We start from the raw sequence: 57,671 nt of genomic DNA, 5'->3' as shown, positions 1-57,671 counted from the left end.
AGGAAATGAGCTCGTATATGCCACATCAAAAGATATTAACGATATGAATCCGCACTTTTATACCGGTTCAATGCCCGCTCAAGGGATGGTCTACGAGTCATTGGTAGAAAATACGGAGGATGGAATCAAACCTTTGTTGGCTGAATCTTGGGAAATTTCTGGCGATGGAAAAGTTTACACGTTTCATCTGAGGAAAGATGTGAGGTTCCATGATGGGGAGCCATTTAATGCGGAAGCTGTAAAAAAGAACATGGAAGCTGTGCAAAGCAATGCAAGCAAGCATTCCTGGATCAAGCTATCGACAAAGATCGTGAACTGCAATGTGCTCGATGAATATACCGTTGAATTGGTTTTATCCGAACCGTACTATCCGACGTTGGTTGAATTGTCGATGACCAGACCTTATGTGTTCATCTCACCTAATAACTTCATAGATGGAGGAACGAAAGATGGCGTAAGTGGGTATAACGGGACAGGACCCTATAAGCTTACCGAGCATAAAGTTGACCAGTATGCCGTATTTGAAGCCAATGATCAATACTGGGGCGGCGCGCCTAAAATAAAGAAAATCACGGCAAAAGTGCTTCCCGCAGGGGAAACTACCTTCCTGGCGCTGCAAAAGGGAGAAGTCAACTTTGTCTTTACGGATGATCGAGGCGCAAACAGTCTTGATTTAGAAGCGATGAATCAATTGGTGGAATCGGGTAAGTACCAGATTGTTCGAAGTCAGCCAATGAACACGAGCATGATCGTTGCCAATAGTAGCAAATCCGGGAACCCCGTACATGAAACGGCTGTACGCGAAGCGATATGGTACGCCATTGATCGAGAGACCATCAGCAAACAAATATTTGATGGAACTGAACAGGCAGCGTATACCCTTTTCTCTTCCAACGTCAATTACGCAGATGTGGAATTGGAAAAACGCGAATTCGACTTGGAAAAAGCGAAACAGATCCTGGAGAATGCGGGCTGGGTTTTAGGGAAAGAGGGTGAATTCAGAACAAAAGACGGAAATCCATTAGCCATGAAGTTCTATTATGATGTGAATTCCTCCTCTCAAAAAACGATGGCTGAATTTATTCAGAATACGATGAAAAAAATCGGGATTCAACTAGAGATTATCGGTGAGGAGTCTTCTTCAATTGCAACTAGAAGGTCTTCCGGGGACTATGATTTGCTTTTCAATCAAACCTGGGGACTCGCCTACGATCCGCAAAGCACAATCGCCGCTTTCACTTCCAAGTCATCCTATTTTCATTCGACGAGCGGTATTGCGAAAGCGGATGAGCTCTATCAAAAAATAGAACAAGTGATGGTATCGACAGATGAGCAAACAAGAAAATCGTTATATGCAGATATTTTAACCATTGTTCATGATGAAGCTGTCTTTATTCCGATTACCAATGGACGAGTCACGATCTTGGCTCCCAAAAACCTGCAGGGCCTCTCATTTAAGCAAACACAGTTCGAGCTTCCATTTGAGCGTATGCACTTTGAATAAATACATAGTAAGGGGATTGCTATGGGCCGTTATATCACCAAAAGGTTATTGATTTCGATTCCTTTGGTCCTGCTGATATCGTTCGTAACGTTTGCATTCATTCATCTCTCTCCCTTAGATCCCGCCGAAGTCGTGTTGCACTCGCAAGGCGTACCGAAAATAACAGAGGAGTTAATTGAGCAAACAAAGGCAGAACTGGGGATGGATCAACCTTTTCTAACCCGTTACCTTCGTTGGGCCGTTTCATGCCTGCAGCTTGATTTTGGAAAATCATACGTCAATGGAAAACCCGTGTGGTCTTTGCTTGGCCCAGCCTTTATTAATACGTTTAAGCTGACGATGGTCTCGGCAGTTTCCATTGTTGTGCTGTCTATCGTATTGGGGGTAGTCTGCGCATTGAAAGCAGGAAAAATGGTGGATAAATCGATCAGGGGGGCTTCCTTTTTTCTCACGTCCATGCCATCTTACTGGCTTGCTGCGCTGATGATCTGGTATTTTGCCGTCAAGCTGGATTGGCTGCCGACAAGCGGAATGGATTCGTACAAAAGCTATCTATTGCCGGTGACTGTGATTACCATCAACTACGCTGGCATCTATTTTCGAATCATTCGCAGTTCCATGTTAAGCAACATGAATGAAGACTATGTCCTCTATGGCAGGGCATGCGGGTTACCGGAGAAGAAAATCACGATGCACATTTTACGGAATTCTTTGCAGGTGGCCGTTTCTGTATTTTGCATGGCGATTCCCATCATCTTGGGAAGCACAGTTGTGGTAGAAAACATATTTGCTTGGCCGGGCTTAGGTACACTCAGCGTAAAATCCATTTTAAGCAGGGACTTCCCGATCATCCAAGCGTATGTCCTGGTGTTGGCAGTCGCCTTTATTTTATTCAATACCATTTCTGACATTATCAATGCGGCGATGAACCCGAAAGTAAGGAATGATCTCTAAATGAATCGATTGAAATATGTGCTGAAGGACAAGGTAGCTGCTCTCTCATTATCCATTATTGCGGTGACGACAGTGGCAGGGGTATTTGCGCCTTTTATTGCGCCGCATGATCCCGAAGAAGTCAATATGGAGCTTCAATTCGCAGCCTCATCATGGGAATATCTTTTAGGCAACGACCATCTGGGGCGATGCATGTTATCCCGTTTGATTTACGGAATCCGTCCCAGCATGCTATGGGTGTTCGCTGCGCTGGTGCTATCTGTAACGATTGGGTCGATTGTAGGCTTTCTTGCAGGCTACTTCCGAGGAAAAACAGATGCCTTCTTGATGCGGGTTTGCGATGTGATGCTTTCATTTCCGGGGTATGTCATGACATTGGCAGTCATCGGCATTTTGGGCGTAGGGTTTGAAAATATACTGCTCGCCTTTGTATTGATGAAATGGGCGTGGTTTGCTCGGATCATCCGAACGTCTGTCATGCAGTATGCGGAATCCGAATATGTAAAGTTCTCCAAAGCGATCGGCGCTAGCCACTTGAAAATAATGATTTCGCACATCATTCCCGTTGCATTGCCTGACATCGCGGTCATAGCAAGCAGTTCCTTCGGTTCGATGATTTTGCAAATATCCGGGTTTTCCTTCTTGGGATTAGGGATTCAAGCTCCGCAAGCTGAGTGGGGCATGATGCTGAATGAAGCAAGGGAGGTCATGTTTTCACGTCCAGAATTAATGTTAGCTCCCGGCCTTACCATTGTGATCATCGTATCGGCCATCAATTATTTGGCTGACACGCTCCAAGTTGCGCTGGATCCACAATTAATGACCTCTAAGAATAAGCAGCTAGGATTTGAAACCACGTCTATCGCGAAGCTCGAAGGAAAAGGGGTGGCGTAATCCAGTTATGAATCTGTTGGAAGTCAACCATTTGAAAATTTGGGATAGCCACACGGATCGCGTTATCATTCCAAATAGTTCTTTCCATGTTAAGCAGGGAAGCTGCCTGGCCATCGTAGGAGAAAGCGGTAGCGGAAAGTCTGTAACTTGCAGGGCTATCATGAGATTGAATAAAGTCGGGATCCGACAAAGCGGAGACATTTTGTTCAAAGGTGAAAATTTGAGCGAACTTTCCGAGAAAGAGATGAGGAAACGGAGGGGAAAACATCTCTGCATGATTTTGCAACATGGCATGCGTGCCTTTGATCCCTCTTGTGTGGTGGGAGTTCATCTAAAAGAGACGCTTGCTGAGCATTTCGGCTGGAGTCAAGGAGAAATCATAGCCAGGATGAAGAGTGCCATGGAAAACGTGATGCTGAAAAACCCGATAGAGGTGATGAATAAATATCCTCACCAGTTATCGGGTGGGATGCTGCAGCGGGTGATGATCGCGCTGGCTCTTGTATTGGAGCCTGACATCATTATTGCGGATGAGCCCACGACAGCACTCGATACAATCTCTCAGTTCGAAGTCGTTGAACAGTTCCTTCAATTACGGGAACAAATGGGATGCTCCATGATATTCGTTTCTCATGATTTGGGGATTGTCAAATTAATAGCCGATGAAGTTCTGGTTATGAAAGACGGAAAGATTGTTGAAAACGGGACGACCCGTGCCATATTCACAGACCCTCAGCATGAATATACCCGTTACTTGATCTCCACGAAGCAGGTGCTAAATCAACACTATAAGAAAATCTTGGGAGGAGTTAGCTTTGCTGAGCGTTGATTGCATTGAGAAATCATACAAAAAAGGCGGATTGTTCTCTAAGAAAAAAGAGCAAGTGTTGAAAAATATCAGCTTCGAATGCAAGCGCGGGGAGTGTCTCGGCATCATCGGTGAAAGTGGAAGTGGGAAATCCACATTGGGACGATTGCTATTGGGAATTGAAAAGCCGGATCGAGGAACCATCTTTTTTGAGGGCAAAAGTGTAGGGAATCGAAGGGTGAGAATGGGGAACATCAGCGCAGTATTTCAAGATTACACCTCCTCCATCAATCCATTTTATACGGTTGAAGAGGCCATTCTGGAGCCTTTGCACATGAAAAAAGAGCTGCTAGGAGGGGTTCAAAGCAAGATTGATCAAGTATTATGCCAGGTTGGGCTGAATCCGTCCTATCGAAAAAAGTATCCCCATGAGTTATCCGGGGGGGAGGCTCAAAGGGTATGTATCGCGAGAGCCGTTTCGACTGAACCGAAATGCATCCTTTTCGATGAAGCAATCAGCTCTTTGGATGGATCCGTACAAATTCAAGTGCTTGAATTGCTGAAAAACTTGAGGAAGCTTTACGACATGGGCTATATCTTCATCACCCATGATATACAAGCCGCCGCCTATATTTGCGACAGAGTCATGATCATCCGAAATGGTGAGATCGAAGAAATCGTTAAGGTTGAACATCTAAAAGATGTCCAGTCTGCGTATTCAAAGAAATTGCTGCAGATGATCATTGCGTAACTTGATTACACAATAGAGAGACCAAAGGGTGTATGGGAAGGAGCAAAAGCTGTGAGAGGGGCTCTGTCTTGGCCATTTTTGCGATTATATATGTTGACTCTTTTGTATTTTAGCGCGAACTCTATCCTGAATGTGATCATTCCATTGAAAGGAGCAATGCTGGGCGCGACCAATACAACGATCGGGATCATCATGGGAGCGTATTTGTTCACAACCATGTTTATTCGGCCGTGGGCAGGCCATGTCATTCAAAAACATGGGGCGATCAAGGTGCTCCGTACGATTCTGATTTTCAATGGATGTGCTTTGCTTCTGTACACGTTTACCGGACTGGAGGGATATTTCGCTGCCAGGGTCTTGCAAGGAGTGTGTACCGCTTTTTTCTCCATGGCATTACAGCTGGGCATTATTGATGCGTTGCCGGATCAGGATCGTTCTCAAGGCATCTCGATGTATTCCTTGTGTGCTTCTATGCCCGGTATTCTTGGACCCTTACTTGCTCTTGGCATCTGGCATACGGGAGATGGACATTATTTTACCGTTGCCATGATCACGATTGCGGTCCTTACCGGGGTGGCGGGCTATAGCGCCAAAATGGACAAAAAAGAGGCAGAGCCTCCTTCGGTTCAGTCAGAGCGGGGAGCAACGATGTTTCAGTCATTCAGCCAATTGGTGAAAAATCCGCATTTATGCAAATGCAGCGGTTTGATGCTGACGGCGTCCATCATATTCGGTGCGGTTACCACTTTCATACCGCTGTATGCGGGGCAAATCAAGTACGGGAATGCGGGAATTTATCTTATGCTGCAGGCGGGGACTGTCGTATTGGCACGGTTTCTATTGCGGAAAAAAATCCCTTCGGACGGAAAATGGCGTTCCTCTTTCATGATGGGGATTATGCTAATTCTTGCAATAGCAGCTCTAAGTGTAAGTTTTTCCGCATTGGGTGGGGCCGTCTTATTCTACATTGGAGCAGTCTTAATGGGAATTGCGCAAGCGTTGCTCTATCCTACATTAACAACATATTTAACCTTTGTCCTGCCGCAGGCGAATCGCAATGTGTTGATCGGATTGTTCATTGCGATGGCTGATTTGGGCGTTTCGTTGGGGGGAGTTATTATGGGGCCGGTCGCGGATCATTCCTCTTATTCGTTTATGTATTTGATCTGCTCAATCTTAGGCGTGGCCATGATGTTTTTTACATACGATCGAAGCAAAAAAATGGCTGTATGAAGCGAAGGCATCAGAAATGTGCTTGTTAATCCTGATAGCTTGTACCTTTTTCCAGTTTGATTTCTAAGTACGTATAGGATGTACATATAGTGCTAATAGGTTCGCAATCAATTACAGCAGCATGCGGGAATGCGGTACTATTCGCAATAAATCGTAATAAATACGATTTGTATTGACAAATGGTAGGCAACTCCAGTAGGCTAATAAACGTAAATAAGAATAATTACGATTTGTGGAGGGGTTTTCATGCAATACCAAGAGCAAAAACAAATCCTTGAAATAGAGCCGGATCATCGCATCCCGGTGACCGTATTAAGCGGTTATTTGGGTTCCGGAAAAACAACCATCTTGAATCATGTGCTGAACAACCGTGAAGGATGGAAAGTCGCCGTCATTGTGAACGATCTGAGTGAGCTAAACATTGATGCCGCGCTAGTCAAGCAAAACAGCAGCCTCTCCCGAACGGATGAGAAAGTCGTCGAAATGTCCAATGGCTGCATCTGCTGCACGCTGCGGGAAGACCTGCTGGTGGAAGTCGAGCGGTTGGCCAAGGAAGGTGCCTACGATTACATTTTGATTGAATCGACGGGAATCGGTGAGCCTATCCCGGTGGCACAGACCTTTAGCTATGTGGACGAGGAGAATGGGATTGATTTAACTCGTTATTGCCGTCTTGATACGATGGTAACCGTGGTGGATGCTTACCGATTCTGGCATGACTTTTCATCGGGAGAAAATTTGCTGGATCGCCAGCAAGCCGCAAGCGAGGATGACTTACGGGAAGTGGTTGATCTGTTGATTGAACAGATTGAATTTTGTGATGTGTTGGTAATTAACAAATGCGATATGGTCCCGGAGAAAGAACTGGAGCAATTGGAGCGTATTCTTCGAAGGCTGCAGCCATCAGCCAAAATCGTCCGCTCCGTCCATGGGAGAGTCGCTCCGAATCAAATTTTACATACGCAATTGTTTGACTTTGACAAAGCAAGTCAATCCGCGGGCTGGATGAAGGAGCTGCAGCAAGATCATCATACACCTGAGACGGAAGAATACGGTGTTTCCTCCTTTGTGTACCGCAGAAGAGTTCCTTTTCATCCCGAGCGGTTCATGCGATGGCTCGAGCAGTGGCCGGAAGAAGTCGTTCGCGCAAAAGGGTTCCTCTGGATCGCGACGCGCAATGATGTCGCTATGACGGTTAGCCAGGCTGGCCCCTCCATTCAGATCGGGGCAGCTGGATATTGGGTAGCAGCTTTGCCGCATGAGGAGCAGGAGCAAATCAAACAGGAGAATCCAGAATGGTACCAGACATTTGATCCAAAGTACGGTGATCGGCAGAACGAAATTGTGTTTATCGGGATCGAGATGAATCAAGAGGAAATGATCCGTGATTTGGATCGATGCTTGCTGACAGAAGTGGAGCTGGAGCAAGATTGGACGCTATTTGCTGATCCAATGCCAGTGGTTTCGACAGTTTTGGAAGAGGAGAGAGAAGTTCTCACATGAATATCCGTGAAGCTCGAAAAGAAAATATCGGAGCCATCATTGACTTTGTTCTACCGATCCGTCGAGATGTTTTTCCCATGCTGGATCATACACAGGTTCCGCGGGATCTCCAAGCATTTGAGCACACCTACATTATTCCTCAAAGGTCAGCATTTTTGCTCGCGCATGATGAGAAAGGCACAATCGTTGGATGTATCGGCGTGGTCCCTTATGATGGAAGGTTTCCCGAATTATCCGAAGCATTCGAATTAAGCAACTCCGCAGAGATTGTCAAATGTTACGTGGATCCAAAGCTGCGCAGGAAAGGCGTCGGAAAAAAACTGGTTCAACAAGCAATCCTGTTTTGCAAACAACAACAATATACGACCGCCTACCTGCACACTCATCTGTTCTTGCCGGGAGCCGTCCATTTTTGGGACTCTCATGGATTTCACATGATAAAAGAAGAGCAAGATGAGTTGGAAACCGTACATATGGCACGACTTGTTGTATAAATCGTAATGATTACACTTAAGAGTGCTCTTGGAACGAGTTTATTTCTAGAAAGAGGGTTCCGATCATGTTTTCAGTAAAGAAGGTAAAACGAAAGAAGAGCTTGCTTCTATCCCTGTTGCTGGCAACTGGCATGCTGCTGACTGCATGCGGGCAGCAAGAGGCTCCTAATCCAAGCATTGCGGGTGAAGTGGAGAAGGGTGGACAGAAAAAAGCGAAAATGATCATTCATTTCAAAACTGGCAGTCTAGATCCGCATAACAGCTTCTACCCCTTGAAATTCGGAGTGACAGAAACGCTTGTGCGTATGGATGAGAATTTGGAAGTCAAGCCTTGGCTTGCCTCCAAATGGGAAGCGATTGACGAGCGTACATGGACATTTACGATCCGCGACGGGGTGACTTTCCAAGATGGAACAAAGCTGGATGCCGCTGCCGCAAAAGCTTCGTTTGAACGTGGGGTGGCAGCAAGTCCGGCGCTGGCCAGAGCGTTGAAAATCGCATCGATGAAGGCCAGTGGGCAAGAATTGACAATCGTGACCACGGAGCCGCATCCATCGCTGCCTTCGGAATTGGTAAATCCGTTTGCCAGTGTAGTTCAGGTGGAAGCTGAAAAGCAAATGGGCACAGAGGCATTCAATCTCGCGCCAGTAGGTACGGGTCCTTTTAAAGTGAAGCAGTTCCAACCGAATGTGAAAGCCGATCTGGTTCGCTATGACGGATATTGGGATGGGAAAGCCAAGCTCGATGAAATTGAAATCGCCTTTAATGAAGATGGCAATGTAAGGGCCATGGCGTTGCAGTCCAAGGAAGCTGATATCGTCTACCAAATTCCAGCCGAGATGGTCAGCGTGATTCAACAAGATCCAGAATTGCGGGTAGAGTCGGTGCCAAGTCTGCGGGTTCATTTTCTTTTGTACAACCAGCAGAAGCCGCTTTTGCAAGACAACCGGGTAAGGCGAGCCATCGATTTATTGTTGGACCGCAACAGTATTGTCAATGATATCCTGTTGGGCAATGCGACTGCCGCAAATGGGCCTTTTCATCATCGTTTGCCTTTTGGAAGCGAGGATGAAGTGCGCAAACCCAATTCGGCGGAAGCCATAAAATTGTTGGAAGAAGCAGGATATCAAAGGAATGCGGAAGGCAAATGGATGAAGGACGGCGAGCCGCTTTCGATGCAAATCATCACCTACAAAGGCCGGCCGGAGCTTCCCCTGATTGCCCAGCTGCTGCAGTCAGAAGCTGCCAAGATCGGGCTTGTGATGGAGATCAAAACGGTGGAAAACGTCGACCAGTATTTGCGTGATCATCAGGATTGGGATGTGGCGACGTATAGCAATTCAACCTCTCCGCGCGGGGATGGAGGGTTTTATTTGAATTCCGCATTTATGCCGGGCGGTTCGCTGAATCCGATCAATCTGGCAAACGAGAACCTGATTCAGGTGGTAACGCAGCTAAATGCGACTGCTGATATCCAGCAACGGGTTAAGCTGACTCAGCAAGCGGTGGACGTCATTAATCGTGAGGTCCTGCATTCGTTTCTGGTCTATCCCAATATGATCGTCGGCGTAAATAACCGTATCTTGAACTGGAAGCCGGGGGCAGAAGACTATTACTACATCAATAACAAAATGGATGTGAAATAAGTGGGAAAGCTGATCGCAGCCCGACTATGGCAGCTCGTCTTCGTGATGTTTCTGTTGTCCCTTTTGACGTTCACATTGATGAAATTGGCACCGGGCGATCCGGTTATGCTCATTTTGGATACAGAAGAGCTGGCTGTCACCCAGGCAGATGAAGAGGCACTACGCAAAGAGCTTGGGTTTGATCAGCCGCTCATCACGCAATATGCCAGCTGGCTGTTTCAACTGATGAAGCTGGATATGGGAGAGTCTTATATCAAAGGAAAACCAGTGTTGGATGAACTGATCCAGCGACTTCCCGCCACCATCCAACTGGCGGTGGGAGGAATGCTCGTAATGGTACTGATCGCAGCTCCGCTCGGAATCCTTGCTGCCAAATATCCCGGACGATGGCCTGATCATGTCAGTCGTTTGTTCGCCTTGATTGGTGCTTCGATCCCAAGTTTTTGGCTGGGACTGCTGCTGATCTACGTGTTTGCCTATCAATGGAAATGGCTGCCTACTATGGGGAAAGGGGGGCTTTCCTCCTTTATTCTGCCGTCGCTCACCCTCGGCTTCGCGATGGCTGCGGTGTATTCACGTTTGCTGCGAACGGGTCTCCTTGAGAGCTTGTCACAGGAATACATTCGGGCCGCCCGTGCCAGAGGAATTGCAGAGTGGCGCATTATGACAAAGCATGCCTTGCGAGCAGCGCTCCTGCCTGTGCTCACTGTGTTTGGGATGAGCATGGGGAATTTGTTAGCGGGCCAGGTCGTGATTGAGACATTGTTTTCCTGGCCCGGATTGGGCGGGATGATCGTGGAGGCCATTTTTCAGCGGGATTACCCGATCGTCCAAGGATATGTATTGTTCACAGGTTTTTTTGTCGTGGTTGTTAATTTGCTTGTTGATCTCACTTACAGCCTTCTGGATCCACGAATCCGCTTCGGAAAGGGGGGCGTGTAAGATGGGAGAGCCGCAATATGTGAAAGCAGCGGTGTTTCAACGTCCTTTGCGATTGGGTCTTAGGCGAAGCTTATTGCGTAAACCGTCGCTTGTATTAGGCATGAGTCTTCTCACCTTGCTTGTCTTGTTTGCATGGATCGGACCGAGCATCGTGATCAATGATCCCCTGACAGCTCAGATGGCAGAACGTTTGCAAGGTCCAAGTTGGAAGTATCCGCTTGGAACAGACCATCTGGGAAGGTGCATCTTGTCCCGATTGATGGCGGGCGCACAATTGACGCTGGGTGTCTCCGCATTGGTGATAGCAACCGTCGCCTTGATCGGGGTGCCGCTTGGACTGCTGTCTGGATATGTAGGAGGTCGGTTTGATGCCGCTGTCATGCGGCTGGTGGATGGTGTCAGCGCTCTACCGGAATTTTTGCTTGCCATTACCATTGCAGGATTTCTCGGGCCAAATCTCGCCAATCTGGTGCTCGCGATTGTGATGGTCAAATGGATTGGTTATGCACGGGTCGTCAGAAGTATTGTGCTGTCCGAACGCGAAAAGGAGTATGTGCTGGCGGCGCGTGTCGCGGGAAGCAGTCTGTGGACGATTCTCTGGCGTCATTTACTGCCGCAAATTCTTTCCCCTGTAATCGTCCTTGCCGCATTGGACGTAGGGAAAGTCATTCTGACGATTTCAGCACTTTCCTATTTGGGATTAGGTGTACAACCACCTGTACCCGAATGGGGAGCAATGCTCAATGATGGCAGGCCGTATTTTCAAACGATACCCGAGTTGATGATTTATCCGGGAATCGGCATCATGATCGTGGTCATTGCTTGCAATCTGATCGGGGAGGGGCTTCGTGATCTTTTGGATGTTCGCAGCCGCTAGGAAATGGGAAAGGAGGTAGACGGTTATGACAGATGTATTGCGGATCAACGGTCTGAACATCTGCGTGCACACGGGGAACAGCAAGCAAAAAGTCGTGGAAAATCTCACTCTTTCGATCAAGCGTGGTGAAACGTTAGCGCTGGTGGGAGAAAGCGGCAGTGGAAAAAGTATGACGGCGAATGCGGTGATGGGACTTTTGCCCCCAGCCCTTTATATTGATGGGGGTGAAATCCTCTTTGGGGGAGAGGATATGGTACCGTGGCCTGAAAAACGAAAGCGCCACATTCGAGGCAATCAAATCGGATACGTGATGCAGGATTACCAGGGAAGCTTTACGCCATTTATACGGATAGGGAAGCAATGTATCGAAACCCTCCGATCTCACCGGAAGATATCCACCCAGGAAGCGACCAAGCTTATTTTGCAATGGTTTGATCGAGTCGGGTTGCCTGCAGAGCGTACCTTCCACAGCTATCCCTTCCAGTTGAGCGGCGGGCAGCGTCAGAGAGCTTCGCTGGCCTGTACGATGATGCTTGAGCCAGACTTGTTAATCGCGGATGAGGTAACGACTGCGCTGGATGTCCTTACGGGGGAACGTGTCATGAATCTGATGTCCTTCCTGCAGAGTCAATCCGGATGTGCCATGCTCCTGATCACGCATGACCTGCGACTAGCCTTGAAACGGGCCGCTACGGTCGCTGTCATGAAAGCGGGGAGCATCGTGGAGATGGGCTCAGCCGATTTGATACGCAGTCAGGCCAGGCATCCCTATACGAAACAGCTGCTAGCAGCAAGACCGTCACTGACGGAAATGGACATAGCGAACGAAAAAGAACCGCAAGCAGTCGGATCGGAGGCGGATACCGCTTGAAAACGCTGTTGGAAGGTAAACATCTCAGTAAGACGTACAAGGAAGCAGCAGGCACAGTAAAAGCGCTGGAGGATGTTTCTTTCTTCATCCAAGCAGGTGAATGCCTGGGAGTGGTCGGGGAGAGTGGCAGCGGCAAAAGCACTCTTGCCCGTATCGTATTGGCTCTCGAGACTCCAGATCGAGGGGACGTACGTCTGAATGACGTTTCTCTCTTGCAGATGAAAAGGAGCGCCCTTCGCGAAATGCGACAGCATATCCAAGTGGTGTTCCAAGACCCGACTTCATCCTTGAACCAGCGCCTGCCCATTTGGCGCTCAATCATGGAGCCGCTGGATAACTACCCTCATGTGACACCTGCTTTTTTGGAAGAGGTGCGCCATTCGCGCAGAGATACGGCGGCCAAGCTTTTGGAAATGGTAGGACTTGACACTGCACATATGGACCGATACCCGCATGAATTAAGCGGCGGACAAAAACAACGGGTTGCCATAGCACGAGGAATCAGTCTTGCTCCTCGTTTGCTGATCTGTGACGAACCCACTGCGAGCCTGGATATGTCCGTGCAGGCCCAAATTCTTCAGCTATTGAAAAGCCTGCAGAAAAAGCTGGGGATGGCCTACTTGTATATTTCGCACGATATCGCTTCGGTGAGATGGATGAGTGAGCGCATGCTGGTATTGAAAGGCGGAAGAATCGTCGATCAGTTTGCAAGCAACCAAATCTTGAGCAAAGATCGCCATGACTACACAAGGCAATTGGTTGAAGCTGTGACATAGTGATTGGCTAGGGACGACAAGTGAACATGCAAAAATTTCTGTGGCGTTGTACATTACGATTAGTCATTAGTTGTTGAATAGATGGTTCGATTCCCACGTTGATAGGTTCGTAATCTACCGGACTCAAGGGTTATGCGGTTTTTTCCCAGTGCCATGAAAGCGGAGTCTCCCTTGATGTGGCATTCCCCAAAGAGAACGGTATGCGCGATGCGACTCCAGTCCTCGGTAGAGATAGCGGACTTCACACTTGTATCGGAAGCTAGGAGCAACGATTGAACAAGGCGAGATTTTGAGCGCAGGTCGAGACCATAGCGCGCACAGTACCGCAGCTTCCACACAAATTCAAGGTCGGTGGCATTTTTCTTGAAGTGATTGCAACGCTTGCAGGAGATATCCGTGTTTTCAGGGGAAGAGGTGCCGATCCCTTTTAATCCGTAGCGATCACGAAAATTTCCTTGGCGCATTTTGGTCTTGGGGATCAGATGTTCCAGCGTCATTTCTTCACTCCGTAGTGGGCGGGATTTGCCCATGCAAAAAGGGCTGACAAGATGGTATCGGCAGTAAACATCCTGCTTTTTTTGCACGAGGCTTCCTCCTTTTTGGATGTGGACTCTTTTCCGGAAAAAGGGTTACGATGTAGGCAAAGAAGCAAAATGGGATTGGGGGCATTATGGAAAATCACCTGCAATTGACATGGAAATTCCGATTGTCGCTAGGGATGGCATTGCTCATTGGTGCGTTTGCCATGTTCACCTTGGAACGGCCGGTTTTTACGTATCCAGCTGTTCCGTTTCCTACCTCCAAAGCGGAAGTGCTGAAAGATTTGAAGGGCGCGGAGGATAAGCTGGTCAAGCTGGCAGACGACGCCAGATTCTCCTGGTATGGAATGAGAGATTTGCAAGGCCAAGCAGCGGTCGAACAGGTTAAGAAACACATGTCTATGCGCGGATGGAGCTATGAAGAACAAAATGGCTCCGGATATTTTTTTGTCAAGGACGGGCAAAAGCTAGTCATTACTTCACAAAAGTGGACACGCGAGATCACGGTTTTTCAAGTTCCTGCTGAAGCGCGATGGTAGGAGTCGAAAAAAGAATGCTGCATGATCGGATCACCCGGACACTGGGTGATTTTTTTTGTTCGGTGTTTGTATTCTTGTTTAATCAGATGGAAATATACCTAAAAAAACCATTTTTGCAAAACCATATTGCAGGATCGGAAACTGTATTATAGAATACCCTATATAAAAATATAACAGAAAGTCACCTTTGTTAAGCGGATAATGTGATTTTAGTCACTCTGTATCATTCTGTTTCATCGTTGTGTATCAGTTATATAACAGATTCAGAATTTTTAGACAAGGAGGCTTTCACATGTCAAAACTACCGCAGAAAAACGAACTGGGATTTTTCGAGATTCGCTTGGAATCGATCGGTGGATTGGGCGCCAATCTGGCAGGAAAGATGTTAGCGGAAGCGGGGGTCCTGGGTCTTGGGCTCAATGGCTCCAATTTCTCGTCGTACGGGTCTGAAAAGAAGGGCTCACCGGTCAAGGCGTTTGTGCGCTTTTGTGACGACGATGTAGAGATTCGCGCGCACAGTCCGATCGAAAGACCGCATGTCGTAGGGGTGTTCCACGAAGCGTTATACAAAACGGTCGATGTTGTAAGCGGTCTCATTCCGGATGGTGTCGTGTTGGTCAATACCACGAGGAGCGCTGAAGATGTTCGCCGCGATTTGAAGCTGGAGTATGGCACGTTGGCGACCGTTGATGCGCTTGGCATTGCGGTGGAGGAAAAAACCAAGGTCAATACCGCGATGCTGGGAGCGTTGTTTCGCATCTGCGATTTCCTCGATGCGGACGCCATGCGTGACGTGATTCGAAAAACCTTTCAACATAAATACCCGCATCTGGTGGAGCCGAATATTCGCACATTTGACCGCGGTTACGCGGAAGTTACCTTTGCCACCATCGAGGCTGCACCAGATGCGCAAGGAAAAGAATTCATTCGTCCACAGCCGTCGCTTGGCTATTTGACTCAGGCAATCGGTGGGACGATTCTCAACCCTGGCAATAGTGTCCTGAAAGATTTGAGCGGTTCCAGACAGGGCTTTATTCCGCAGCTCCATGAGGAAAAGTGCATTCATTGCGCGGCCTGCGACACCGTTTGTCCCGATTACTGCTTCGTCTGGGAGGAAAAGCCGGACAAAAAGGGACGTCCGCAAATGATGCTGCAGGGCATCGATTACCAATACTGCAAAGGCTGTCAAAAATGCGTGCTGGCCTGTCCGACCGAGGCGTTGACCACGCTGCGCGAAGAGATTGGTTACGCGGAGGAGCATCGTGTAAAACAAAACTACGTATTGGCTTCCCAATGATAGAAGGAGGGGTAACGTGATGGCGATCAATTATCAGAAAGAAATGGGCAGTGTATTGGAAGGGCAGCGTCCGGAGCAAACACTCACCTTTGAATCTGGAAACGAGATGGCGGCCATGGCGGCAGCGCAGATTAACTATCACATCATGGGGTATTTCCCGATTACGCCTTCTACAGAGGTGGCACAATACCTGGATGCCATGAAATCCCGGGGCGAACACGATATCGTGTTGATTCCGGCTGACGGTGAGCACGGTTCGGCAGGCATCTGCTATGGGGCGGCAACTGCAGGTGCTCGCGTATTCAATGCGACGAGCGCCAATGGCTTCCTGTATATGCTGGAGCAATTGCCGGTTCAGTCGGGTACACGTTTCCCGATGGTAATGAATCTGGTCACCCGTGCGATCAGCGGACCGCTCGATATCCGTGGCGATCATTCAGACCTGTATTATGGCTTGAACATTGGCTGGCCGATCCTGTTGGCGCGTACGCCTCAAGCGGTGTATGACATGAACATCATGGCGTTGAGACTGGCGGAGCATAAAGATGTGCGGCTGCCTGTCCTGGTTGCCTACGACGGCTTCTTTACGTCCCATCAAAAGCGCCGGGTGCAGTATTTTACAGATCGTACTGTCGTGCAAAACTTTGTCGGGCCGCGCAATACCAGCTATCCGCATGCATTGGACCCGAAAAATCCAATCACCATCGGGCCCTACATGAACGATCCGGATCTGATCAACAACAACTATCAGCAATCGGAAGCGATCTATCGTGCAGGCGAAGTCTATTTGGAGATCATGGAAGCGTACAAGGCATTGTCCGGCCGCGAATATCCGATTCTCGACCTGTATCGGATGGATGACGCGAAAGTAGCTCTGTTCTTGCTCAACTCGGCAGCCGAGACGGCCAAGGACGTGGTGGATAAGCTGCGTGCGAAAGGCATCAAGGCAGGAGTCATCAGCCCGAATATGATCCGTCCGTTCCCCGCGAAGGAAATTCGGGAAGCGCTGGCAAACGTGAAAGCTGTATTGGTCGGTGAACGTGCAGATTCCTATGGCGGACACGGCGCCAATCTGACGCATGAAATCAAATCAGCTTTGCAGGATGACAAAGCCAATAAAACCATTGTCCTCTCGCGAATCTTCGGTGTTGGCGGAAAAGATTTCTTCATGGATGATGCAGAAGCTTTTTTCCAGATGGCGATCGACGCGATGGAAAAAGGATATGCCGAGAAGCCGTTTGACTACTACGGCCACACGCCAGGCAATCCGGAAATCACCATGAAGCGGGTGCTGGAGCCGCTGTATGGGGACGCCTTCAAGTCTGGACTGATCACCGTCACGCCCAATGAGGATACGGGAAAACTGCATGTGAAAATCCCGCCGCTGCGCTCGTTAACGAAAAAACCAAAGCGTATTGCTTCGGGTCACGGGGCTTGTCCGGGCTGCGGCATTTTCCCCGGGCTGGAAATGTTCTTCAAAGGAATCGAGGGGGATATCGTCGCGCTGTTCCAGACGGGATGCGCGATGGTGGTGACTACTGGCTATCCGTATAGCTCGCACAAGCAGACGTACATCCACAACCTGTTCCAAAACGGTGCGCCTACACTTTCCGGAGTCGTGGAAGCCTTCCATGAATTGAAAAGGCGCGGCGAAATCGAGGTAGCCGATGACTTCACCTTTGTGATGGTCACCGGCGATGGCGGGATGGATATCGGGATGGGACCAGCTATCGGCACAGCTCTTCGCAATCATAAGATGATCATCCTGGAATACGATAACGAAGGGTATATGAACACAGGCAGCCAGCTGTCCTATTCGACACCGCTTGGCCATATGACCTCCACGTCCAACGTCGGAAAAGCACAGCAAGGAAAACTTTTCCACCATAAAGATACGCCGCAGATCATGGCGGCAACTAACATCCCTTACGTGTTTACCGGAACCGAAAGCTACCCGCAGGATCTGTTGAAAAAGGCAGCAAAAGCGCAATGGTATGCACAGAATGTGGGGATGGTGTACGGCAAAATCCTGATCGCATGCCCATTGAACTGGAAATCCCCAGATGAATTGGGCGGAGAGATTGTCGGTGATGCGGTCAACAGCTGCTTCTTCCCGCTGTACGAGGTAGAAAACGGTGTCACGACCATTACCTTCGATCCCGACGAAAAAGGAAAGCGCGTCCCTGTCAGCGAATGGCTCAAATCGCTTGGGAAATCCAAGCATATGTTGAAGCCGGAAAACAGTGAGCTGCTCGCAGCTTTTCAGGCGGAAGTAGATCGTCGCTGGAGCATTTTGAAGGCAAAACACGAGAATCCATTGCTGTAAAAAATAAATCGAATGAAGACGCTGAGCCCATTTGTGGATTCACGTCTTTTTTCTCGTGAAGGACCGCTGGAAGTAGCGCCGGAAATCGTCTACAATAGGGGATAGAAATATGCTTGAACAGGAGTTGCATATATGACGCAGGACAATCAGAAGCCTACAGAAACAGAAGAGCAAAAGCCGGGAAAAATCAGCTTGCAGGAAGCGATGAGACGCAAGCTTGCGCAAAAGAAACAGGAGCAAGCTTCCGGAAAGTCCTTCATGAACGGAAAGCCTGGTAACCAAACGATGAAAAGCCAACAAACCAAAAAACCGAACAACCAACGCAGACGTACAGGCGTGTAAGAAAAATGAAGAGAAAGCATACCAGACGGGTATGCTTTCTTTCTGTCTATGTGAAAGAGCAAACTCGACAGGAGGGAGCCCTATGAAACGGACCGCTCTGGTAGCAGGGGCTACCGGATTAATCGGCGGGCATTTGGTCAAACAGCTGTTGGACAACCCAGCTTATGAAAAAATTATTGCGATTTCAAGGCGTCCCCTCGGGCTTCAGCATGAAAAGCTCGATCATCGCTTGATTGATTTTAATCAGCTAGAACAGGCGGATGAACTTTTTCAGGTAGATTCCGTATTTTGTTGTTTAGGTACCACGATTAAGAAGGCACAATCACAGGAAGCGTTTCGCGTTGTAGACTATGAATATCCGTTAAGCCTCGGGAGAATGGCCAAAAATCATGGAGTGAGCAACTTTCTGCTTGTCTCCTCGATGGGGGCGAATGCCCAGTCGTCTATTTTCTACAGCCGTGTAAAAGGAGAACTGGAAGAACAGCTGATCCAGCTAGATCTGCCGAGCTTGCACATTTTTCGACCCTCTCTGTTGCTCGGCGATCGCCAGGAATTTCGCTTCGGTGAAAAGGCGGGTGAGTTGTTGGCCAAGCCCTTGTCCGCATTGCTCATCGGAAAGTGGCGGAAGTATCGGCCGATCGAGGCTGGTCGGGTTGCGCGGGCCATGGTGATCGCAGACCAGCTAGAGAATCATGAGAGGGTCAAGCTGTATGAATCGGATCAAATCGCGGAAATGACGAAGTAGGACAACTTCCCAATTTTTAGGAGAATGGACATCCATCCAATCCCCGACGACGCTTGTTTCATATGATTAAAATAGGAACAGCGAAGTGAAACAGTAGGGGGTGGTACTGATGCTGATTGATTTGATTGAAAAAATCACGCTGCATCCGTCGCTCGTGGTTGTTACCCCAGCTTTGCTGGTATTGGGCTACGCGTTAAAGCAGACACCAAATTTTCCACGATGGATGATTATTTGGATCTTACTGATTGCGGGCAGCATTGCTGGGATTGTAACAATCGGATTTACCGTAAATGGCATATCGAATGGAATCATTTCGGCGGGTGCGGCGATTACGATCCATCAGATGATCAAACAAACCATGTCACGCAGATGAATATCATATCAAACGAACCTTGCTGCTGGGCAAGGTTCTACATTTTTTTGCGCTAATCATGATTCGTTATGCTACATTGGATGGTAAGGGAAATCACATGGCCCTTGGATAAACGAAACGAGAGGGGGTTAGAAAATGAATGGGGTAGGGGTTTGCATCCTCACCGCATTTTTCCTGCTGGAACTAGGTGCATTAGCTGCGTTTAGCTACTGGGGTTATCATATCAGTGCAGGGGCGGCGGTCAAAATCATACTGGCGGTCGCAGCACCACTGTTCATCGCTGTTCTATGGAGTGTGTTTCTCGCTCCAAGGGCATCGCTCCCTATTTTTTCCTTCCCCATACGAACAGCGCTAAAGCTGGTTGTGTTCGTTGTTGCTTCTACTGCTTTGTACGCAGCAGGGCGAGGTGCGCTCGCAGCTGCTTTTTTGGCGCTGTCCCTCCTGATCGTGGCAACAGTCTTCATATTGAATCTGCATGATGCAAAGATGTGAAATGGATTTCTCTCGGACGATACCGGTTTCTGTCCACGCTGAAGATCGAGTAATGTTCTCGCCTAGAAAGGTTGGCCATCCTTACTTCTTGGATCTGTGATTTCATCAAATGCATTCTGAGTCCTTGATTCTACAATTACCTTCTTGTTTTTCTTCTTATTGATAAAGTCATACACCGCGCCAATCAACAAAATACCTGCAACGCTCATCACAACAAATACCCACAAAGGCAATGTCATCACCTCCGATCATCGAGAAATATCATTGACGAAAGACCTCAACAAAGTAACAAATGGACGAAGAATCGGGTGCTTCGTTTGGCCCAACGTTTCCGATTTTGCGTTTTGATGATGGAGCGCAGGAGATAGCTGTGAACAATGAAGGGCATTTACGTTTTCACCATCGGGGCCGGGGGAAAGGAGAGGAATCATTGTACCCAAAGAACTTGATCTGTCTGACATTCCTGAATAAAGGTTTGCGGAACATGGGAGCCCCTGTCTATTTGCAGGGGTTGCTTCTATTTTATACGATTAATCATATCGAGGGGACTTCATACTTTCTCCACAAATTACCCCTATACTACCATTATTGCTTGAAAGTGAGGTGGCGATGAATGTCTGCGATACTGATAGTAGATGATGAACCGCAAATGCTTGAGATCCTTTCTTCTTACTTGCAAAAGGAGGGATACCACGTTTTCACCGCAGAAAATGGCCAAGCTGCTTTGGATTACATGGATACATACTCCATTGAACTGGTTATCCTTGATCTGATGTTGCCGGATATTTCTGGCGAAGAAATCTGCAGAGAAATCCGCAAGACGTCTCGCGTTCCGCTTCTGATGCTGACCGCGAAAAGCGGGGAGGCAGATCGTGTACGCGGGCTGGAAATCGGTGCGGATGATTACTTGGTGAAGCCATTTAGCCCGCGGGAGCTCGTAGCACGTGTGCGCGCGATCCTGCGGCGCTCGGGAGAATATCAAGTGTTGAGTGACATTGTGGAGATGGGGGACCTGCTTGTTTCTTTGCGGGAAAAAAGAGTCACAAAGAAAGGGAAGCCAATCGACATGACGCCCAGCGAATTTCGCCTACTCACCACGCTGCTTCGCTATCCGGGGCGTACTTGGACGAGAGACGAGTTGGTCGAAGAGGTACTGGGTTTAGATTTTGAAGGGAATGACCGCACGATCGATACCCATGTCAAAAATGTGCGGCAAAAAATTGAGGATGACCCCAGACAACCAGAGTTGATCAAGACGGTTTACGGGATTGGCTATCGATTCGATGACCCTTCCCGGAATAGGAGATAAACGATGAAACGGATCTGGATCAAACTCGCTTTGGCATTTATGGCGGTTGGGGCAAGCGGGATACTCATTTCCACTTTTCTGTCCATCAAAGAGATGGATTATCATTTCAACCTCTACATCCGTGATGTAAACGAGCAGCATCAAAGAGAGCTGTTATCCCTGATACATGAAGGGTATCAACAAGAAAACAAGTGGAATGAACAAGCATTTTTGAAACTGGACACAGCCTCCAAGGTCCTCGGGCTACGCGTATCTTTGTATGATGACCAACATCGAATCATTCGCGTATTTGGTAGTAAGGGTTCAGATGCAGCGTCGGTCACATCCATGGATGATCGGATTCCAATTGTACAGAAAGGAAAGCTGATTGGCTATTTGCAAATTGAGCATAACAATTCAAGCGCAATCACATTGGAAGAGCATTTTCAAATGGCCCATACGAATGCATTGCAATGGACGATGGTTGTCCTCATTGTACTGGTATGTGTGGTCAGTGTCTTGACAGCGCGCAGGATTGCGAGACCGATCGTGGAAATGAGCGCAGCTGCGCTGGCTGCGGCAAAAGGAAACCTGTCAGTCAGAGTAACCGAACCATCGGGAAACGACGAATTGTCCGGATTAGTGAGGACGTTTAATCATCTCATTCAGAATCTGCAGCAGCAGGAAGAGCTGCGAAAACGGTTGACCTCTGACATTGCCCATGAATTACGAACGCCGCTCAATACGCTACTTGCTCAAACGGAAGGAATGATTGACGGCGTATGGAAGCCGACCACTGAGCATATGGAGGCAACGCGATCCGAAGTATTGCGCCTGATCCGCATTGTCAGTGACCTCGATCAAGTGATCCAGGCAGAAGCGGGATCGATGAACATGGCACACGAAGTCGTGAATGTGAGCAAGGTAGTGGAAAGCATCGTCGACTCCATGCGGCCCATATGCCAACAAAAACAAATAACCTTAAGCAGTACGATCGTTTCCGACGCTTGGGTGGTGGGGGATGAGCATCGCTTGGGACAAGTGTTCGCCAATTTGTTGACCAACTCATTCAAACACACTGCGGCGGGCGGAAAGGTAGACGTAATGGTAGAAACACAGGGCAGTCTCATCATCGCCAAGGTAGTAGATGACGGCAGCGGGATCGCGGCAGAGGATCTTCCGCATGTGTTTGAGCGATTTTATCGCGGGGATCGCTCGCGTCATCGGGAAACAGGCGGCTCTGGATTAGGGCTGACGATCGTCAAGGGGATCGTGGAAGCGCATGATGGGGAGATTGACATCTGCAGCGTAGAAGGACAGGGAACAACCGTCACTATTCAACTCCCATCCAGATAAAAAGAGGGCAGGAACGTTTCGAGTTCCGTGCCCTCTGTTGTTTATTCAGGCATATTGTTTGCCGAAGGATCGATGGTGAAATCCGGTTGGTAACCAGCGTATTTCACTTCAGATACCATACCTTGTGAGGCGTGGCCCAAGTCGTGGCAATGGAACATCCAATTTCCCGGATTGTCTGCTTGGAAGGCAACCACGTATTCCTCTCCAGGTAAAATATTCAGGGTATCCTTCACCAATGGCGATCCGGAAACAGGTCGGCCGTTCTTGGACAAGACTTGAAAGAAGTGACCGTGCAAATGCATCGGGTGCACATCCTTAGGTGACTGGTTGGTCAGTGTTACTTTGATAAGGTCTCCCTCTTTCACGTTCAGAGGAGGGACGTCGGGAAAAGCTTTTCCGTTTATCGTATAAGTGGTTTTTCCCTTGTTCATATCCGTTCCGAGATCCATCTTGTATGTGATGTCGTATTGATCATCCAGTGAGAAACGGCTTTTCGCTGCTTCTCCATAACTCGTGATATCGATCACGGGCAAGTTTTCCAGATCTGGCGCTGCCGTAGCGTTTTCCTTTCCTTCGTATACGAGCGGGATCGCCAAAGTCTTAGCACCAGGGTTGGAACTATGCTCTTCAATCAACCATTTGCCAGGATGATTTGCAACAAATTCAAAGTCGTAGCGTTCTCCCGGAGCGATATTGAGCAATTGACCGTTCACGGCAGGCGGATTGGTAATCGGTTGCCCATCAGTCGAGACGATCTTGAATTCGTGTCCCTGCAAATGAAGCTGGTGTGAGAGGAAACCCGCATTAATCAAACGAATTCTGACTTTGTCGCCTTCCTTGACAGACAAGGGGTCAATCGCAGAACCCGTCTTTCCGTTCGCGGAAAAGATGGGGTACATCAGAGGCATCATTTCGGCATCGCTCATCTGTGCTCCCATATTCCCCATCTCCATTCCGACATGAGCTTTGTTCGGGGAGCTTTCGTGGTTCATGCCCTCATGACCGCTGCTGCTATTTTCAGCGTCCTTGCTTATCTTTGACCCATGATCCGCGTGAGTCATGTTTTCGCCCTTTGTCCATTCGTCCAGGACCAGTGTAAAATCTTTATCCACCGGTGGAGCATCTTTCGGTTCAATGACCAATGATCCATAAAGCCCTTTATCCACCTGCACGACTCCATGCTGGTGAGAATGGTACCAGTACGTGCCGGGAACATCCGCTTTGAATTCGTACGTAAAGCTTTCGCCAGGCTTTACCGCGTTTTGGGTTACCCCAGGAATCCCGTCCATACTGTTTGGGACAGGGAGGCCATGCCAGTGAATGGTGACTGGCTCCGGCAATTCATTCTTCAAGGTGATTGTAACGGTTTCACCTTGTCTCACCCGCAGCTGTGGTCCTGGTACCGTGCCATTATAGGTTCAAGCTGTTCTCATCGTCTTTTCATCCAAGTGAAGCATGCTTTCTTTTGCCGTAAGGGTAAACGTATTCCCTGTCAGCACTTCAAAAGGTTGGTCCGGTTTCATAGACACGCCAGACGAATCCGTTTGATTCATGGAGCTCATATCGTGGCCTTGCATGCTGCCCTGGGTGTCTTCCGTATTTGCACAGGCTGTTAACACGAGAGCGCCAGAAAGCGCAATGGAAAGTGCAGCCCGCTTTTTCAATGATTTCATTTTCCGCATCACGGTATCCATGCCTCCTTATCTTCGGTGCAGAAAGCGTATCATATGAATGTGTAGAAAAAATGAAGAAGTGCATGACTGTCCATCGTAGAAAATATGTTGACCATATACAGTACGGGGGTATACTATAAAATTACATGACAAATAGGAAAGGTGATCAAAATGGGAGAGACCGTGAAAATCGCAGTAAATCCGCAGGTTCAAGTTGGGGGTAGCTTATTTACGCCGGTACAGTTGGCGAAAATCGGCAGCGTAGTCGAATCTGCAGCCAAAATTGAAATGACACCGTTCAAACAGCTTTATGTGGAAGTGCCTTCAGATCAGATCGAATCCATAAAGGAAGAACTGGAACGCTCCGGGCTTGAAGTCCATCCTGCAGGCTTTGTGACAAAAAGCCTGATTGCTTGTAATTTCTGCAAAGGAGCGGAAGAGGCGGGGCTGGAAACCGCCCGGACCTTGCAGCAAGCGATCGCAGGGATCGAAACGCCTACACCGCTCAAGATCGGCTATGCGGGGTGTGCGTTGGGGACCAGCGAGCCGCTCTTAAAAGATATTTCCGTTGTAAAAATGCGAAATTCCTTTGATGTCTATGTCGGGGGAGAACCCAAAGGGATTACGCCATCACTGGCCAAATTGCTCATTGCCGGACTGCCGGAAGCCCGACTGATCCCAGTGATCACCACACTGATCGATTTCTATAAGGAAAAGGCGAAGGGAAAAGAGAAATTCAGCAAATTTGTCAATCGCATCACGCTAGAGGAATTGGTACGTATCGTCGGTTAGCGCATGCCAGGTGAGCATATCTTGCCAAGGCAGCCAATATTTCATCAGTGAAAGCCCTCTTTGAATGATGTAGTATTCATGAGGCAGGTCAACCTCCTGCTTGACAAAACTTTTTTAAATGGATTGTCAACCTACATCAAATTAAATAATCGGAGGGATTTCATTGAAAAACGTAAACGTATTGTCTGCAAAAGCACTGAAAAGCGTTCTTGCAGGTACTGTCTTGGCCGGATTGCTGACTGTTCCAGGCTTGAGTTTTGCAGCGAACTCCCTTCCTTTGAATGATATCGATCAAACTGTAAATAAAAACGCGATCCTGAAATTGAATTATGCCGGGGTATTGAAAGGATACACAGACGGTTCCTTCAAACCGGCGAAAGAAGTGACACGCGCTGAATTCGCCAAAATCGCTGTCATGGCGATGGGCTATACCGAAGAGCAGGTGAAGCTGTACAACGGCACGACGGCATTCAAGGATATCCCGGCAGATCACTGGGCAAGCGGCTACATCAACTTAGCGGTGGATAAAGGCATTATCAAGGGTTATCCGGACCACACTTTCCGCGCAAACAATCAGGTGAAGGTCTCCGAAGCGCTGACTGTCCTTGTAAACGGCTTGAAAATCAACGTAACAGCAAGCAGCAGCCTGTGGTATCAGCCGTACCTGCTGGAAGCGAACAAAGTTGGCATCTATGATACGACTGAAACCGCAACCGCTAATGCTACCCGTGAAATGATCGCGAAGTTCGCCGATAAGTTCATGGAAACGCCTGTTTATGCGAGCGGCGCTTATTATGACACGGAAGGCAATCATGCCGGCACGAAGAAAAAACTGGCGGTTGAGAAAGGCATCATTGCTTCCTATGACAAAACTACCGGTAAACTGACATTTGCTGGAGACACGAAAGAATTCGAATTGGCGGGCGATGCTCAACAATACGGGAATCTGGTAACGGGTGCCGAGATGGAGTATATCCTGAAAAACGGCAAGATCGCTTTCGCCGTGATCGCCACTTCCGATTCCAAGATCGTACAGGGGATTGTAAAAACTGGTCTGAATGCGACTGCTGCTGTCGGGGATGAAAACATCTTTACGGCGACAGTGAATGGCAAAGAATCCGAACTGACAGTAAACGCAGGCGTCTCTGTGAAGAAATCCGATATCGGGCAAAAATTTGTGGCGATTGTCGATGAAAATGGGAAAGTGACATCCATTACGTTTAGCGCAAACGAAGCAACAGGCGTGGCGGAAAAAATCACGGTAGTATCCGGGACAAACGGCAAGCGTGAGTTGAAAGTGAATGGCACGAGCTACCAATTGACTACGGATGCAAAAGTGACAGGGAAAAAACATCCGTTGGCAGCAGAAGAAGTAGCTGCATTTGCTGACATCGCAAAAGGTGATCTGGTTACAGTGACTCTCGATGTGAACGGAAAAGCATCCCTTGTTTCCTTTACGAAGCTGACCGCGACTGCTGCGATTCAGATTGACGAAGAACAAAATGAGATTGAAGTAGACGGCAAAAAGTATGACGTGACAAAAGATACAGCGCTTTTGGTCAATGACAAGGAAGTAGCAGAACTGGATCAATTGAAAGATGACACCGTTGCGGTGCTTACGTTCTCCCAAGCGGGTGATCTGGTGAAAGTGGAGCAAGGCACCAAAGCAGCAACCGGCTTGCTTGTATCCGACACAACTGCTTTTACGGCAGGAACTCCTGCAGTGCCGGCTACGATTACCGTTGGTGGGAAAGTATACGATGTGCTGCTAAATGCGACGGTGACCATTGATGGCACTAAGGTAGCGGCGACAAGCATTACGGCTGATCAGTTGAATGACTATAAGATCACCAGCTGGAAAACGGTCATCGGTACCAATGATGTACAAGAATTGACAGCGGAGAAACAAACGGTAACAGGCTATGTAACTGAACAAACAGCGAAAACGGTGACGGTGAATGACAAAACGTATACACTGGCTGCAGGTGTGACGATCGATGAAGATGCATCCACCAATGCGAAAGAATATACACTCGTATTGACGTTTGATGGCAAAGTAAAAGCCATTTCCAGCGCCGAACGCACCATCAGCGGTGTGATCAACGCGGTGCACGTAGTAAATGAAGACGGTGCGACAACAGAAGCAACGGTCGTCGTAGATGGTAAGACGTATCAAGTACTGGAAGCAGACACACTGAAAGATTTGGAGCGTTTCGAATATGCGACGCTGCAGCTGGACCGCGATGATCAAGTCATCGGAGCATCTGCAACCGGGGAAAAAGCATTCTCCGCACAAGCGTTCAAAGGTCTGGAATCACGTGTAAATGGTGATCAGTATGTGTTCTTCAACGATACCGAAACCAATGTGAAGCTGGCGAAAAACGCACAGTTCATGGATGAAGAAGGTAGCGCTGTAGACGCGGATGATTTGCAGGAAAACGATGTGATCGACATCTACACGAACGATGCGGATCAAGCGTATTTGATCGTTGTGAAAGCAGCTGAATAATGGATGAAACAGGAAAAAGCACCCGAAAAGGTGCTTTTTTCTTTATTTACGCACGTTGAAATCCTTCATCCTGGAGGTATTCAATGGCTTCCTTCTCTGATTCGAAAGAGGCATCCAGATTATGGCCGGCATAAATATTCCACAAATCATCTTCCTGCACAAGCAGCAGCGTATGATTTTCCCGGTTGACCCAGCGTTCTTCTACAGGGCCGTCAGCTTCCTCGGTCTGTGCTTGCTTCGGTTCCGGTTTTTTCGAGAGGAAATCAATGGAGGCTTCGATCAGCGAACGCAGCTGTTCTGCCGAGTAATCGCGGATGTTCACCATTCCCTTATCGTCTGTTGCCTTTTTGGGCAAATGGCCAGCATACACAAATCCGTTTCCATTCGGATGCAGATGGAACACAACCGTTTTTTTCTCGTGCTCGCTTTCTTCATAATGGAAATTAAAACGGCCGAGCGATACTTTCTTTTTGCTTAACTGCGGGAACGATTCGATAATCGCCAGTTTTTCTTCAAAAGTTAACATGAAATCCTCCGACATTTGGTATCATCAACCAGTCGATTATACCATATACCGATCCAGTCAGCATGTCCATACGACGTTTGGCCGGATGTGCTTAACGATTGTTGTAAGCCCAGTTCAGTGGAGGGAGCATTTTTGTTTCCTTTACCATTTTGGATTGGCAGATGGGGCAAGTGGGCAGTTTTTCGAAAGAGTAGTTCTCTCGCATCCAGCAAGTGCAGTCATCACTGGTACACATCCAGACAGATGTTTGTTGCTCAGGAATCGGTTCCAGATTTTTTTTGGAATGATACAAATGAGGACACCTCCAATGGAAATGAGAACGAATAGAAAAGAACTGCCCGAAAGAGGGCAATTCTTTCAGCTTACAGCCGCCATCCTATGGTTTCATTTTTGATCAGCAGTAGGAAAAGTTACAGTTTGACGACGTTCTCAGCTTGCGGACCACGGCTTCCTTGGACGACATTGAATTGTACGCGTTGTCCTTCTTCCAAGGATTTATATCCTTCACCCGTGATTGCGCTGTAGTGTACAAATACGTCATTTCCTCCTTCTACCTCGATAAAACCAAAACCCTTTTCTGCGTTAAACCATTTTACTGTGCCTGTTTCCATTTCTTACAACCTCCAGTTCAATTGCACAAGATCGAAGTGGCAAATCGTAGAGCTCCGCCACTTTTACTAATATGGAACGGATATGCTGATCCTATACAAATGAATTCCTGATTGGATTTTCTATTGCTTTTTTTCGCTTCTTCCTTAATGCTTAGATGGTAAGGAGATTTTGGGGTGGACCAAGCAGAAAGGATGAAAGAATGTCGATACTTTCCGTTAGCAACATATTGAAAACGTATGGGGAAAAAGTGTTATTTGATCATATATCGTTTACCATTAATGAAAAACAGCGGGTTGGCCTCATCGGGGTGAACGGGACGGGAAAATCCACACTCCTGAAGGTCATTGCCGGCCTTGAATCAGTAGAAGCAGGGGAAGTCGTCCATGCGAAACAATTTCATATTGAATACTTGCCACAGGAACCAACGTTTCATGAGGATTTGACCGTACTGGATCAGGTGTATTACGGAGATTCTTCGCTCATGCGTGCGCTGCGGGAATATGAACAAGCTTTGCTGGAGCTGGAGCGAGATCCGGAAAATCCGCAAAAGCAACGCAAGCTGACTGCGCTGCAGCAAACGATGGATCAGCTCGACGCATGGGATGCGATGACCATCGCCAAAAGCGTATTGACCCGGCTGGGCATTACCCAGTTCTCTCAGCCCGTGCGAGAGCTTTCCGGCGGGCAAAAAAAGCGGGTCGCGATTGCCAAAGCGCTGATCCAACCGGCGGATTTGCTCATCATGGATGAACCGACCAACCATCTGGATCACGACATGATCGAGTGGCTGGAAGGCTTCTTGGTGCAATATAACCGGGCTTTGCTGGTGGTCACGCACGATCGGTATTTCCTGAATCGGGTGACGAATCGGATCTTGGAATTGGATCAAGGGCAGATCTACAGCTACGACGGTAATTATGAGGTGTTTTTGGAGAAAAAAGCAGAGCGTGAGGAGCAGGCCCTGACGGATGAGCAGAAACGGCAAAATACGCTCCGGCGTGAATTGGCATGGCTCCGTCGCGGCGCAAAAGCCCGTACAACCAAGCAAAAAGCGCGGATTCAGCGTGTTGAAGAGCTGCAGGAAAGCGGAGGCATTGTCAGCCGTGAAAAGCTTGATATCGCGTTAGGTTCTGCACGTCTCGGCAAAAAAGTGCTGGAAATGAAGAGTGTGACCAAAGCCTATGAGGGGCGGGTGCTGCTGTCCCATTTCGACTATTTGGTGGTTCCCGAAGAGCGTTTGGGCATTATCGGGCCAAATGGCAGCGGGAAGTCAACCCTCCTCAATTTGCTCGCCAAGCGAATCCAGCCGGATGCCGGGGAGGTAGTCGTCGGCGAAACCGTGAAAATCGGGTATTATACGCAGGACAATCAGGAAATAAACGGTGACTTGCGGGTCATCGATTACATCAAGGAAGTCGCGGAGGTCGTACGTACGGCGCAGGGGCACGTCATCACGGCGGAGCAGATGCTGGAACGCTTTTTGTTCCCTCGTCCGACCCAATGGACATACATCCGCAAGCTATCGGGCGGCGAGAGAAGACGGCTCTACCTGCTGCGGGTATTGATGGGGGAGCCCAATGTCTTGTTTTTGGATGAGCCGACCAATGATTTGGATACAGAGACCTTGTCCATCCTGGAAGAATATCTGGAGCATTTTCCCGGCGTCGTGATTACGGTGTCCCATGATCGCTATTTCCTGGATAAAGTGGTGGATCATCTGATCGCCTTTGAAGGAAACGGCGTCATTCGAAGATTCCAGGGCAACTACAGTGAATACCTGGAGCAGCGAAACATCGAGAAACAAGAAGCGCTGCAAAGCAAAAAAGAGAAAAACGAACCGGAAAAAGCGGCACCCCGCAAAGAGCGCAAGAAAAAGCTGTCTTATCATGAGCAGCGGGAATGGGATACGATCGAGGATCGGATCGCGGATTTGGAGACGCGGATCCAGCAGCTGCAGCAGGAGATTGCCGGAGCGGGAAGTGACTTTGGACGCGTTCAGGAGCTGTATAAAGAACAGCAGGAGGCAGAGAAAGAGCTGGAGTCCGCCATGGAAAGATGGACGGAGCTTTCCTTGCTGATCGAGGAATTGGAACAAAGCTAATCGGCAACACAAAATACGCTTGCGCTCTATCCAGTATAGAGGCAAGCGTATTTCATTTCATTCATCAGCTTCGATGCTCAGACGGATTGATTTTTTGTCCGATAGGTGTTAATCGCCCGTCCATGCTGTACACATTTTTTTCTTTATGGTAATGGCTCAGGCCGTCTTCACCTTTGGCAACGGCCCATTTTTGCAGGGTTTCCCGCTCGCCGGTATACGAAAAAAACGGAACGGCATAGCCGCAGGAGGTCTTCACTTCATGGATGTCAGCGACGATGATTTGCCTCGTCCCAGGGAGTAACGTAAAATGGTGCGCATAATCGTCCCACTCGGGTGTATCAGGTAAAAGGGTGCGTCCTTTGCCATAGAGGCGCATGATCATGGGTGCGCCTTCAAAAGCCATAAAGAGAAACGTAATCCGTTCATTTTCGTCGAGATGGGCGCTCGTTTCATTCCCGCTGCCGGTAAGATCCAGGTACGCCACCTGGGAAGGGGAGATGATCCGAAAGACGTCGTATCCTTTTGGGGAAATATTGACATGGCCGTTTGCGTCCAAGGGTGCGGTTCCTACGAAAAAAAGGTGCTGCGCCCGAATGAAATCCATATGCTCCGGTAGCATAGCGGGAAAACTTTTACCCATAAGACAAGCTCCTCTCTTTAGGCGATACTCGTGATTTCAGAAAGCGATATGTCACCCAATGCGCTTTCCAACAAGCGCGGAATGTCCAAAAGCACAATCATCCGATCTTCCAGCTTGGCAATGCCGTAAATGAAGTCCTTGCTGAATAGGGCAGGCTTTTGAATGGTTGAGGCGGGAACATCCAAAATATCGGTCGCGGCATCAACGACAAACCCGATGACTTGACCGGCGACGGATGCAATGATATAACGGGTGCTGTCGGTCACGGTGCTTGCGGACTCATTGAGGATCTTGCGCAGATCGATAATCGGCACGACCTGTCCGCGAAGGTGGATCACACCGAGTACATACGGATTTTGCTTGGGAACAGGCGTCAGCTCGTGAGGCTTTTCGATGGAGACCACTTCCATGACGGAAATCGCGTATTCTTCACGATCAATGCGAAAGATGATTTCTTTTTGACTTGCGGGTTGGTTGCTCATGACTGTCACTCCTACTTGGACGTATATGGCTATGGCTATGAAAGAATTTGCATAATTGAATGAACACTGAAGATTATACCATTTTTCGCCAGTATCTGTATAGAAAGGGTTGAGTTCCATGATCATGAATGAAAAGATCAAAGCGTCAGAGGTCCATCTAACCGGAGTGAACGGAGAAGACCTAGGTATTGTCTCAACAAGAGAGGCATTGCAAATGGCCAAACAATTAAAGGTTGACCTGGTGTGCCTGTCATTGGCATCCAGTCCTCCTCCTTGCCAATTAATCGACCATGCGGCACATAAGCAGCAGGTGCAAAAAGAGAAGCAGAAGGAGCGAAAAGCCGAGAAAGGCATGAAAACGAAAGAGATTCGGCTGTCCGCTTACATTGAAGACCATGATTACGATACGAAAAAAAGACAAGCGGAGCGGGTTTTGCAAGCAGGAGATGCTGTTTCGCTTACCGTCAAATTGGAGAAGAAAGAGAGCGAGGAAGCCAAAAAGTTGGTGCAGCAGCTGGTGAATGAGCTGAAGCATTGCGGAAAACAGGAGAAGGGGATCCAGGTGAGTGGAAAGCAGGTTGTGGCACTGCTGCTTCCGCTTGCATAGGATAGTGCTACGACGCGGCATGCTGATCGGGTATCGGTATGCCGCGCTTTTTGTTGCGAGCCTTTGTCAATCGATGCGAATCTATAAGAGCGGGGAGAGCAATCTTGCGAGGGATTCCATTAATCGTGTAGGCAGCGGCCGATTTCGGTACTCATCCCACGTCCATTCCTGGCAGTCCCGTAAGTCCTTTTGAAAAATGTCGCTCAGCTTTGCTGCCAAGCTCGTATCATAAAGAAATGCATTGGTTTCAAAGTTTAACGTAAAGCTGCGAATATCTGCGTTTGCCGTGCCGACGGTAGCGATTTCCTCATCCACCACCATGGTTTTGGCATGCAGAAAGCCCTTGTCATACATGAAGATTCGTACGCCGGCTTTGAGCAGATCACCCAAATAAGAGCTGGAGGCCCATGAAACCAGGCGGTTATCCGTTTTGGAAGGAAACATGATCTTGACTTCCACACCGGAAAGCGCAGCGATACGCAGGGCGGTCAACAAGCTTTCATCCGGAATGAAATACGGGGTTTGCAAATAGATGCTTTTTTGGGCACTATGGATCATTTTGAGATAACCGTGGCGTATTTGCTCCCGTTCCGAATGGGGGCCACTCGATACGATCTGGATGCCCGTTTTGCCCTTTTGCTCTTGCGGAAACGGGAAATAGGCGGCGGTTGGTTCAAAGCGTTTTGTCGTCGCCAGATTCCAATCGAGAAGGAAGCGGCTTTGCAGCAGTAGAACCGCACTCCCATTGATCATGAGATGGGTGTCTCGCCAAAAGCCAAGATATTTGTCCTTGCCCAGGTATTCATCGCCGATGTTAATCCCGCCGATGAAGCCGATCTTTCCGTCAATCACGGCGATTTTTCGGTGATTGCGGTAGTTTAAGCGGAAATTGAAAAAAGGAATCCACGACGGGAAAAAGGCTGCAACTTCACCGCCGGCTTCTCGAAGTGGCTTGAAAAAGCGTCCGGTGATGCCAGCCGATCCAATGTCATCATAGAGAATGCGTACGCGGACTCCTTGCTTGGCTTTTTCAACTAGGGCATTCAATACTTTTTTACCGAGGTGATCCTTGCGAAAAATATAATAAAGGAGATGGATATGGTCGGTCGCTTCGTTGATGGATGCAAGCAAACGTTCAAATTTGCTGTCGGCGTCTGTGAAGATTTCGACCTCATTATCCTGGGTATATAAAGCAAGATCATTGCGCAAGTGCATGGCGATCATGTCCCGATGCTGCTGCATGTCAGGATCATGAAACGGATAGCGGCTACTCTCCATAGCGGCTAGTTGATCGTCAACCTGCTGCTTGAAATGAGAAAACTCTTCATCTCTGATCTTGTAGATCTTTCGCTTGCTCAAGTTTTGACCGAGCAGCAGATAGAGTAGAAACCCGATACCCGGAAGGAACAGCAGGACCATTAACCAGGCCCAGGTGGCTGCGATGTTTTTCCGTTCCAGGAAGATGAGCACTGCAGCGAGCAGCAGGTTCATGACCGAAACAAGAATGTAAATGTGCTGTAAGAGCATGAAAAGTCCTCCACAAAATGGTCGTGATCATGGATAATAGGATGGCGGGATATGAACCCGGTAGCCGGGTGAATCATTGACAGTCTGTTTATTGTGATCGAACAATAACAATCTTATCATGAAAAAACGAGAAGAACAGTAGACTGCTCTTCTCGTTAATCGACTAATTTATGACGTAGCGCCAAGGCCACCGCTTGGGTACGATCGTCCACGCCCATTTTGTGCAGGATGCGGTGTACATGTGTTTTTACCGTTCCTTCCGAGATAAAAAGGTTCTGGGCGATTTGATCATTGCGGTACCCATAGGTGAGTTGCTGGAGTACATCGCGTTCCCGTTCCGTCAGTTCCTCCAGCAAGGTAAAATCGCCGCTTGGTTGGGCAGGGTGGTTTTTTTCTTGTAAAACCTCCGCAAGCGCTTTGGCAGCGGTCACAGTGTGAAACAGAGCAGCACCTTGGAAAGCCCCGCGAATCAGGTCGAGCATCTCTTGGGAATCGGCGTCTTTCAGCATATAGCCGACAGCTCCGGCCCGAATACCGTCCACCACATAATTCTTCACGTCAAACGTGGTGAGTATGAGCACTTTTACGTCGGGCAGCTGGGTCAGGATTTTGCGTGTTGCCTCAATTCCAGTGCATTTTGGCATTTGTACGTCCATTAACACCACGTCGGGGCGCATCTTGGTCACGACCTCTACTGCCTCTTCGCCGTCGGCTGCTTCGCCAACGACCTCCATATCAGGCTGCATTTGGATGACGTAGCCTAAACCCTGTCGGATCATCGTCTGATCATCTACAAGCACGACACGTATTTTTCTTGGTTCTTTTCCATCAGTCATCGTATCGTCATTCCTTTCGATTCAGGAGCTTTGTACGGTACGGTTAGGTCAATCTGAAATCCGTGGGGCTCCCGGACAAAGTAGGTAAGCGTACCGTGTAAGGAATGAATGCGTTCTTGCATTCCTTTTAACCCAAATCCAGGCGTAAATGGATCGGTGGGCTTGATCATGCCGTTGTCCCAGATGGACAGATGCAGTCTGTCCTTATCAACATAGACGTTTACATGCATGTATGTTGCGTCCGAGTGGCGCAAGGTATTGGTGACGGCCTCTTGCAGCACCCGATAAAGCGCGATCATGGGCTCTTTGCCGAGATGAATTTGTTCTTCTGCCTGAAAATCGATCGACAAGCCCGTATTGTTTGCGGTTTGCGAGAGAAAGGCACGCAACGGTGTGAGTCCGATCGAAGAGCTGTCGATGGCAAGGGTATGGACGGAATTGCGGATATCCTCCAGACTTTGCTTGGCCACTCCGAGCATGTCTTTCACCGCTTTTTCCGCTTGAGGCGGACCGCCTTGCAGCATGTATTGGAGTGCATGGAGCTGGACAATCAGGGATGTGAGGCTATGTCCAAGGGCATCATGCATATCCCGGGCGATTCTTGTTCGTTCCTGCAAAACGGCTACCTGCATCGTATTCACGGCGGCTTCCTGAATTTCTTCATGGGCGCGTTGCAAATCCATATGCGCTTTTTGAAGCTGCTCCAGATGCAGCTGATTCGACCTGTACGCTTCCCCCTGTACGCGGTATCCTCTGGCTCCCACAAAGCAGCCGATATACGTCAGGATGAAAAAAATCGGGCCAGGAGGAAGTTCATCGAGAAAGAACACACGGATGGACGTACTCAGTCCGAAAATGAACGCGAGAATAAAACCCTGTTTATCCTCCATGCGGCCACCCATAAATACGGCGAGCGGGAGCATGATTCCGATCGCTTCTTCGCCGCCGACCAATGGTTTTTTTAAAAGCGTAAGGGTACCTAGCAATAGAATGGCAGCGGTTGCGCGGTTGGCGGACAACCAGTGGTCGGGTACCCAAAAAAGCATGACAAGGCCAAAAAATAAAAAGGCCGTTAGCGCAAATTGTAATGGTGTCTCCATGGTGAAGGAGGACGGGAGAATGATCAATACGATTAGAATCAGGAACCATATGCTAAGGAATCGCTTTTGGATCTCGTTCAATATCAGTTTATACAAAGCTTCATCCTTCTTTCTTTGCAGTTGAACCGTACACCTTCATCATAACATGGAGTGTCATCTATCTGTAGATATAGAGGCGGCGGAGAATATCAATCAGCCGATAGATTCCTTCGTTTCTGGGAATCGATACAATAAGCTGGTATAATGGTAAACTGCGTCAAAAGTATGGGGGTATGAACTGGGCTTCATTCATCAGGCTGATCGCACAATAGAAAAAGAGCAGCAAGTTGATTTTTTTGGAGAGGTGAGTGGATTTGAATATTTCGGAATTCTCGATTAAACGACCCGTTACCGTAATCATGCTAACACTTGCATTACTGATTTTTGGGTTTGTTTCCTTGCCACGTTTGGCGATCGACCTGATGCCAGACTTGGAATTCCCGGTTGCCGTGGTCGTGACATCCTATGATGGGGCTTCGCCAACGGAAGTGGAAAAGCTGGTCACGAAGCCGATCGAGAGTGCGGTTGGTACGGTATCGAATATTGACAGCATCTCGTCTGTTTCCATGCAGGGAGCGTCGCAGGTCATTGTCATGTTCAACTGGGGGACCGACCTGGACCAGGCGACTTTGGACATGCGGGAGAAAGTGGACCAGATCAAGGCCACGCTGCCGGATGATGCCAATTCTCCACGAGTAATGCGGTTTGACCCGAACAGTCAGCCGATTATGTACTATACCCTAACCGGTAGTGAAGATGTCAATAAAATGAAAGATATGGCTGAAGATATCATTCAGTCCCGCTTGGAGCGTATTGATGGTGTTGCCGCTGTGTCCATCAACGGTGGTCGCGATCGTGTGGTAGATATCACGCTTGACCCTGCGAAAATCGCTGCGTATGGACTCACTATCGAACAAGTTCAGCAAGCGATCAGCAGCAGCAATATGTCTGCTTCGACCGGCGCTGTCCGTGAAGGCGATGAAAAATTAAACATCCGCGTGGAAGGCGAGTTTGCCGACGTTAGCAAAATCGGCCTGACGCCAATCCCGGTTGGCAGTGGATCCATTCGTTTGAATAACATTGCTGACGTACAAGATACCTTGGATGATGTAACCGCTTTGAACTATTTGGATGGGACACAAGGTGTCTTCCTGGCGGTAACGAAGGCTTCTGGAGGCAACACCATCGAAGTAGCCGACGCGGTAAAAAAAGAAGTCGAAAAAGTAAAGGCGCAGTTACCGTCTAATGTGACCTTAACGCAAGCGATCGATACTTCTACTTATATTGAAAACTCCATTTATACAACTGCTGAGCATGCTCTGTTAGGTGGATTTTTCGGTATTTTGATGCTGTTCTTCTTCCTCGGAAGCTTTTCTTCCATGTTGATCGCCATCATTGTGTTGCCTGTCTCCATCATGGCGACTTTCGTCCTGATGTACATGACAGGTCAGACGATCAACTTGATTTCCTTGTCCGGTTTGACTTTGGGTCTTGGGTCATTGGTTGACTTTGCGGTCGTAATTTTGGAGAATATTTTCCGACAACGCGAGCAAGGAAAAGGAATTGTGCAAGCTGCATTGGACGGTTCCAAGGAAGTGGGTACGGCCGTCATGGCTTCCGCTTTGGCGCAAATTTGCGTATTCGCACCGATTGCGCTGACAGAGGGGATTGCCTCCGAATTGTTCGGACCACTCGCTTTGACGGTGGTTTACTCTCACATTGCAGCCCTCGTGTTCTCGATTATTCTGGTGCCGATGCTCAGCTCACGCATGCTGAAGAAAGTGCCGAATCATGGTGAAAACAAAGACTATCGTGGATGGAATCCAGTGATCTGGTTCAACAAGGGCTTCCACAAAGTGGAAAACGGCTACCGCCGACTGTTGAAATGGTCGATTGGACACCGCAAGACCGTAATGGTCGTTACCATCGTGATGATCATCGGTTCTCTTGCGTTGACGCCAATGATCGGTGCGGAGTTCTTCCCAGCGAGTGACCAGGGACAGGTAAGCATCTCGATTGAAACACCAAACGGAACAGTCGTACAAGAAACAGATCGTGTAACCAAACAGGTGGAGAGCATCGTTTCCAAATTGCCTGAATTGGATATGATGGTCACTTCAATTGGTAGTGATGGATCGCCAATTGCTGCAACGGCTTCATCAAACCGGGCAACCATGTATGTCCTGCTCGTGGATGTGTTGGAGCGTACACGATCGAGTGAAGACGTCGCGCAAGAATTGCGGAAGCAACTGGAGACTGTCCCAGGTGCTGAGATTACGGTAAGCGCAACCTCCGGATTCTCGACAGGATCACCTGTGGATATCACGCTTCGCGGTGATGATCTTGATGTATTGAAAGAAATTGGTTCCATTATTAAGGAAGAAGTAAAAAGCGTGAAAGGTACGGCGAACGTTGTAAACAGCTTGGAAGATACAAAGCAAGAGTTTGAAGTCAAGGTTGACGCGGAAAAAGCAAGCATCAACGGATTGACAACCGGTCAAATTATCTCAGCCGTTCGTACCGCATTTAACGGTCAAACCGTGACCAAGTATCGTACCGGCGACGATGAAGTTGATGTGAACATTAAGCTTCCGGAAAGCTATCGTGAAGATGTAAACTATTTGAATAACCTGCGTATTGCTGGGGCTGGCGGTGCACAAATCGCACTGTCTACTGTGGCAGAGGTGAAAAAAGTGGATGTTCCACTGGCGATTAATCGTTCGGACCAATCCCGTGAGGTAAAAATCACCGCTGACTTGGATGGACGCGACCTGAACTCCGTGACAACCGAAATTCGAGCAAAATTAGATCAGCTGACACTGCCGGACGGCTACACCTTGCAATTTGGCGGTCAGAGTGAAGACATGGCTGAGTCCTTTATGAGCCTGGGTCTTGCCATCATTCTGGCGATCGTCCTGGTGTACATGGTTATGGCGTCCCAGTTTGAATCGTTCTACAGTCCGTTCATTATCATGTTTGCCCTTCCGCCGACTCTTCCGGGAGTGTTAATCGGATTGGCGGCAACAGGAACAACCTTGAGTGTATCCGTATTGATCGGTTATATTTTGCTGGTTGGTCTCGTCATGAACAACTCGATTGTATTGATTGACTATATTAATCAGCTGCGCAAAAAAGGCAATACCGCGAAAGAAGCAATCGTCATTGCGGGTCCTGTTCGTTTGCGTCCGATTCTCATGACGACACTCACTACAATTCTGTCGATTGGTCCGCTCGCATTTGCAACCGGATCGGGTACCGAATTCCAGGCGCCAATGGGTGTGACGGTTATCTTCGGATTGAGCTTCTCCACATTGGTTACCTTGGTATTGGTTCCTGTCGTGTATTCCTGGTTTGATGACCTGGGAATCAAGCGTCGACTCAAACGTGAGAAGAAGAGAGAAAAGAAACTGCTGAAACAACAACAGAAACAAGTTCCAACCTTGGAATCCTAGGCGTTTTTGTAAACGGAGGGAGAGTATGAAAGTGAAAAAACAACACTTAATACTGGCATTATCATCAGCATTGCTCTTGTCGGCATGCTCACAGGGAGCGCCAGAACAAACAACCGCGCCTGTGGAAAAAATAACGCCAGTACAAGTAGAAACGGTAAAAAGCGGCTCGGTGTCCACGGATGCCGGATTCTCAGCCAAACTGGCTCCAAGTCAAGAAGTGCAAATCAGCCCGAAAGTGACTGGCAAGATTACCTCCTTGCCAGTACAACTGGGGCAATACGTTCAACAAGGTACCGTTTTGTTCCGTCTGGATGAAACAGACCTGGTGAACGCAGTGAAACAAGCGGAAGCTGCCCTGCAGGTTGCACAAGCAAGCCTCCGCCAATCCGGCAACAGTTCTACCAGTGGTCTGGTGCAGGCCAAAAACAGCTTGACCCAAGCGGAGCAAGCATTGAAGGATGCCCAAGTAAACCAGCGCCGCATGCAGCAATTGTTTAACGAGGGTGCCGTATCTTCGCAGCAATTGGAGCAGGCCAATACGCAGCTGACCAATGCGCAAACGGCATACAATAATGCGGTGTCATCCTTGCAATCTGCGCAACAAATGAATAGCGTACAAGTATCCGAAGCATCGGTGAAACAAGCAGCCGTCTCTTTGCAAAACGCCAAGACCCAATTGGCGAATGCGGTGGTGACGGCGCCATTCAGCGGGTATGTATCCAGCATTACAGGTGAAGTCGGCCAATTCGCTTCTCCGCAAGCACCTGTAGTGAATCTGGTAAATACCAATCCATTGGTGGTAAAAGCCAATATTTCTGAGAACGACATTACCAAGGTAAAAGTGGGCACCAGTGTTTCCGTAGAGGTAACTGCTTTGGGCAAAACTTTGGAAGCCAAAGTAACTGCAGTAAGCCCGGTGATGGATACACAATTGAAAGCTTATCCAATTGAAATTTCCATTCCGAATCCGGCGAATGAATTGAAATCCGATATGGTTGTGAATGTGAAATTCAACTTCCAGACGGCTTCGCCTGAGAAAAAGCTGGTTGCTCCGCTCAAAGCGGTCTTTGACAAGGAAGGCAAGCAGTACGTCTATGTGATTGAAAATGACGCAGCCAAACAAGTCGAAGTGACAACTGGCCAAAGCTCTAGCGACCAAATTGAGATTCTCTCGGGCGTTACGGAAGGTGCACAGGTCGTTGTAACGGGACAAACGCTCTTAAAAGATGGGGCCAAAGTAAAAATTCAAAAGTAAGCTGCATACATGCTGGCCACCTTGCTCTCCGCAGGGTGGCTTCTTACGTGAAAAAGATGGTAAATGTTGAATTTTGCGATCTGAAGATATACGTCTGCATAAAAAAGGAGTAAAATTGTATAGTCTGTATATGAAGGGTAAGCCGTTGCTTGCCGATCGCTCCGTATCGAGCGGACTCGTCAGGAGGAACATCTCATGAAAAAAACAGCGATTGCCCTTTTGCTGCTTGGTTTTACCTTGACCATTTCAAGCGGGTGTGAGCTGCGCAATCCACTCATTCCAGCCCAGTCGACCAAAAATGAGACGAAGGTTCCCAACACATCGAGCTCAATCAAAGCACCAGAAGCCGTGCCAAAACCAGGAAATGGTGTCACGAAGCCAGCGGTGCCAACCAAACCTGCAGGAAATGAGCAAGCTCCCCAGGTGCAATCACCCGCAACAAAAGATCCAGTCAAAACGGATAACAAGCCAGCTGTGCCTTCTCCTTTACCAAACGAAGCGATTCAAGTGGTGGCGGACCCAGGCAGTATTACGGTCCTTGTAAATAAACAGTTTTCTTTGCCAAAAGCGTATGTTCCCAATGATCTTGTTTTTCCAAAGGTTCCGTTTCTTTCCTCCGCGACTCAGGAGAAAAGAAAAATGAGAAAAGAAGCGGCTGCGGCATTGGAGCGTATGTTCGCTGCGGCGAAGAAGGCCGGAATCCAGCTCGCCGGGGTGTCTGCCTATCGCTCGTATCAAACGCAGCAGGCATTGTTTCAATACTATGCCAAAAGAGATGGAGAAGCCAAAGCGAGAACTTACAGCGCCATAGGTGGGACCAGTGAGCATGAAACGGGGTTGGCAATCGATGTGTCCGGGGTGAATGGAAAATGTCCGGCTACCGACTGTTTTGCTGGTACACCAGAAGCAAAATGGCTTGCGGAACATGCCTTTGAATACGGATTTATTATCCGTTATCCAAAAGGAAAGGAAAGCATCACGGGTTATCAATATGAACCATGGCATTTGCGGTATGTAGGTCTCCAAGCTGCAAAGGAAATTCACACGTCTGGCGTGACGCTGGAGGAATACACCAATTCGTTTCCGGTAGAAAAGGTAGAAGAGAATACGAGTAATCAGCCAGAGACTCAGGAAACACAGGAAACACAGGAAACACAGGAGATTCAAGAAGTGCGCTCGATTCAGATACAAGAAGCGACTCCTGTTCAACAAGGGATCTCGAAACCATAATAGAATCCCCTCACGGCAAAATAACGCCAAACGGACATCACAAAGATGGACGATGGCGTTAAAGCCGGAGGGGGTATTTTTTTTGGGTGAAGGGAAGTGGTTGCGCTGCCTAGGCTGCTTAAGTTGTGCGGGAAGAAGATTTTCCCTTGTTAGGTGAACATGAAAATGAAACCTTGTCCTCGTTCCGTTCCGTCAAGTGAAAATATGATGGGATTTTGTCGAATATGCATCGAATTTTGTCAAGTTATTGTAGAGTCTATCATGATACAATGTAAAGTGCTGTTCTGTTCAGTTGAAATGCAAGTGTTATGGCGTTCAAAACAAGCTAAGCAGAAGCTGGGCAGGCGATACAACTTTTTCGGAAAAGCCATGTTACGTTGCAAAAAAATTGTCCCGTTCGAACTTTTCACGTATAGTGATCCTCTACATATCATCATGAGAGATTGGAGTAGAATATAGTGAATATAGAAGGTGAATACAACTTATATATTGTTGCTCTCTCAGCAGTGATTGCGATTTTGGCTTCATATTCAGCATTAAGCATCACGGCTAAAATTTCTCATTCCCAAGGGAAAACCAGGTTTTTTTGGCTGCTGGCTGGTGCGTTTGTCATGGGGAATGGCGTATGGTCCATGCATTTTGTCGGGATGCTTGCGTTTCACCTGCATGCGAACGTGAAGTATGATATCTGGCTGACCTTGCTGTCCATGCTGGCCAGCGTGATTTCTTCCTTTATAGCCTTCTATATTACCATGCCAAAAAACATCAACTGGTATAAGATTGCCATCGGCGGCTTTATCATGGGGAGTGGGATTGTCACGATGCATTATATGGGGATGGCTGCGATGATTATGCCCCTTGATGTAACTTATGACAAAACCTTATGGGCGCTATCCGCCTTGATCGCTTTTGTGGCTTCTTATGCCGCGCTATTTTTGTTTTTGCGCTTTCGGAATCAAACCTCGGCAAGTTGGATGAAATGGTTGTCCGCCGTAATCATGGGTTTTGCCATTTGCGGGATGCATTATACCGGGATGAAAGCGGCTAATTTTCACGCTCAACACGGTATGATGGGCGGAGAGGCATCCATTGACTTTTTTCTCCTTTACGGTGTGACGGTCACCATTTTCATTATCTTGATGGTATCGTGGGGAGCCATGTTTTTTGACCGCCATGTATTGGAAAAGATGGCCTATCAGGATACTATCACCGGATTGCCGAATCGTAACGAAATGAATCGGTTTTTCGATACCCATATCGGCAATGAAAGCATCGGTGTCTTATTCCTCGACTTGGATCAATTCAAGGCAATCAATGACACGCTTGGGCATAATGTTGGCGATCTTTTGGTTCAAGAAGTGGGAACACGGCTGCGCGAGTTTCTTCAAGTCGATCAGCAGGCCTTCCGCATTGGTGGGGATGAATTTTTGTTCATCGTGAAGCATTGCACCCAAGCGCGTGCGGAACAGTTGGCCCAACAAATCTTGCAGCGTGTGAAAAACGTCTACAGAATCGAAGGAAACGAATTATACATTACAGGAAGCATAGGCATCAGTATCGGTTCCATCCAGGAATCCGACCGATCTGTCTTGCTGAAACAAGCGGATACCGCTATGTATCGGGCCAAAGGTTTGGGGAAAAATCAATATTGCGTATATACAGAAGACATGGGCGTGCAAGAGGTCCGGAAAATGGAATTGGAGAAGGATTTGCAGCGGGCAATCGAGCAAAAACAGTTTTTCATCGTCTATCAGCCGAAATGGAACGTAAAAACGAACCAACTGTTCGGATTTGAGGCGTTGATCCGCTGGCAGCATCCACGGCTCGGCCTGGTTTCTCCCGCAGAATTTATCCCGATTGCGGAAGAGACGGGATTAGTCGTGCCGATGACGAGGTGGGTGCTCGAGGAAGCTTGCGTTCAATGCAAAGCTTGGAAGGAACAAGGAATCATGCAGCCCGTGTCCGTCAACCTCTCTGTCCGATTGTTTCAAACCAGCAATCTGTTGGAATGGGTGCAAGAGGTCCTGGAAAAAGTAAAGCTGGACCCCCATTTTCTTGAGCTTGAAATAACAGAATCCATGGTGTTTTATGATATAAATGACATCATCAGACAGCTTGAGAGCATACGGAAATTGGGAGTGCGAGTCTCGATGGACGACTTCGGTACGGGATATTCTTCGATCGGCTTACTCGATCGCATCCCGATTGACGCATTGAAATTGGACCGGTTGTTTACCCAAGATTTGGACACGCCTGGAAAGCGCGCCATCATACACGCGATTGTCTTAATGGCGGAAAATCTGAAATTGGATGTCATCGCAGAAGGTGTGGAGAATGAAGAGCACATCGAATTTTTAACGCAGTTAGGCTGTTACGTCATGCAAGGCTATTTCTATGGAAAGCCGATGGGAAATGAAGAAATTCTCACATGGCTGCAAGCTAAAAATGAAGCAGCGGAACACCAATCCAGCCTCACTACGTAAATGGTAAATCGGCCTTCCTTGAATATCGCTGCATCCCGAAATCGCATGGGGGATGCAGCTTTTTTTATTCGGCAAGAGGAGATAAATCGAATGTGGTTGCATTTTTGTTGCATGCTAATCTGGAAAGGATGATTTTTACCGGAAAGGAAGAGATAAGATTGCCTGAGTCATCTTTGTTGGAACAGATCAGATCGGATGCGATACCGTTTCGCGAATTCAACGCAGAGCCCATATTCAATCAGGTGGGAAACGCCAAATATGTCCTGCTCGGGGAAGCTACACACGGAACATCGGAATTCTATACAATCCGCAGTGAAATTTCGAAAAAACTCATTCAGGAGAAAGGTTTTTCGTTTATCGCAGTGGAAGGAGACTGGCCATCCTGTTATGCTTTAAATAGATACGTCAAAGGCTATTCCCAAGAAACGAATGTCTACGATGTGATGAGGGCGTTCAATCGGTGGCCAACCTGGATGTGGGCCAACCGGGAGATTGTGGAGCTGGCAGAATGGCTGAAGGCGTATAACGCGGAGCTGCCGGTTGAGAAAAGAGTCGGGTTTTACGGCCTGGACATGTACAGCCTGTGGGAATCCATTGACGAAGTGATCCAGCATCTGACCAAGACGGGATCTCCGGAGCTGGAAACAGCCAAGAAGGTATTTAGCTGCTTTGAACCATTCGAGCGGGATGGTCATGAGTATGGCATATCCGCATCTTTTTTCTCTACCGATTGTGAGGAGGAAGTGGTGCAGTTGCTAGTGGAGCTGCAAAAGAAACGCAGCACCTCCGCCGAAGATCCGGAGTCCGAACTGAACCTGGAGATCAATTCACTCGTAGCCTTGCATGCTGAACGATACTACCGTGCCATGGTAAAAGGCGGTCCGGATTCATGGAATATCCGCGATACCCATATGGTCGAGGTCGCGCACCGGCTGATGAATTTTCACGGCAATGAAGCGAAGGCGATCATCTGGGAGCACAATACGCACGTAGGGGATGCACGAGCTACCGATATGGTCGAGGAAGGCGAGATCAATGTCGGCCAGCTGCTGCGCGAACAGCATGAAAAGGATGAAGTATACATCGTCGGCTTCGGTACGCATCGAGGCACGGTCATTGCAGCCCGGGAATGGGGCGCTCCGTTAGAAGAAATGCAGGTTCCGCCTGCCGCTCGACATAGCTGGGAGGACTATCTTCATCTGGCAGGACCGGAGAATAAGGTGATTTTGTTCTCATCCGGGCAAGACATCTACCGGAAAGTGATCGGTCATCGCGCGATCGGCGTCGTGTATCATCCGCGGTATGAACGGGGAAATTATGTGCCCACCCGCTTGTCAGACCGGTATGATGCCTTTATTTATGTGGACGAGACAAAAGCGTTGTCACCCCTTGTCCTTGAACATGTATATGTATGAAACAAACCATCGGACTCCCGATCATGTAGGCGGGGGTCATTTTTAAACGAAAGGCGAATGGGAAAGAAAGGAAGAGATGAAAGTGCTCGAGGCTGTGGAACAAGCATTGAAAACAACGCTTCATCACTGGAACAAAATGAAAGGGAGCAGCGAAGAGGAAGCGGAGGACGAGGCGAATCAATTCGAAGCGTCTTTCTATAAACTGATGGAAGAGGTACGGATGTGGTTTAATCGATTGGATAATCGGCCATCAACTGTAGAAGATGCCCTGGAACTGCCAGATATCATTGAGATAACCGAGGCCTTGCCTGCAGAATTATACCTGAATTTTGAGACAGAGCTGGATTTGATCGTGGATGGGAAAATCAGAGAGGAAGACGAGAAGTATGACTGATCGTTTTCGGCTGCGAATGTTGCAAGCAGCCGAATTGCAAACTAAATTCACATAAAATATATTATGTAAACATAGAGGGAGTATTATGAATAAGATTTTGGAAGTCAACGGAGTGACAGGCGGGTATACCTCCAGCCAGACGGTGATCAAAAATATCACGTTTGACATACACGAAAAAGAAATTGTGGCACTAATCGGGTTGAATGGGGCGGGGAAAAGTACGACCATTAAGCATATTTTAGGGCTGCTGCAGCCGAGAGAAGGAAGCATTCAGATTGCCGGGCAAACATTTGCTTCGAATCCGGATACCTACCGACTCTCGTATGGCTATATCCCCGAATCTCCGATCTATTATGAGGAGCTGAGCTTGTGGGAGCATTTGGAGCTTATGGCGATGACCCATGGAGTGGAGCGGCAGTTATTTTTGGAGAGGGTCAAACCGCTGCTGCAAGAATTCCGTATGGAAGAGATGAAAGACCGTTTTCCTCACCAGTTTTCCAAAGGGATGAGACAAAAGCTGATGATCATGATGGCCCTTTTGGTGGAGCCGCGTCTGTTCATTGTAGATGAACCGATATTAGGATTGGATCCGTTAGGCATTCGTTCTTTATTGACATGGCTGGAAAAATGCAAGGAGCAAGGGGCAGGGATCCTCATGTCTACACATATTTTAGCGACCGCAGAAAGATACTGTGACCGTTTTATCATCATCCATAAAGGTGAAATCAAGATGCAAGGGACGTTGGAAGAGCTGCGTCAGCAAACTGGTTTTTCTCACCATTCCCTGGACGATATTTATTTGCATGTCGTGGAGGCTGAAGACAAGTGAAAACGGATCTGGACGCGCTCTTCGAAGACCGCTATGCACGATTTTCCCGGGAGTTTATTCGCTATTCCCAATACATGGCGAATGGGGGCATGCTATTCATTGCGATCTTCCTTGGGGGACTTATCGCCCTTTACTACAGGGACCTGATTGCCGCCATTCCTCCCTGGTTTCCCGTGCCCTATGCGCTTGCGTTTGTGGTATCCTTGCTGGTCACGAGGACTCCGCATCGGACCTTCTTGCTTGAAGCGGATCTCCTTTTCCTGACACCGTTAGAGCATAGGATGGAAGCTTATTTTCGGAAAACGAGAAGGTATAATTGGATGGTGCAAAGTATCTTTTTGTTCCTGTTGCTCCTGCTTTTCTTCCCTGTCTATCAAGCAAACATGCAGAGTGACAGTGTACAGCTCTGGTTTTATTGGCTTGTACCTATTATCCTCAAAGGTTGGAATGTCCACAGCAGCTGGATTCTGCTAAAGCTTCCAGAGCAAAGGAGTCTCACATCTTATGCCTTGGCGCGATATTTGTTTTCGTTCCTGATCCTCGCTTGGGTATTTACTGCAGGGGAGTTTCTCCGCATTGGCGGTTGGTCATTGGCGGGCTTGTTCGGAACCGTTTTTCTGATAGGCTTTTCGATCCAGCTCAACCGAATTCGCAAACAATATCCCTATCAATGGTATCGCTTACTGGAGATAGAGAATAGGCAGCGGCGGAAATTTTATCGCTTTGTCAATCAATTCACCGATATTCCGCAAGTGGGCAGTCGTGGACAGAGCAGACGCTGGCTCTCTCCTTTTGTCCGTGTTGTACCCTACGCACAAGCAAATGCAGGGCGGATCTTGTTTTTGCGGATGTTCCTCCGTTCTGCGGATTATCTCGGAATCTATGTACGGCTGCTGGTGATTGGCGGGCTCTTGGCCGTTCTCTTTCCAGATCTGACGGCAAAAGCGGCTGTAATCGTGATGATCCTGCTCATGACGGCCAGTCAGATCAAAGGGATCTGGAAACGGCAGCGAAAGGGGAATGGGCGGATTCTTTTTCCCATCAATGTGGAGGGACAGAAGCGATCTTTCCAATGGGTATGCGGAGTTTTGCTGTTGATTCAAGGGCTGCTGATCAGCATTATGGCCTGGTTGTCCGGCGCCGGATCGGCCGTTTTTCTATTGTTTTTGGTGTCATTCCTCGCTTCGTATGGGTACAGTTATCTTGTACTGCCGCGAGGGTTGCGCGCGTGAATCATGGGAAGAGGTGTTTTCGATGAAAAAAACGAGATACTACAAGGTTCCAGGAACGCATATCATGGGGGTGCTCGCACAGCTGGATCAGCTCGGGATTGCCTATGTCGCCGAGGCAGCGAATCAGCCGATTCCGATGCCTGGAGATTTCACTGCCATCGTCTTTTTTGAAATGACGGATGCCGAAGAAGATACGGTTGCGGCGCTTTTCGGTCACAAAGGCTTTCCGTATCCGGAAAACGCCGAAGCGCTTGGAAAGCAGCGCGGCTCTTGCCATTATTGCTGATGTAGAGAGAAGGGAATGCGGGATGGAACGGATTGTCATTGTAAATTCACGAAAAAAGAAGCTGGTAGGGCATCTTTATCCTTCCTCGTCGGGCTCTATCATTATCATGGCTCATGGCTTTACGTCTGACAAATCGTTAAACGGCAGGTTCGACCGGTTAGCGAGCGCATTTGTACGTTCGGGATTTCATGTGCTGACCTTTGATTTTAGCGGCTGTGGTGAAAGTGATGATGAACGTATTTCGGTCGAACGGGAAGTGGATGATTTACAGGCGGTCATCGACTATGCGAAAGCGAGAGGGTTTGAGAAAATCGCCCTCTACGGTCACAGCCTGGGCAGTCTGATCTGTCTCAAATGCTATCGGCCTGACATTGTTACGATGGTGCTGTCCGGCGCGTTAACCGATGCCATGCACTACAATTGGGAGGAATACTTTCGTCCTGAGCAGCTGCAAGAATTGCATGAGCGTGGATACCTGACCGTGGAAAAAGAGACAGGGCCGCGAAAGCAAATCCGGATTGATCAGCAGATGCTGCTGGATTTTGAACAGATTCATCAACAGGAACTGTTAAAGCCGGTTCGCTGTCCCGTTCTGATCATCCATGGAAATCACCCCGGCGACGAAGAGGAGCTGCTGTTATTGGAACGATCGCAAAGAGCCATGGCATTGCTTTCTCCAGAGTCGAAACTGGAAGTCATTGAAGGGGCGACGCATCGCTTTCTTGAACATATGGATGTGTTGACGAAGTTGGCGGATGATTGGTTCTGCACATATCTGAAAAGTGAATAGTGAACACCCTGCATGTATCAATCTGTTATTCCTTATATTCAAGGAGTAGCAGATTTTTTGCATATTTATAAAATTTAGTAGTATATCATCCGAATATTTGATAAACTTTTCTGAAAAATAAGGAGGGATGTTTGTGAAAAAGGCGATTGCCGTAATGACCTGTCTGACGCTTAGCCTTGGTGGACTGGTAGGCTGTAGTACCAACACCCAGGGAAACACGACGGGGGAGCAGGGGGCGCCTGCAGCTAACCAGCCAGCAGCATCGACTGCGCCAAAGGTACTGCACTGGAGCATCAACAGCGAACCGCCATCGCTCGATCCGGGTATCGCGGTAGACGCAGATTCATTCGACATGATTTACGCCTGTTTTGAAGGTCTTACCAGCTACGACTTAAAGGGAGAATTGGTAAACGCCACCGCGGAGAGCTTCGAGAATACACCTGACTATACGAAATATACGTTTAAAATCCGCAAAGAGGCGAAGTGGAGCAACGGTGATCCGGTGACGGCCCATGACTTTGTCTACGCGATCAAGCGCAATCTCGATCCGAAAACGGCTTCGGAATACGCATATCAGCTCTATTACATAAAAGGCGGAGAGGAATATAACACGGGTAAAGGGACGGCTGATGAAGTCGGGGTGAAGGCGCTGGACGACTATACGGTAGAATTCCAGCTAAAAGCGCCAACCCCATTTTTCCGTGAGCTGACGTTCTTCCCGACGCTGTTCCCGCTCCATCAAAAGACACTGGAAAGCAATCCCAAGTGGGCGGCAGAAGCGAAAACCATCGTCGGAAATGGACCTTTCAACATGGAAACGTGGGAGCATAAGAGCAAGATCGTGTTCGTCAAAAATCCGAATTACTGGGATAAAGACAACGTCAAACTGGATCGCATCGAGATTTCCATGATCGATGACAACAACACGGCACTCTCGATGTTTGAAAACGGCGACCTCGATTGGGGCGGATATCCGGCCTCCACATTGCCTCCAGACGCGATTCAGAAGCTGAAGGACGAAGGCAAACTGATGGTAGCGGATAACCCTGGTACGCAATCCGTCGTGTTCAATACCGAAAAACCGCCGTTCTCCAATAAAAAGATCCGCCAGGCTTTTGCGTACGCGATCGATCGCAAATCGCTGATTGACAACATCCTGCAAACCGGCGTACCTGCCGCCTACGGATGGGTACCCACCTCGATGGGACTAAACCAGGACGGCTACTTTAAGGAAGATACGGAAAAAGCGAAGCAGCTGCTGGCTGAAGGTATGAAGGAACTGGGGATTTCGAAGTTCCCGAAAGTGACGTACACCTTTGACAGCACCGATGTCAACAAAAAGATGGCAGAAGCCCTGCAGGATCAGTGGCGGAAAAATCTCGGCGTGGAAGTAGATCTGTATACTGCAGAGCTGAAGGTATATCAGGAGATGCGCTCCCAAGGAAATTTTGATCTGATCCGCTTCCAGTGGGGAGCCGACTTCAACGATCCGATCAACTTCCTCGAAATGTTCCGTGACAAAACAGGAGGAAACAACCATCCGAACTGGGAGAACCCGACCTTCAAAGAGCTGATCGACAAGAGCTACCACGAGCCTGACTTGGCAAAGCGCAAGGATATTCTGCTGCAGGCGGAAACCCTGCTCATGGAAGAAATGCCTTTGGCTCCGATCAACTTCCGCGGCAACCCTTATATCAAAAACGATAAGGTGAAAGACTTCATCATCTTCCCGCTGGGTGGGGCTTACTTCAAGTATACCGATCTGAACCTGTAAAGATGGCAGATAAAAGAGATCAGAGTCATTTCGCTCTGATCTTTTTTATGGTCGATAGGAAATGAGAATATTCTCATCGACATAAGAACCGCTAGGCTCCGCCAAAAACTTGGTGCTGCCAAGTTTTTCTGAAAAGAATTGCCAATTGTCTGCTTGTTTATTATGATGAAAAAGTTATGTATTTTTATACAGATTTACAAAAAAGGGGGGGCAAGATGTTCATCAAAAAACTGGCAAGCATTGCACTCATAGCTTCTCTGCTTGCTCCAGCATCGGTGTATGGGCAAACGGCAGATGTCGGAAAAACAGCGGAAGCAGCCGACCTGATTTTGCAAAACGGCGCCATCTACACCGTAGATAAAAACAGAAGCTGGGCGGAGAGCATCGCGGTAAAAGGGGACACCATCATTTATGTTGGTTCCCAGGAAGGTGTGAAGTCTTATACGGGACCGAAAACGAAGGTCGTCGATCTGCAAGGGAAGATGGTGCTTCCCGGCTTTGTAGACAGTCATACCCATGCATCGAAAACAACGGGTCTCATCTACACCGTGGATCTTTTTTACGCAGGCAGCATCGCGGAATATCAGGAGGTCGTCAAAAGCTTTGTCTCCGAGCATCCGCATGAAGTCGCCATCCAGGGCAGAGGCTGGACCAATTCCGTCGCGACGGGAATCGGGCCGAGAAAGGAAGCGCTGGATGAAATCGTAAAAGATATCCCGGTCGCATTAACATCAGATGATGGCCATTCACTCTGGGTGAACTCCAAAGCCCTCGAATTGGCTGGAATCAAGAAGGACACCGCGAACCCAGAGGGCGGAGTAATCGAGCGCGACCCTGTGACGGGTGAGCCTTCCGGAACGCTCCGCGAAAAAGCGATGGATCTGGTGTTGAAGAAAATTCCAGGGTTGACCGTGGAGCAATATATGAACGGCATTCAAAGCTATCAGGAGCTGGCGGCGGAGCGGGGAGTGACGACAGCCCGTGACCCCGACTTGCTGCGCTATCCAAATGTGCTGGAAGCCTATCAACAGCTGTCTGAACAAGACAAGCTGACCGTACGCTTCCGCAATGCGATTACAGCCGATCCGACCAAAGGTGCCGAGCAAATTGCTCAGTTTGTCAAGCTTCGTGAAGAAAACAAAGGACCTCATTTTCAAATCAACGCGGTGAAAGTGTTCCTGGACGGTGTCGTGGAAGGCGCGACCGGATATTTGGAGGAGCCCTATCAGCATAAAGAAACCAATGGACAATTGATCTGGGATCCGCAAGTCTATAACGAAACGGCTGCAGCTGCAGACAAAGAAGGATTCCAGCTGCATGTGCACTCCATCGGCGATGCTGCCACACGAATCACGCTGGATGGATTTGAATATGCCGAGAAAGCAAACGGAAAAAGAGATTCCCGCCACTCGGTCGTTCACCTGCAGCTGCTGAATCCTGCAGATATTGAGCGCTTTAAAAAACTCGGGGCGGTAGGGGTTCCACAGCCTTTCTGGTTTTTGAAGGAGCCAGGCTTTTATGAAGAAATTGAAGTGCCTTACCTGGGCAAGGAACGCGCAGACAAAGAGTATCCGATGAAGAGCTTGATCAATGCGGGTGTCGTAATGGCTTCCGGCAGCGACTATATTGTCACCCAAGAGTTTGGACCGCTCTATGGCATCCAGCAAGGAGTGACCCGCATCGAAGAAGGGAAAACGGATTTGGCAGATGTCGCCAATCCAAGCGAAAGAGCGACGCTCGATGACATGATCGCGAGCTTTACGATTAACGGAGCCTATGCCAACTTCGTAGATGACATCACGGGCTCGCTCGAAGTAGGCAAAAAAGCGGATCTGGTTGTATTGGACAAAAACCTGTTCAAGATTCCAGCATCGGAAATTAACAAAACGAAGGTACTGTGGACCCTTTTTGAAGGGAAAGAGGTATACCGCAGCGAGTCGTTTCAATAAGGATAATTTGAAAGTTTCATCGCTTGCAAAGAGCTCCTCCAAAATGGGGGAGCTCTTTTTTCAGGTCGAGGGAAAGACCACACGGAAACTGTTGCGATTTCTGACTTGCCATCGATCCTGAACAAGCCCAATTCTTGTATGGGCGGCTTTTCATTGACTTTTCTCACATGAATGAAGAAAGGATCCGATTCACTTGACGAGGATGTTTCACGATACGTGTTGTGTCTATGGTTTTATTCCGCTTCGAACGAAACTTGCTTGTCGTATTCCCTGTGTGGATGATGTGAACATAGTTGCGGAGCCGCAGTTTATCGTGACGCAGGCGAATGACCGCGGGATGTCCACCGGGAAGTCGATACCGTTTCCCTTTCAAATAATCTTTTACCTTATAGATTAAGGTATAAAATGCTGGCGATTTTGCGTACATCGGTGCGATCCACTTCTTTTTCGTGTCATACATATAGCCGTATTGGTTAATAATGGCTGAAATTCCCTTTCCTGCGTGATGATTTTTGAGCTGTTGAATATAGCTTTTCCGGTACAAATCGTCGGAATCCAAACGGACCAAATATAAATAACGATAACCGTTCAGTCGTTTCCTGATGCATGTTTGATACATGCTCTTAGGGATAAATTTGATATTTTTCGGAAATTTTCTGTACTTGGCCAGCTCTTTTTTTATTGTCTTTCGAGAACGGTCCTCATACTCCACGAGAGCTTCAAAATCTTGATTGCTCTGTTTTTGCAAACTCCTTCGGGTATACCGCATAAAAATGCTCATCCGTTTTTGAATCCACCGTGCTGAAAATCTCTTTTTGCGGTTGTATTTTAGCTTTTTTGAGTTAAAAGCAATCCCGATGATAATTTTCTTTTGTTTTTTCATGCCGCAGGATTCCCCTTTATCATCCAGAGGTCTAAATACTATATGGTATTGGATTGGGCCGGGGTTTGCTGTAGTCTGATACCGTACATGATACAGACACAAAAATCGTTCTTTCGCAATGAATCGGGCAGAAATACTGGTATACCAGAAAAAGGAAACTCTTTGAATAAGTCGAATCGTTTTATTAGCGTGTATCGAAAAATTCCTTTTTGGAAAGAGGGTAGGCAATGGACGCATTGCTGTCAATTCTAGTGAATCAACAAATTGATTATGAAATTATCGAACATGGTAAGCCCATTCATACAGCTCAGGAAGGTGCTGCGTTTTTTGGTATTCATATTGGACAAACTGCCCCAACACTTCTGTTAAGGACAGAAAAAGGCTATTATGCGTTGATCATTTCCGGTGATTACGGACGTGTCGCGTTTGATACACTGAAGGAGCTATTGCAGATTCAAGACATCAAACTAGCAATACCTTCAGAAGTAGAGCAGGTGACGGGCTGCAAGATTGGAAGTGTATCGTTGGTGAATCCAAACATTCCGACGATTATAGATAGAGAGTTATACCGATTTCGCTATGTGTATGGGGGCACTGGGCTGCCACAAGCGACATTGAAGATTCAGCCACAGGACCTTGAGAAGGTAAATCACGTAGTGGGCTACATAAGATAGATTGCGGGGAGAATGGATCACAGATTTCACGCTACCAGTTGAGAAACCCATAAAAAAATGACATCGCCGCGGATGTCATTTTTCTTTTTCTTTAATAACTAAACTTATTCAATACTTGGAAGAACTCCTTCAGAAAATCATAAAACAACTTCTCCGAAGGGGGCAGCTCGCGATTGTTCGGACTGATTATCCCTACGGTGCGGGTCACATTCGGTTCACTGATCGGCAGCTTTACCGTTCCACGGGGCATATTGTCCGTTAAGGTAACCTCCGGCAGCAGAGTCACGCCTAGTCCGGCGGCCACTAGTCCCTTGATCGCATCGATGTCTTCGCCTTCAAAGGAAACTTTTGGCTTGTAACCGACCTGCGCACAGGCGTTCACTACGATTTCGCGCAGAATAAAATCCGGCGGGAAGAGGACGAACGTATCATTTTGCAGCTGGCTCAGACGAATTGAGGGCTGTTCGGCCAGCGGATGCTTGGTTGGCAGCAGCGCCATGATATTTTCCGCAAAAAAGATCTGGCTCTTGACCTCCTTCACATGCGTAGGGACGGGACCGAGAAAAGCGATATCGATCTCCCCGTTAATGACCCACTCGATCAGATGCTTGTACGATCCTTGCTTCAATTGAAAACCGATATCCGGATACCGGGCGCGGAAGGCGGATATGACTGTAGGCAGAGGATTCGCAGCCAGACTGCTGGCGAAGCCGACGCGGATGGTCCCATGCTCCGGATCGAGAAACTCCTCTATTTTTTGTTTGGCTTTGTCAATTTCGTTGATCGCCATCTTGGCATGCTCCAGAAAGATCTTTCCGACCACCGTAAGCTTGACGTTTCGTCCTTCGCGGATAAAAAGCTGGACGCCAAGCTCGGACTCCAGATTGGCGATTTGCCGGCTGATGGCGGATTGGGCCACATGAAGCACATGCGACGCTTCTGTTACGTGCTCTCTGGTGGCCACTTCAATAAAGTATTGCAGCTGGCGAAGCTCCATGCTGATCCCCCCATTCCCAATTCATCTCGTTTTGCGATTGTTCTTACACAAATTATATATTGTTTGTATGAATTGACCAATCTAAAATGTTAACTATAGCGAAGAACATTTTTGTGGCGAAAAACCTCTCACATGGATGTGGGGGGAGAGCAAATGTTTAAGCTTTTGAGACGGAATATTCAAAAAAGACCGGTTGTTTAGAATCGATAGAGAGAGAAGGAGTGGATACCATGACCATGAAAGGACTTCCAACGAAGCAAGGCCTCTATGATCCCATGTTTGAACACGATGCTTGCGGGATCGGATTTATTGCCAATTTGAAGTTACAGGCGACACACCAGATCGTGAAAGACGGATTGCAAATCCTCTGCCAGCTTGAGCACCGCGGAGGTCAGGGAAGTGACCCGGAAACTGGTGATGGTGCAGGGATTTTGACACAGCTTCCGCATGCATTTTTTGTCAAAGCTTGTGCGGAGTTGAACATCTCCCTTCCGGCACAGGGCAGATACGGAGTCGGCATGCTGTTTCTGCCGCAGGACGAAGCACTCCGCTCTCAATACGAAAAACAACTGGAAGCGATTGTGCAGGCAGAAGGCCAACAGCTTCTCGGCTGGAGAACCGTGCCTACGGATGAAACCAAGCTGGGCAAAACAGCGCGTGCCAGCCAACCGTTTATCCGCCAGGTATTTATCGGGGCAAGTGCAGAGCATACCGATTCCCTTGCCTTCGAACGCAAGCTGTATGTGATCCGCAAGCAGATGGAGCGAATCGCGACAGAGGGCTTCTATGCCGCATCGATGTCCAGCCGCACCATCGTATTTAAAGGATTATTAACACCGGGGCAATTGGATGCCTACTATCTGGATTTGCAGGATCCAACGTTTGCCTCCGTGTTTTCCGTTGTACACTCTCGCTTTAGCACGAATACATTTCCGACCTGGGAGCGTGCGCATCCGAACCGCTATCTGATTCACAACGGGGAGATCAATACGCTGCAGGGCAACATCAACTGGATGACGGCTCGGGAAAAGATGTTCCAATCCAAAGCGTTTGGCGCGGATCTGGAAAAAGTGCTGCCGGTTATCGATATGCAGGGCAGTGACTCCGCAATCTTGGATAACTGCGTCGAGTTTTTCACGCTCGCTGGCCGCTCGCTGCCGCATGTAGCCATGATGCTGATTCCTGAACCATGGGATCAGGATGAACAGATCGATGAAGCCAAAAAGGCGTTTTATGAATACCACAGCAGCCTAATGGAGCCATGGGACGGACCGACCGCGATATCGTTCACCGACGGCAAACAAATCGGGGCGATTCTGGACCGCAATGGCTTGCGTCCCGCTCGATACTATGTTACCTCCGATGATACCATCATCTTCTCGTCTGAGGTAGGTGTACTGGAGGTTCCAGAAGAGAAAATCGTGCAAAAAGGACGGTTGAGCCCAGGACGAATGCTCTTGGTTGACCTGGAAGAAGGGCGAATCGTCTCTGATCAAGAGATCAAGCAGCGTATCGCCACTGAACAGCCGTATCAGGAATGGGTAAAAGAAAATGTGGTCACTCTCGCGGATTTCCCTGAGAGCAAAGCTCCGGCTGCGCTGGAAGGTGAGAAGCTGCTGGCATGGCAAAAAGCGTTTGGCTATACACAGGAAGAGGTTGGAAAAATCATTACTCCCATGGTGGTTGAGCACAAGGATCCAATTGGTTCCATGGGGATTGATATGCCGCTCGCGGTGTTATCTGATCGTTCCCAGCTGCTCTACAACTATTTCAAACAGTCGTTTGCGCAGGTGACCAACCCGCCAATTGACGCACTTCGCGAAGCATGCGTAACGTCGACGCTTTCCTTCCTCGGGGCGGAAGGCAACTTGTTGGAGCCGGATGCAAGCAATTGCCACCGCATCCGCTTGCAGTCTCCCTTGCTCTCCAATCAGCAATTGGCAGCCCTTCGCCACCATAATGAAGAGAAATTCCAGGCGAAAACACTGCCGATCTTGTTCCCGGCGGGGGGAGGAGAAGAGGAACTCGCCGCAG

At 48.3% G+C, this 57,671-nt stretch carries 52 protein-coding genes and 1 pseudogene (2 of these 53 cut by a window edge); 40 read left to right on the top strand and 13 right to left on the bottom strand.

Annotated elements, in window-relative coordinates:
- The 13 genes from cntA to EIZ37_RS13540 form a co-directional block, all read left to right on the top strand.
- Positions 1–1,504 carry the 3' portion of a staphylopine-dependent metal ABC transporter substrate-binding lipoprotein gene (gene cntA, locus EIZ37_RS13600; RefSeq protein ID WP_134685148.1) on the top strand. Its footprint begins 104 nt before the window's first position, so 1,504 of the gene's 1,608 nt are visible here — the last part of the coding sequence; the start codon falls outside the window, past its left edge; its stop codon occupies positions 1,502–1,504.
- A 21-nt stretch (positions 1,505–1,525) separates the two neighbouring features.
- Positions 1,526–2,458, top strand: coding sequence for a nickel/cobalt ABC transporter permease (opp1B, locus tag EIZ37_RS13595; RefSeq protein WP_134685147.1), 933 nt, complete (start codon positions 1,526–1,528; stop codon positions 2,456–2,458).
- Positions 2,459–3,352, top strand: coding sequence for a staphylopine uptake ABC transporter permease subunit CntC (gene cntC / locus EIZ37_RS13590; protein WP_134685146.1), 894 nt, complete (start codon positions 2,459–2,461; stop codon positions 3,350–3,352).
- A 7-nt stretch (positions 3,353–3,359) separates the two neighbouring features.
- Complete coding sequence (cntD, locus tag EIZ37_RS13585) at positions 3,360–4,181, top strand: staphylopine uptake ABC transporter ATP-binding protein CntD (RefSeq protein WP_134685145.1); 822 nt, start codon at positions 3,360–3,362, stop codon at positions 4,179–4,181.
- Entirely contained in the window at positions 4,168–4,911 is a 744-nt protein-coding gene (locus EIZ37_RS13580; RefSeq protein WP_134685144.1) for an ABC transporter ATP-binding protein, read from the top strand. Before cntD ends, EIZ37_RS13580 begins: the two co-directional genes overlap by 14 nt.
- Before the next feature lie 51 nt (positions 4,912–4,962).
- On the top strand, positions 4,963–6,144 hold the full coding sequence (gene cntE, locus EIZ37_RS13575; RefSeq protein ID WP_134685143.1) for a staphylopine family metallophore export MFS transporter CntE: 1,182 nt from the start codon (positions 4,963–4,965) through the stop codon (positions 6,142–6,144).
- Positions 6,145–6,390: 246 nt separating this feature from the next.
- Positions 6,391–7,647 (top strand): GTP-binding protein, encoded by a 1,257-nt coding sequence (locus tag EIZ37_RS13570; RefSeq protein ID WP_134685142.1) that lies wholly within the window; start codon positions 6,391–6,393, stop codon positions 7,645–7,647.
- The gene (locus EIZ37_RS13565; RefSeq protein WP_134685141.1) at positions 7,644–8,141 is read left to right on the top strand and encodes a GNAT family N-acetyltransferase; all 498 of its coding nucleotides are present in this window, start codon (positions 7,644–7,646) and stop codon (positions 8,139–8,141) included. The genes EIZ37_RS13570 and EIZ37_RS13565 overlap by 4 nt, the downstream gene beginning before the upstream one ends.
- Before the next feature lie 65 nt (positions 8,142–8,206).
- A complete protein-coding gene (nikA, locus tag EIZ37_RS13560; RefSeq protein ID WP_134685140.1) occupies positions 8,207–9,787 on the top strand; it encodes a nickel ABC transporter substrate-binding protein in 1,581 nt (526 codons plus the stop codon).
- Positions 9,788–10,729, top strand: coding sequence for a nickel ABC transporter permease (gene nikB / locus EIZ37_RS13555; RefSeq protein WP_134685139.1), 942 nt, complete (start codon positions 9,788–9,790; stop codon positions 10,727–10,729).
- Position 10,730: 1 nt separating this feature from the next.
- A complete protein-coding gene (gene nikC, locus EIZ37_RS13550) occupies positions 10,731–11,606 on the top strand; it encodes a nickel transporter permease (RefSeq protein ID WP_134685138.1) in 876 nt (291 codons plus the stop codon).
- A 25-nt stretch (positions 11,607–11,631) separates the two neighbouring features.
- On the top strand, positions 11,632–12,477 hold the full coding sequence (locus EIZ37_RS13545; RefSeq protein ID WP_134685137.1) for an ABC transporter ATP-binding protein: 846 nt from the start codon (positions 11,632–11,634) through the stop codon (positions 12,475–12,477).
- Positions 12,474–13,253 carry an ABC transporter ATP-binding protein gene (locus EIZ37_RS13540; protein ID WP_134685136.1) on the top strand — a complete coding sequence of 260 codons (780 nt, stop codon included), beginning with the start codon at positions 12,474–12,476 and terminating at the stop codon, positions 13,251–13,253. The genes EIZ37_RS13545 and EIZ37_RS13540 overlap by 4 nt, the downstream gene beginning before the upstream one ends.
- Before the next feature lie 59 nt (positions 13,254–13,312).
- Here the strand turns inward: EIZ37_RS13540 and EIZ37_RS13535 are convergent, their stop codons facing one another.
- Positions 13,313–13,837 carry a hypothetical protein gene (locus tag EIZ37_RS13535; protein ID WP_134685135.1) on the bottom strand — a complete coding sequence of 175 codons (525 nt, stop codon included), beginning with the start codon at positions 13,835–13,837 and terminating at the stop codon, positions 13,313–13,315.
- An 86-nt stretch (positions 13,838–13,923) separates the two neighbouring features.
- Between EIZ37_RS13535 and EIZ37_RS13530 the strand changes: the two genes are divergently transcribed.
- The 7 genes from EIZ37_RS13530 to EIZ37_RS13500 all read left to right on the top strand — a co-directional run bounded on the left by EIZ37_RS13530 (position 13,924) and on the right by EIZ37_RS13500 (position 19,906).
- Complete coding sequence (locus EIZ37_RS13530; RefSeq protein ID WP_134685134.1) at positions 13,924–14,331, top strand: hypothetical protein; 408 nt, start codon at positions 13,924–13,926, stop codon at positions 14,329–14,331.
- A 292-nt stretch (positions 14,332–14,623) separates the two neighbouring features.
- Positions 14,624–15,628 carry a 2-oxoacid:acceptor oxidoreductase family protein gene (locus EIZ37_RS13525; RefSeq protein WP_134685133.1) on the top strand — a complete coding sequence of 335 codons (1,005 nt, stop codon included), beginning with the start codon at positions 14,624–14,626 and terminating at the stop codon, positions 15,626–15,628.
- Between the two features lie 19 nt (positions 15,629–15,647).
- Positions 15,648–17,954, top strand: coding sequence for a transketolase C-terminal domain-containing protein (locus EIZ37_RS13520; protein WP_134685181.1), 2,307 nt, complete (start codon positions 15,648–15,650; stop codon positions 17,952–17,954).
- Between the two features lie 132 nt (positions 17,955–18,086).
- On the top strand, positions 18,087–18,296 hold the full coding sequence (locus tag EIZ37_RS13515; protein WP_134685132.1) for a hypothetical protein: 210 nt from the start codon (positions 18,087–18,089) through the stop codon (positions 18,294–18,296).
- An 82-nt stretch (positions 18,297–18,378) separates the two neighbouring features.
- The gene (locus EIZ37_RS13510) at positions 18,379–19,041 is read left to right on the top strand and encodes an oxidoreductase (protein ID WP_134685131.1); all 663 of its coding nucleotides are present in this window, start codon (positions 18,379–18,381) and stop codon (positions 19,039–19,041) included.
- A gap of 109 nt (positions 19,042–19,150) precedes the next feature.
- The gene (locus EIZ37_RS13505; protein WP_134685130.1) at positions 19,151–19,414 is read left to right on the top strand and encodes a phage holin family protein; all 264 of its coding nucleotides are present in this window, start codon (positions 19,151–19,153) and stop codon (positions 19,412–19,414) included.
- Positions 19,415–19,549: 135 nt separating this feature from the next.
- On the top strand, positions 19,550–19,906 hold the full coding sequence (locus EIZ37_RS13500) for a YrdB family protein (protein WP_134685129.1): 357 nt from the start codon (positions 19,550–19,552) through the stop codon (positions 19,904–19,906).
- 62 nt (positions 19,907–19,968) lie between these two features.
- Here the strand turns inward: EIZ37_RS13500 and EIZ37_RS25950 are convergent, their stop codons facing one another.
- The gene (locus EIZ37_RS25950) at positions 19,969–20,139 is read right to left on the bottom strand and encodes a hypothetical protein (protein ID WP_167568857.1); all 171 of its coding nucleotides are present in this window, start codon (positions 20,137–20,139) and stop codon (positions 19,969–19,971) included.
- A 380-nt stretch (positions 20,140–20,519) separates the two neighbouring features.
- Here EIZ37_RS25950 and EIZ37_RS13495 point away from each other — a divergent pair, with 380 nt between their 5' ends.
- Positions 20,520–21,215, top strand: a complete 696-nt coding sequence (locus tag EIZ37_RS13495) for a response regulator transcription factor (protein WP_134685128.1) — start codon at positions 20,520–20,522, stop codon at positions 21,213–21,215.
- Between the two features lie 3 nt (positions 21,216–21,218).
- Complete coding sequence (locus EIZ37_RS13490; protein ID WP_134685127.1) at positions 21,219–22,550, top strand: sensor histidine kinase; 1,332 nt, start codon at positions 21,219–21,221, stop codon at positions 22,548–22,550.
- Between the two features lie 41 nt (positions 22,551–22,591).
- On the opposite strand, the pseudogene EIZ37_RS13485 reads toward EIZ37_RS13490, so the two are convergent.
- Positions 22,592–24,223, bottom strand: a pseudogene (locus tag EIZ37_RS13485) (multicopper oxidase family protein).
- A gap of 171 nt (positions 24,224–24,394) precedes the next feature.
- Between EIZ37_RS13485 and EIZ37_RS13480 the strand changes: the two are divergent.
- The gene (locus EIZ37_RS13480) at positions 24,395–25,015 is read left to right on the top strand and encodes an NAD(P)/FAD-dependent oxidoreductase (RefSeq protein WP_134685126.1); all 621 of its coding nucleotides are present in this window, start codon (positions 24,395–24,397) and stop codon (positions 25,013–25,015) included.
- Between the two features lie 163 nt (positions 25,016–25,178).
- Complete coding sequence (locus EIZ37_RS13475) at positions 25,179–27,524, top strand: S-layer homology domain-containing protein (protein ID WP_134685125.1); 2,346 nt, start codon at positions 25,179–25,181, stop codon at positions 27,522–27,524.
- A 46-nt stretch (positions 27,525–27,570) separates the two neighbouring features.
- On the opposite strand, the gene EIZ37_RS13470 is transcribed toward EIZ37_RS13475, so the two are convergent.
- From EIZ37_RS13470 to EIZ37_RS13460, 3 genes are all read right to left on the bottom strand, one after another.
- Positions 27,571–28,050, bottom strand: a complete 480-nt coding sequence (locus EIZ37_RS13470; protein ID WP_134685124.1) for a hypothetical protein — start codon at positions 28,048–28,050, stop codon at positions 27,571–27,573.
- Between the two features lie 91 nt (positions 28,051–28,141).
- Entirely contained in the window at positions 28,142–28,342 is a 201-nt protein-coding gene (locus EIZ37_RS13465; RefSeq protein ID WP_134685123.1) for a cold-shock protein, read from the bottom strand.
- A gap of 118 nt (positions 28,343–28,460) precedes the next feature.
- Positions 28,461–28,661 (bottom strand): cold-shock protein, encoded by a 201-nt coding sequence (locus tag EIZ37_RS13460; RefSeq protein ID WP_134685122.1) that lies wholly within the window; start codon positions 28,659–28,661, stop codon positions 28,461–28,463.
- Between the two features lie 200 nt (positions 28,662–28,861).
- Here EIZ37_RS13460 and EIZ37_RS13455 point away from each other — a divergent pair, with 200 nt between their 5' ends.
- A complete protein-coding gene (locus EIZ37_RS13455; protein WP_134685121.1) occupies positions 28,862–30,763 on the top strand; it encodes an ABC-F family ATP-binding cassette domain-containing protein in 1,902 nt (633 codons plus the stop codon).
- 64 nt (positions 30,764–30,827) lie between these two features.
- Here the strand turns inward: EIZ37_RS13455 and EIZ37_RS13450 are convergent, their stop codons facing one another.
- Positions 30,828–31,403, bottom strand: a complete 576-nt coding sequence (locus tag EIZ37_RS13450) for a pyridoxamine 5'-phosphate oxidase family protein (RefSeq protein ID WP_134685120.1) — start codon at positions 31,401–31,403, stop codon at positions 30,828–30,830.
- A gap of 17 nt (positions 31,404–31,420) precedes the next feature.
- Positions 31,421–31,885, bottom strand: coding sequence for a chemotaxis protein CheW (locus EIZ37_RS13445; protein ID WP_167568855.1), 465 nt, complete (start codon positions 31,883–31,885; stop codon positions 31,421–31,423).
- Between the two features lie 118 nt (positions 31,886–32,003).
- On the opposite strand from EIZ37_RS13445, the gene infC reads away from it, so the two are divergent.
- A complete protein-coding gene (infC, locus tag EIZ37_RS13440) occupies positions 32,004–32,492 on the top strand; it encodes a translation initiation factor IF-3 (RefSeq protein WP_134685118.1) in 489 nt (162 codons plus the stop codon).
- A gap of 81 nt (positions 32,493–32,573) precedes the next feature.
- Here the strand turns inward: infC and cls are convergent, their stop codons facing one another.
- From cls to EIZ37_RS13425, 3 genes are all read right to left on the bottom strand, one after another.
- Complete coding sequence (cls, locus tag EIZ37_RS13435) at positions 32,574–34,019, bottom strand: cardiolipin synthase (RefSeq protein ID WP_134685117.1); 1,446 nt, start codon at positions 34,017–34,019, stop codon at positions 32,574–32,576.
- A gap of 155 nt (positions 34,020–34,174) precedes the next feature.
- Positions 34,175–34,855, bottom strand: a complete 681-nt coding sequence (locus tag EIZ37_RS13430) for a response regulator (protein ID WP_134685116.1) — start codon at positions 34,853–34,855, stop codon at positions 34,175–34,177.
- Positions 34,852–36,051 (bottom strand): sensor histidine kinase, encoded by a 1,200-nt coding sequence (locus tag EIZ37_RS13425; protein WP_134685115.1) that lies wholly within the window; start codon positions 36,049–36,051, stop codon positions 34,852–34,854. Before EIZ37_RS13425 ends, EIZ37_RS13430 begins: the two co-directional genes overlap by 4 nt.
- 257 nt (positions 36,052–36,308) lie before the next feature.
- On the opposite strand from EIZ37_RS13425, the gene EIZ37_RS13420 reads away from it, so the two are divergent.
- The 12 genes from EIZ37_RS13420 (at position 36,309) to EIZ37_RS13365 (ending at position 53,083) form a co-directional block, all read left to right on the top strand.
- Positions 36,309–39,446: an efflux RND transporter permease subunit gene (locus tag EIZ37_RS13420; RefSeq protein ID WP_134685114.1), complete on the top strand. Its 3,138-nt coding sequence runs from the start codon at positions 36,309–36,311 to the stop codon at positions 39,444–39,446.
- Between the two features lie 25 nt (positions 39,447–39,471).
- Positions 39,472–40,701 carry an efflux RND transporter periplasmic adaptor subunit gene (locus EIZ37_RS13415; RefSeq protein ID WP_134685113.1) on the top strand — a complete coding sequence of 410 codons (1,230 nt, stop codon included), beginning with the start codon at positions 39,472–39,474 and terminating at the stop codon, positions 40,699–40,701.
- Positions 40,702–40,896: 195 nt separating this feature from the next.
- Positions 40,897–41,931, top strand: a complete 1,035-nt coding sequence (locus EIZ37_RS13410; protein ID WP_134685112.1) for a M15 family metallopeptidase — start codon at positions 40,897–40,899, stop codon at positions 41,929–41,931.
- Between the two features lie 464 nt (positions 41,932–42,395).
- A complete protein-coding gene (locus EIZ37_RS13405; RefSeq protein WP_134685180.1) occupies positions 42,396–44,414 on the top strand; it encodes a bifunctional diguanylate cyclase/phosphodiesterase in 2,019 nt (672 codons plus the stop codon).
- A 92-nt stretch (positions 44,415–44,506) separates the two neighbouring features.
- Complete coding sequence (locus EIZ37_RS13400) at positions 44,507–45,829, top strand: erythromycin esterase family protein (protein ID WP_235828012.1); 1,323 nt, start codon at positions 44,507–44,509, stop codon at positions 45,827–45,829.
- A gap of 82 nt (positions 45,830–45,911) precedes the next feature.
- Entirely contained in the window at positions 45,912–46,223 is a 312-nt protein-coding gene (locus EIZ37_RS13395; RefSeq protein WP_134685178.1) for a hypothetical protein, read from the top strand.
- A gap of 85 nt (positions 46,224–46,308) precedes the next feature.
- Positions 46,309–47,052, top strand: a complete 744-nt coding sequence (locus tag EIZ37_RS13390) for an ABC transporter ATP-binding protein (protein WP_134685111.1) — start codon at positions 46,309–46,311, stop codon at positions 47,050–47,052.
- Entirely contained in the window at positions 47,049–48,284 is a 1,236-nt protein-coding gene (locus tag EIZ37_RS13385; RefSeq protein WP_134685110.1) for an ABC transporter permease, read from the top strand. The genes EIZ37_RS13390 and EIZ37_RS13385 overlap by 4 nt, the downstream gene beginning before the upstream one ends.
- 22 nt (positions 48,285–48,306) lie before the next feature.
- Entirely contained in the window at positions 48,307–48,570 is a 264-nt protein-coding gene (locus EIZ37_RS13380; protein WP_134685109.1) for a hypothetical protein, read from the top strand.
- A 22-nt stretch (positions 48,571–48,592) separates the two neighbouring features.
- On the top strand, positions 48,593–49,360 hold the full coding sequence (locus EIZ37_RS13375; RefSeq protein WP_167568853.1) for an alpha/beta hydrolase: 768 nt from the start codon (positions 48,593–48,595) through the stop codon (positions 49,358–49,360).
- A 133-nt stretch (positions 49,361–49,493) separates the two neighbouring features.
- On the top strand, positions 49,494–51,134 hold the full coding sequence (locus EIZ37_RS13370; protein WP_134685107.1) for a peptide ABC transporter substrate-binding protein: 1,641 nt from the start codon (positions 49,494–49,496) through the stop codon (positions 51,132–51,134).
- A gap of 215 nt (positions 51,135–51,349) precedes the next feature.
- Positions 51,350–53,083: an amidohydrolase gene (locus EIZ37_RS13365; RefSeq protein ID WP_134685106.1), complete on the top strand. Its 1,734-nt coding sequence runs from the start codon at positions 51,350–51,352 to the stop codon at positions 53,081–53,083.
- 163 nt (positions 53,084–53,246) lie between these two features.
- Here EIZ37_RS13365 and EIZ37_RS13360 read toward each other — a convergent pair whose 3' ends face one another.
- Positions 53,247–53,966: a glycosyltransferase gene (locus EIZ37_RS13360; RefSeq protein WP_167568849.1), complete on the bottom strand. Its 720-nt coding sequence runs from the start codon at positions 53,964–53,966 to the stop codon at positions 53,247–53,249.
- Positions 53,967–54,193: 227 nt separating this feature from the next.
- Here EIZ37_RS13360 and EIZ37_RS13355 point away from each other — a divergent pair, with 227 nt between their 5' ends.
- On the top strand, positions 54,194–54,640 hold the full coding sequence (locus tag EIZ37_RS13355; RefSeq protein ID WP_134685104.1) for an aminoacyl-tRNA deacylase: 447 nt from the start codon (positions 54,194–54,196) through the stop codon (positions 54,638–54,640).
- Between the two features lie 91 nt (positions 54,641–54,731).
- Here EIZ37_RS13355 and EIZ37_RS13350 read toward each other — a convergent pair whose 3' ends face one another.
- Positions 54,732–55,637 (bottom strand): LysR family transcriptional regulator, encoded by a 906-nt coding sequence (locus EIZ37_RS13350; RefSeq protein WP_134685103.1) that lies wholly within the window; start codon positions 55,635–55,637, stop codon positions 54,732–54,734.
- 230 nt (positions 55,638–55,867) lie between these two features.
- Between EIZ37_RS13350 and gltB the strand changes: the two genes are divergently transcribed.
- Positions 55,868–57,671 carry the 5' portion of a glutamate synthase large subunit gene (gene gltB, locus EIZ37_RS13345; protein ID WP_134685102.1) on the top strand. The gene runs 2,807 nt beyond the window's last position, so the window shows 1,804 of its 4,611 coding nt (coding positions 1–1,804); the start codon lies at positions 55,868–55,870; its stop codon lies off the right edge, out of view.

This window comes from Brevibacillus migulae, assembly GCF_004521915.1.
In the GTDB taxonomy this organism is placed as follows: Bacteria; Bacillota; Bacilli; order Brevibacillales; family Brevibacillaceae; genus Brevibacillus_F; species Brevibacillus_F migulae.
Note: the sequence above shows the minus strand (reverse complement) of the source record. Positions and strands in the feature narration are given on the sequence as shown.

Coding starts and splice junctions, on each gene's coding strand:
- opp1B (WP_134685147.1), top strand. CDS start 1,526: ATGGGCCGTTATATCACCAAAAGGTTATTGATTTCGATTCCTTTGGTC.
- cntC (WP_134685146.1), top strand. CDS start 2,459: ATGAATCGATTGAAATATGTGCTGAAGGACAAGGTAGCTGCTCTCTCA.
- cntD (WP_134685145.1), top strand. CDS start 3,360: ATGAATCTGTTGGAAGTCAACCATTTGAAAATTTGGGATAGCCACACG.
- EIZ37_RS13570 (WP_134685142.1), top strand. CDS start 6,391: ATGCAATACCAAGAGCAAAAACAAATCCTTGAAATAGAGCCGGATCAT.
- EIZ37_RS13565 (WP_134685141.1), top strand. CDS start 7,644: ATGAATATCCGTGAAGCTCGAAAAGAAAATATCGGAGCCATCATTGAC.
- nikA (WP_134685140.1), top strand. CDS start 8,207: ATGTTTTCAGTAAAGAAGGTAAAACGAAAGAAGAGCTTGCTTCTATCC.
- nikC (WP_134685138.1), top strand. CDS start 10,731: ATGGGAGAGCCGCAATATGTGAAAGCAGCGGTGTTTCAACGTCCTTTG.
- EIZ37_RS13545 (WP_134685137.1), top strand. CDS start 11,632: ATGACAGATGTATTGCGGATCAACGGTCTGAACATCTGCGTGCACACG.
- EIZ37_RS13530 (WP_134685134.1), top strand. CDS start 13,924: ATGGAAAATCACCTGCAATTGACATGGAAATTCCGATTGTCGCTAGGG.
- EIZ37_RS13525 (WP_134685133.1), top strand. CDS start 14,624: ATGTCAAAACTACCGCAGAAAAACGAACTGGGATTTTTCGAGATTCGC.
- EIZ37_RS13520 (WP_134685181.1), top strand. CDS start 15,648: ATGGCGATCAATTATCAGAAAGAAATGGGCAGTGTATTGGAAGGGCAG.
- EIZ37_RS13515 (WP_134685132.1), top strand. CDS start 18,087: ATGACGCAGGACAATCAGAAGCCTACAGAAACAGAAGAGCAAAAGCCG.
- EIZ37_RS13510 (WP_134685131.1), top strand. CDS start 18,379: ATGAAACGGACCGCTCTGGTAGCAGGGGCTACCGGATTAATCGGCGGG.
- EIZ37_RS13505 (WP_134685130.1), top strand. CDS start 19,151: ATGCTGATTGATTTGATTGAAAAAATCACGCTGCATCCGTCGCTCGTG.
- EIZ37_RS13500 (WP_134685129.1), top strand. CDS start 19,550: ATGAATGGGGTAGGGGTTTGCATCCTCACCGCATTTTTCCTGCTGGAA.
- EIZ37_RS13495 (WP_134685128.1), top strand. CDS start 20,520: ATGTCTGCGATACTGATAGTAGATGATGAACCGCAAATGCTTGAGATC.
- EIZ37_RS13490 (WP_134685127.1), top strand. CDS start 21,219: ATGAAACGGATCTGGATCAAACTCGCTTTGGCATTTATGGCGGTTGGG.
- EIZ37_RS13480 (WP_134685126.1), top strand. CDS start 24,395: ATGGGAGAGACCGTGAAAATCGCAGTAAATCCGCAGGTTCAAGTTGGG.
- EIZ37_RS13470 (WP_134685124.1), bottom strand. CDS start 28,050: ATGTTAACTTTTGAAGAAAAACTGGCGATTATCGAATCGTTCCCGCAG.
- EIZ37_RS13460 (WP_134685122.1), bottom strand. CDS start 28,661: ATGGAAACAGGCACAGTAAAATGGTTTAACGCAGAAAAGGGTTTTGGT.
- EIZ37_RS13455 (WP_134685121.1), top strand. CDS start 28,862: ATGTCGATACTTTCCGTTAGCAACATATTGAAAACGTATGGGGAAAAA.
- EIZ37_RS13450 (WP_134685120.1), bottom strand. CDS start 31,403: ATGGGTAAAAGTTTTCCCGCTATGCTACCGGAGCATATGGATTTCATT.
- EIZ37_RS13445 (WP_167568855.1), bottom strand. CDS start 31,885: ATGAGCAACCAACCCGCAAGTCAAAAAGAAATCATCTTTCGCATTGAT.
- infC (WP_134685118.1), top strand. CDS start 32,004: ATGATCATGAATGAAAAGATCAAAGCGTCAGAGGTCCATCTAACCGGA.
- cls (WP_134685117.1), bottom strand. CDS start 34,019: ATGCTCTTACAGCACATTTACATTCTTGTTTCGGTCATGAACCTGCTG.
- EIZ37_RS13430 (WP_134685116.1), bottom strand. CDS start 34,855: ATGACTGATGGAAAAGAACCAAGAAAAATACGTGTCGTGCTTGTAGAT.
- EIZ37_RS13415 (WP_134685113.1), top strand. CDS start 39,472: ATGAAAGTGAAAAAACAACACTTAATACTGGCATTATCATCAGCATTG.
- EIZ37_RS13410 (WP_134685112.1), top strand. CDS start 40,897: ATGAAAAAAACAGCGATTGCCCTTTTGCTGCTTGGTTTTACCTTGACC.
- EIZ37_RS13390 (WP_134685111.1), top strand. CDS start 46,309: ATGAATAAGATTTTGGAAGTCAACGGAGTGACAGGCGGGTATACCTCC.
- EIZ37_RS13380 (WP_134685109.1), top strand. CDS start 48,307: ATGAAAAAAACGAGATACTACAAGGTTCCAGGAACGCATATCATGGGG.
- EIZ37_RS13375 (WP_167568853.1), top strand. CDS start 48,593: ATGGAACGGATTGTCATTGTAAATTCACGAAAAAAGAAGCTGGTAGGG.
- EIZ37_RS13365 (WP_134685106.1), top strand. CDS start 51,350: ATGTTCATCAAAAAACTGGCAAGCATTGCACTCATAGCTTCTCTGCTT.
- EIZ37_RS13360 (WP_167568849.1), bottom strand. CDS start 53,966: ATGAAAAAACAAAAGAAAATTATCATCGGGATTGCTTTTAACTCAAAA.
- EIZ37_RS13355 (WP_134685104.1), top strand. CDS start 54,194: ATGGACGCATTGCTGTCAATTCTAGTGAATCAACAAATTGATTATGAA.
- EIZ37_RS13350 (WP_134685103.1), bottom strand. CDS start 55,637: ATGGAGCTTCGCCAGCTGCAATACTTTATTGAAGTGGCCACCAGAGAG.